Annotated in this window: 51 protein-coding genes and 2 pseudogenes (2 of these 53 cut by a window edge); all 53 read left to right on the plus strand. The window is 46.0% G+C overall.

The window, feature by feature from the left end; genetic code table 11:
• Nucleotides 1–223, plus strand: partial view of a translation elongation factor Ts gene (gene tsf, locus C0Q44_RS25750; protein WP_105410030.1) — the final stretch only. The gene continues 428 nt to the left of window position 1, outside the view; 223 of the gene's 651 nt are visible here — the last part of the coding sequence; the start codon falls outside the window, past its left edge; its stop codon occupies nucleotides 221–223.
• Nucleotides 224–453: 230 nt separating this feature from the next.
• Nucleotides 454–1,182, plus strand: coding sequence for a UMP kinase (pyrH, locus tag C0Q44_RS25755; RefSeq protein ID WP_105410031.1), 729 nt, complete (start codon nucleotides 454–456; stop codon nucleotides 1,180–1,182).
• Nucleotides 1,182–1,736: a ribosome recycling factor gene (frr, locus tag C0Q44_RS25760; RefSeq protein ID WP_105410032.1), complete on the plus strand. Its 555-nt coding sequence runs from the start codon at nucleotides 1,182–1,184 to the stop codon at nucleotides 1,734–1,736. The genes pyrH and frr overlap by 1 nt, the downstream gene beginning before the upstream one ends.
• 89 nt (nucleotides 1,737–1,825) lie before the next feature.
• Nucleotides 1,826–2,593: an undecaprenyl pyrophosphate synthase gene (locus C0Q44_RS25765; RefSeq protein WP_105410033.1), complete on the plus strand. Its 768-nt coding sequence runs from the start codon at nucleotides 1,826–1,828 to the stop codon at nucleotides 2,591–2,593.
• Between the two features lie 16 nt (nucleotides 2,594–2,609).
• Complete coding sequence (locus C0Q44_RS25770; protein ID WP_105410034.1) at nucleotides 2,610–3,404, plus strand: phosphatidate cytidylyltransferase; 795 nt, start codon at nucleotides 2,610–2,612, stop codon at nucleotides 3,402–3,404.
• A 68-nt stretch (nucleotides 3,405–3,472) separates the two neighbouring features.
• On the plus strand, nucleotides 3,473–4,612 hold the full coding sequence (locus tag C0Q44_RS25775) for a 1-deoxy-D-xylulose-5-phosphate reductoisomerase (protein ID WP_105410035.1): 1,140 nt from the start codon (nucleotides 3,473–3,475) through the stop codon (nucleotides 4,610–4,612).
• A 113-nt stretch (nucleotides 4,613–4,725) separates the two neighbouring features.
• Nucleotides 4,726–5,997: an RIP metalloprotease RseP gene (gene rseP, locus C0Q44_RS25780; RefSeq protein WP_105410036.1), complete on the plus strand. Its 1,272-nt coding sequence runs from the start codon at nucleotides 4,726–4,728 to the stop codon at nucleotides 5,995–5,997.
• Nucleotides 5,998–6,059: 62 nt separating this feature from the next.
• The gene (gene proS, locus C0Q44_RS25785; RefSeq protein ID WP_105410037.1) at nucleotides 6,060–7,514 is read left to right on the plus strand and encodes a proline--tRNA ligase; all 1,455 of its coding nucleotides are present in this window, start codon (nucleotides 6,060–6,062) and stop codon (nucleotides 7,512–7,514) included.
• 148 nt (nucleotides 7,515–7,662) lie between these two features.
• Nucleotides 7,663–11,982, plus strand: coding sequence for a PolC-type DNA polymerase III (locus C0Q44_RS25790; protein WP_105410038.1), 4,320 nt, complete (start codon nucleotides 7,663–7,665; stop codon nucleotides 11,980–11,982).
• 255 nt (nucleotides 11,983–12,237) lie between these two features.
• Nucleotides 12,238–12,699 (plus strand): ribosome maturation factor RimP, encoded by a 462-nt coding sequence (rimP, locus tag C0Q44_RS25795; protein ID WP_105410039.1) that lies wholly within the window; start codon nucleotides 12,238–12,240, stop codon nucleotides 12,697–12,699.
• A 123-nt stretch (nucleotides 12,700–12,822) separates the two neighbouring features.
• Nucleotides 12,823–13,920 (plus strand): transcription termination factor NusA, encoded by a 1,098-nt coding sequence (gene nusA / locus C0Q44_RS25800; protein ID WP_105410040.1) that lies wholly within the window; start codon nucleotides 12,823–12,825, stop codon nucleotides 13,918–13,920.
• Between the two features lie 25 nt (nucleotides 13,921–13,945).
• Nucleotides 13,946–14,251, plus strand: a complete 306-nt coding sequence (gene rnpM, locus C0Q44_RS25805) for an RNase P modulator RnpM (protein WP_105410041.1) — start codon at nucleotides 13,946–13,948, stop codon at nucleotides 14,249–14,251.
• A complete protein-coding gene (locus C0Q44_RS25810; RefSeq protein ID WP_105410042.1) occupies nucleotides 14,244–14,573 on the plus strand; it encodes a L7Ae/L30e/S12e/Gadd45 family ribosomal protein in 330 nt (109 codons plus the stop codon). Before rnpM ends, C0Q44_RS25810 begins: the two co-directional genes overlap by 8 nt.
• A complete protein-coding gene (gene infB / locus C0Q44_RS25815) occupies nucleotides 14,566–17,175 on the plus strand; it encodes a translation initiation factor IF-2 (protein ID WP_105410043.1) in 2,610 nt (869 codons plus the stop codon). Before C0Q44_RS25810 ends, infB begins: the two co-directional genes overlap by 8 nt.
• Before the next feature lie 25 nt (nucleotides 17,176–17,200).
• Nucleotides 17,201–17,560, plus strand: coding sequence for a 30S ribosome-binding factor RbfA (gene rbfA, locus C0Q44_RS25820; protein WP_105410044.1), 360 nt, complete (start codon nucleotides 17,201–17,203; stop codon nucleotides 17,558–17,560).
• 19 nt (nucleotides 17,561–17,579) lie between these two features.
• Nucleotides 17,580–18,557: a DHH family phosphoesterase gene (locus C0Q44_RS25825; RefSeq protein ID WP_105410045.1), complete on the plus strand. Its 978-nt coding sequence runs from the start codon at nucleotides 17,580–17,582 to the stop codon at nucleotides 18,555–18,557.
• Nucleotides 18,551–19,474: a tRNA pseudouridine(55) synthase TruB gene (gene truB, locus C0Q44_RS25830; RefSeq protein ID WP_105410046.1), complete on the plus strand. Its 924-nt coding sequence runs from the start codon at nucleotides 18,551–18,553 to the stop codon at nucleotides 19,472–19,474. Before C0Q44_RS25825 ends, truB begins: the two co-directional genes overlap by 7 nt.
• Before the next feature lie 72 nt (nucleotides 19,475–19,546).
• Complete coding sequence (locus C0Q44_RS25835) at nucleotides 19,547–20,485, plus strand: bifunctional riboflavin kinase/FAD synthetase (protein ID WP_374955152.1); 939 nt, start codon at nucleotides 19,547–19,549, stop codon at nucleotides 20,483–20,485.
• A 157-nt stretch (nucleotides 20,486–20,642) separates the two neighbouring features.
• Nucleotides 20,643–20,912 carry a 30S ribosomal protein S15 gene (gene rpsO, locus C0Q44_RS25840; protein WP_056700672.1) on the plus strand — a complete coding sequence of 90 codons (270 nt, stop codon included), beginning with the start codon at nucleotides 20,643–20,645 and terminating at the stop codon, nucleotides 20,910–20,912.
• Between the two features lie 259 nt (nucleotides 20,913–21,171).
• Nucleotides 21,172–23,274, plus strand: coding sequence for a polyribonucleotide nucleotidyltransferase (pnp, locus tag C0Q44_RS25845; RefSeq protein WP_105410047.1), 2,103 nt, complete (start codon nucleotides 21,172–21,174; stop codon nucleotides 23,272–23,274).
• 173 nt (nucleotides 23,275–23,447) lie between these two features.
• Entirely contained in the window at nucleotides 23,448–24,443 is a 996-nt protein-coding gene (locus C0Q44_RS25850) for a polysaccharide deacetylase family protein (RefSeq protein ID WP_105410048.1), read from the plus strand.
• Between the two features lie 101 nt (nucleotides 24,444–24,544).
• Complete coding sequence (locus C0Q44_RS25855; RefSeq protein WP_105410049.1) at nucleotides 24,545–25,825, plus strand: M16 family metallopeptidase; 1,281 nt, start codon at nucleotides 24,545–24,547, stop codon at nucleotides 25,823–25,825.
• Complete coding sequence (gene dut / locus C0Q44_RS25860; RefSeq protein ID WP_181151175.1) at nucleotides 25,782–26,234, plus strand: dUTP diphosphatase; 453 nt, start codon at nucleotides 25,782–25,784, stop codon at nucleotides 26,232–26,234. The genes C0Q44_RS25855 and dut overlap by 44 nt, the downstream gene beginning before the upstream one ends.
• 153 nt (nucleotides 26,235–26,387) lie before the next feature.
• Nucleotides 26,388–27,284, plus strand: coding sequence for a dipicolinate synthase subunit DpsA (dpsA, locus tag C0Q44_RS25865; protein ID WP_105410051.1), 897 nt, complete (start codon nucleotides 26,388–26,390; stop codon nucleotides 27,282–27,284).
• Nucleotides 27,284–27,880, plus strand: a complete 597-nt coding sequence (locus tag C0Q44_RS25870; protein ID WP_017689130.1) for a dipicolinate synthase subunit B — start codon at nucleotides 27,284–27,286, stop codon at nucleotides 27,878–27,880. Before dpsA ends, C0Q44_RS25870 begins: the two co-directional genes overlap by 1 nt.
• Before the next feature lie 376 nt (nucleotides 27,881–28,256).
• Nucleotides 28,257–29,474, plus strand: a complete 1,218-nt coding sequence (gene dapG, locus C0Q44_RS25875) for an aspartate kinase (protein WP_105410052.1) — start codon at nucleotides 28,257–28,259, stop codon at nucleotides 29,472–29,474.
• Between the two features lie 47 nt (nucleotides 29,475–29,521).
• Nucleotides 29,522–30,400, plus strand: a complete 879-nt coding sequence (gene dapA, locus C0Q44_RS25880) for a 4-hydroxy-tetrahydrodipicolinate synthase (RefSeq protein WP_105410053.1) — start codon at nucleotides 29,522–29,524, stop codon at nucleotides 30,398–30,400.
• Between the two features lie 478 nt (nucleotides 30,401–30,878).
• Complete coding sequence (locus C0Q44_RS25885; RefSeq protein WP_076208870.1) at nucleotides 30,879–32,558, plus strand: ribonuclease J; 1,680 nt, start codon at nucleotides 30,879–30,881, stop codon at nucleotides 32,556–32,558.
• A 228-nt stretch (nucleotides 32,559–32,786) separates the two neighbouring features.
• Entirely contained in the window at nucleotides 32,787–33,548 is a 762-nt protein-coding gene (locus tag C0Q44_RS25890; protein ID WP_105410202.1) for a ClpP family protease, read from the plus strand.
• 73 nt (nucleotides 33,549–33,621) lie between these two features.
• Nucleotides 33,622–33,774 (plus strand): YlzJ-like family protein, encoded by a 153-nt coding sequence (locus C0Q44_RS25895; protein WP_258166559.1) that lies wholly within the window; start codon nucleotides 33,622–33,624, stop codon nucleotides 33,772–33,774.
• An 89-nt stretch (nucleotides 33,775–33,863) separates the two neighbouring features.
• Nucleotides 33,864–36,602 carry an FtsK/SpoIIIE family DNA translocase gene (locus tag C0Q44_RS25900; RefSeq protein WP_105410054.1) on the plus strand — a complete coding sequence of 913 codons (2,739 nt, stop codon included), beginning with the start codon at nucleotides 33,864–33,866 and terminating at the stop codon, nucleotides 36,600–36,602.
• Nucleotides 36,603–36,800: 198 nt separating this feature from the next.
• Nucleotides 36,801–37,637, plus strand: coding sequence for a spore cortex-lytic enzyme (sleB, locus tag C0Q44_RS25905; RefSeq protein ID WP_105410055.1), 837 nt, complete (start codon nucleotides 36,801–36,803; stop codon nucleotides 37,635–37,637).
• Between the two features lie 128 nt (nucleotides 37,638–37,765).
• Entirely contained in the window at nucleotides 37,766–39,046 is a 1,281-nt protein-coding gene (gene yfmF / locus C0Q44_RS25910) for an EF-P 5-aminopentanol modification-associated protein YfmF (protein ID WP_105410056.1), read from the plus strand.
• Nucleotides 39,047–39,049: 3 nt separating this feature from the next.
• Nucleotides 39,050–40,330, plus strand: coding sequence for an EF-P 5-aminopentanol modification-associated protein YfmH (yfmH, locus tag C0Q44_RS25915; RefSeq protein WP_105410057.1), 1,281 nt, complete (start codon nucleotides 39,050–39,052; stop codon nucleotides 40,328–40,330).
• Nucleotide 40,331: 1 nt separating this feature from the next.
• On the plus strand, nucleotides 40,332–41,102 hold the full coding sequence (gene ymfI / locus C0Q44_RS25920) for an elongation factor P 5-aminopentanone reductase (RefSeq protein ID WP_105410058.1): 771 nt from the start codon (nucleotides 40,332–40,334) through the stop codon (nucleotides 41,100–41,102).
• A gap of 167 nt (nucleotides 41,103–41,269) precedes the next feature.
• Entirely contained in the window at nucleotides 41,270–41,533 is a 264-nt protein-coding gene (locus C0Q44_RS25925) for a DUF3243 domain-containing protein (protein WP_105410059.1), read from the plus strand.
• 196 nt (nucleotides 41,534–41,729) lie between these two features.
• On the plus strand, nucleotides 41,730–42,497 hold the full coding sequence (locus tag C0Q44_RS25930; RefSeq protein WP_105410060.1) for a DUF3388 domain-containing protein: 768 nt from the start codon (nucleotides 41,730–41,732) through the stop codon (nucleotides 42,495–42,497).
• A gap of 67 nt (nucleotides 42,498–42,564) precedes the next feature.
• On the plus strand, nucleotides 42,565–43,608 hold the full coding sequence (locus tag C0Q44_RS25935) for a helix-turn-helix domain-containing protein (protein WP_105410061.1): 1,044 nt from the start codon (nucleotides 42,565–42,567) through the stop codon (nucleotides 43,606–43,608).
• Nucleotides 43,609–43,675: 67 nt separating this feature from the next.
• Complete coding sequence (locus C0Q44_RS30400; protein WP_017689116.1) at nucleotides 43,676–43,846, plus strand: hypothetical protein; 171 nt, start codon at nucleotides 43,676–43,678, stop codon at nucleotides 43,844–43,846.
• A gap of 155 nt (nucleotides 43,847–44,001) precedes the next feature.
• Nucleotides 44,002–44,493 carry a YajQ family cyclic di-GMP-binding protein gene (locus tag C0Q44_RS25940; RefSeq protein WP_105410062.1) on the plus strand — a complete coding sequence of 164 codons (492 nt, stop codon included), beginning with the start codon at nucleotides 44,002–44,004 and terminating at the stop codon, nucleotides 44,491–44,493.
• Nucleotides 44,494–44,812: 319 nt separating this feature from the next.
• Nucleotides 44,813–45,400 carry a CDP-diacylglycerol--glycerol-3-phosphate 3-phosphatidyltransferase gene (gene pgsA / locus C0Q44_RS25945; RefSeq protein WP_105410063.1) on the plus strand — a complete coding sequence of 196 codons (588 nt, stop codon included), beginning with the start codon at nucleotides 44,813–44,815 and terminating at the stop codon, nucleotides 45,398–45,400.
• Nucleotides 45,401–45,508: 108 nt separating this feature from the next.
• On the plus strand, nucleotides 45,509–46,765 hold the full coding sequence (locus tag C0Q44_RS25950; protein ID WP_105410064.1) for a competence/damage-inducible protein A: 1,257 nt from the start codon (nucleotides 45,509–45,511) through the stop codon (nucleotides 46,763–46,765).
• Between the two features lie 245 nt (nucleotides 46,766–47,010).
• Nucleotides 47,011–48,075, plus strand: coding sequence for a recombinase RecA (gene recA / locus C0Q44_RS25955; RefSeq protein ID WP_105410065.1), 1,065 nt, complete (start codon nucleotides 47,011–47,013; stop codon nucleotides 48,073–48,075).
• Nucleotides 48,076–48,229: 154 nt separating this feature from the next.
• A complete protein-coding gene (locus C0Q44_RS25960) occupies nucleotides 48,230–48,967 on the plus strand; it encodes a regulatory protein RecX (RefSeq protein ID WP_105410066.1) in 738 nt (245 codons plus the stop codon).
• Nucleotides 48,968–49,276: 309 nt separating this feature from the next.
• Nucleotides 49,277–50,821: a ribonuclease Y gene (rny, locus tag C0Q44_RS25965; RefSeq protein WP_105410067.1), complete on the plus strand. Its 1,545-nt coding sequence runs from the start codon at nucleotides 49,277–49,279 to the stop codon at nucleotides 50,819–50,821.
• 167 nt (nucleotides 50,822–50,988) lie between these two features.
• The gene (locus tag C0Q44_RS25970; RefSeq protein WP_105410068.1) at nucleotides 50,989–51,783 is read left to right on the plus strand and encodes a TIGR00282 family metallophosphoesterase; all 795 of its coding nucleotides are present in this window, start codon (nucleotides 50,989–50,991) and stop codon (nucleotides 51,781–51,783) included.
• Nucleotides 51,784–51,901: 118 nt separating this feature from the next.
• Nucleotides 51,902–52,162, plus strand: coding sequence for a stage V sporulation protein S (locus C0Q44_RS25975; RefSeq protein ID WP_007430104.1), 261 nt, complete (start codon nucleotides 51,902–51,904; stop codon nucleotides 52,160–52,162).
• Between the two features lie 147 nt (nucleotides 52,163–52,309).
• A pseudogene (locus C0Q44_RS25980) lies at nucleotides 52,310–53,181 on the plus strand (dipeptidase).
• Nucleotides 53,182–53,422: 241 nt separating this feature from the next.
• Nucleotides 53,423–53,995, plus strand: a complete 573-nt coding sequence (gene pduL / locus C0Q44_RS25985; protein ID WP_062326117.1) for a phosphate propanoyltransferase — start codon at nucleotides 53,423–53,425, stop codon at nucleotides 53,993–53,995.
• Between the two features lie 321 nt (nucleotides 53,996–54,316).
• The gene (gene miaB / locus C0Q44_RS25990; protein ID WP_105410069.1) at nucleotides 54,317–55,873 is read left to right on the plus strand and encodes a tRNA (N6-isopentenyl adenosine(37)-C2)-methylthiotransferase MiaB; all 1,557 of its coding nucleotides are present in this window, start codon (nucleotides 54,317–54,319) and stop codon (nucleotides 55,871–55,873) included.
• A gap of 313 nt (nucleotides 55,874–56,186) precedes the next feature.
• On the plus strand, nucleotides 56,187–56,600 hold the full coding sequence (locus C0Q44_RS25995) for a YlbF/YmcA family competence regulator (protein WP_374955158.1): 414 nt from the start codon (nucleotides 56,187–56,189) through the stop codon (nucleotides 56,598–56,600).
• Between the two features lie 254 nt (nucleotides 56,601–56,854).
• Complete coding sequence (locus C0Q44_RS26000) at nucleotides 56,855–57,259, plus strand: PaaI family thioesterase (protein ID WP_105410071.1); 405 nt, start codon at nucleotides 56,855–56,857, stop codon at nucleotides 57,257–57,259.
• Between the two features lie 78 nt (nucleotides 57,260–57,337).
• A pseudogene (locus C0Q44_RS26005) lies at nucleotides 57,338–57,671 on the plus strand (NUDIX hydrolase) (it continues 469 nt past the right edge of the window).

The following is a 57,671-nucleotide window of genomic DNA, read 5'->3' on the forward strand; positions in this document are numbered from 1 at the left end:
GGTTGAAGGCCGTATCGGTAAATACTACGAAGAGTACTGCCTGCTGGAACAAACTTTCGTTAAAGATCCAGACAAAACAATTTCCCAGTTGCTGAACGAAAAAGTCAGCCAAATTGGTGAAAATATCTCCATCCGTCGTTTCGTTCGTTACGAACTGGGTGAAGGTCTTGAGAAAAAGGTAGACAACTTCGTAGAAGAAGTAATGTCCCAAGTAAACAAATAAGACGGTTTTCTATACCGGCAAGCAGGATTGATTTTCGAAGATATAAGAATGATAAAACTTCGAAGCGCGACTCCCTTATATCTCAGGAAAACAGTGCCTAACCGGTTAAACGTTTTTCCTAAAAGAGCGGAACACTCCTGTGTTCCTTTCTTTTTAAGCAGGAGGCCATGCGCGAGAAGTTTTGTTGGTTGAACACCGAGTGTGTTCGATTCAAAGTGGAGGGTGAATAATTGGAACAGCCAGTATTTAAACGTGTTGTCTTAAAGGTCAGCGGAGAGTCCCTTTCCGGTCAAAACGGTTATGGTATTGATGCAGAGACGATCTCGTCGATTGCCCAACAGGTAAAAGAGGTTGTTGCACTTGGTGTACAGGTTGCTATTGTATGTGGCGGCGGAAACATCTGGCGTGGAATTGCCGGTAGCGAAAACGGCATTGATCGGGCAACTGCTGATTATATGGGCATGCTGGCGACGGTAATGAACTCGCTGGCACTGCAGGATGCCTTGGAACAGATCGAAGTACCTACGCGTGTACAGACATCGATTGCGATGCAACAAATTGCAGAGCCTTATATCCGTCGCAGAGCTATTCGTCATCTGGAGAAGGGCCGGGTCGTTATTTTTGCAGCAGGTACAGGTAACCCGTTCTTCTCCACGGATACAACAGCAGCACTGCGGGCAGCGGAGATTGAAGCAGAAGTTATCTTGATGGCCAAAAACAAAGTCGATGGTGTATACTCAGCAGATCCGTTTAAGGACAGTACAGCTGTGAAATTCGATCAGTTGACTTACATGGATATACTTAACAAAGACCTTGGTGTAATGGATTCGACGGCATCCTCGCTGTGTAAGGACAACAACATCCCGTTGATCGTATTTGCCATTACGGAACAAGGTAACATCAAGCGTGTTGTTCTGGGTGAACGTATCGGAACAATCGTCAAAGGGAGTGTAGATTAATGCCACAAGCGGTTAAACAACATGCCGAAGAGCGTATGGAAAAAGCAATTCAAGCTTTGCGTCGTGACTTGGCTACTTTACGTGCAGGCCGTGCAACTCCAGCTCTTCTGGATCGAATTCAGGTGGAGTATTATGGAGCAATGACGCCACTGAACCAACTCGCTAATATCAGTACGCCGGATTCCCGTACACTGATGATTCAACCGTGGGACAAATCTTCCATGAGCGATATCGAGCGTGCTATCATGAAATCGGATCTGGGTCTTACTCCGGCGAATGATGGTAGCATGATTCGCCTGTCTATTCCGGCATTAACGGAAGAGCGCAGAGCGGAGCTTGTGAAGCTGACGAAAAAGTTCGGTGAAGAAGGTAAAGTTGCGATTCGTAACATTCGCCGTGATGCGAATGATGACATCAAGAAAATGGAGAAGTCAGACATTTCCGAGGATGATTCCCGGAGACATCAGGACGATATCCAAAAATCGACCGACAAGTTTATTGCTGAAGTCGATAAGGTACTCGCTGCCAAAGAAAAAGAAATCATGGAAGTGTAAGACAAGCGCAGCCCCTCCAATACGGTGGGGTTTTGTCTCTTTTTCCAAGCTTCAGATGAAGAAACTTCAGGGATTTTGGAGGAACAGGAATGATCAAACGGGTTCGGTCGTGGTGGAATGGGGCTGACAAGCAGGAAACGCTGACTATATCCGAGGATAATATCCCGCAGCACGTCGCCATCATCATGGACGGCAATGGACGATGGGCCAAACGTTTGGGACTCCCGCGAATAGCCGGGCACCAAAATGGCATGAAGGCGGTCAAACGTGCGACCATCGCGGCGGATGAACTGGGCATCAAATATCTGACGATGTATGCTTTTTCGACAGAAAACTGGACGCGTCCAAAAGAAGAAGTGGATTTTCTGATGCGACTTCCGCAAGAATTTCTAGCCATAGAGCTGGATGAACTTATAGAAAAAAATGTGCGTATTCGTATGATGGGACAAGAGGAACATTTACCATCACATACCATCAATGCCTTGCGGGAAGCTATTCGTCTTACGGAACATAATACAGGTCTCGTTTTGAACTTTGCAATGAACTATGGAAGTCGTCGTGAAATGACGGACTGTGTTAAACAGATCGCTTTGCAGGTGAAATCGGGGGAACTATCGGCAGAGGATATAACACCTGAACTCATTGACAGGCATATGCTGACGGCTGACATGCCCGACCCGGATCTGCTGATCCGGACCAGCGGTGAGTTGAGATTAAGTAACTTTATGCTCTGGCAACTTGCATATAGTGAATTATGGTTTACGGATATATACTGGCCCGAATTCGGCAAAAAGCATTTGCTTGAAGCAGTAGCCGAATATCAGCGCAGAACAAGGCGTTACGGCGGTTTGAAATAGATGGAGGATGAAGCCGTTGAAACAGCGATTAAGGACAGGAATCATAGCAGGTGTGTTGTTTTTAGGTTTTTGCATGCTGGGCGGACCCTGGTACCATGGTTTGGTATTGCTTATGGCTCTCATCGGTTATTATGAGTTTGTAAAGATGACCGGGGTGATGCCTTTTTCAGGTGTGGCCCTGATTGGATATGCTGGTATTTTTGCCATTGTATTTCCTTGGGAAATGCTTTGGGATGCAAGACCGCTATCTTTGTTACAGATCATCTGGATTGTAATGCTTGTACTGATGACCGCTTCAGTTGTTACTAAAAACAGGCTTCCTGTGAATACAGTAGCCATGCTTTTTCTCGGCGTGCTGTATATAGGAATCGGTTTTTATTACATTGCAGAATCCAGACATCTGCATCATGGGTTGTTCTGGACGTTCCTGCTGCTAGGTTCCATATGGGCAAGTGATGCAGGAGCTTATTTTGTAGGGAAATTAATGGGTAAAAACAAACTGTGGCCTTCCATCAGTCCAAACAAAACAGTGGAGGGCGCACTGGGTGGCATTGTGATTGCAGTTGTCACTTCAATTGTATTTGCACTCGTGTCAGATGGTTTGCTCTCATGGCAGAGAGCAATAGTGATCGGGATTGCCTGTGCAGTCGTAGGTCAGATGGGTGACTTGATCCAATCTGCATACAAACGTGTATATAGCATAAAGGATTCAGGCAATCTTCTCCCAGGGCATGGAGGCATTCTTGATCGGTGCGACAGCTGGATTGTTGTTTTCCCATTCGTACATATATTAATGCTACTGCCCTACTAAGAAGAACATGAGTCTGTGATAACAGGATTGTTCACCGTAGGTCACGATAATTAAAGATGAGGTGGAACATGAAAAAAATTGCGATTCTCGGGTCGACCGGTTCCATCGGAACCCAGACACTGGATGTAGTAGACAAGCACCCAGAACTCTTTCAAGTGGAGGGACTGGCTGGGGGAAGCAATACAGACCTGCTGATCGAACAAACCAAGCGTTACCGGCCGAAGAAAGTATCCGTTGGGTCCAAAGACTTGGCAGAGAAGGTAGCTCCTTATTTACCTGCAGGAACGCAGTTGTTCTACGGCACAGAAGGTCTGGTTGAAGTTGCAGCAGGGACGGATGCGGATACGGTTGTTACAGCTGTGATGGGGAGTGTTGGGCTGGAGTCGACGCTTGCTGCGATTGATGGTGGCAAACAGATCGGACTCGCAAACAAGGAGACACTGGTCTCGGCAGGGCATATTGTTATGGCGAGAGCCGCTGCAAAAGGCGTTTCCATATTACCCATCGATAGCGAGCACTCTGCGATTTACCAATGTTTGAATGGAGAAAATCGTGAGCGTCTGACAGGCATTACGATAACTGCTTCAGGTGGTTCATTTCGTGATCTGACTCGAGAACAATTGAAGGATGTGACAGTGGAAGATGCACTCAAACATCCGAATTGGTCAATGGGGTCCAAAATTACGATTGACTCGGCAACGATGGTGAACAAGGGACTGGAGGTCATTGAAGCACATTGGTTATTTGGTCTTCATTATGATCAGATCGGTGTCTTGCTTCACCCGGAGAGTATCATCCATTCCTATGTGGAGTTTAATGACACTAGTATTATAGCTCAACTGGGTAATCCAGATATGCGGGTTCCGATCCAGTACGCACTGACTTATCCTGACCGTTTGCCCTCACCGGCACAGCGTCTGTCTCTTGCTCAAGCAGGGAAGTTACACTTCCGCGAGATGGATATGGAACGTTACCCATGTTTAAGAATGGCGTATGAGTGTGGTAAAATGGGGGGGACTGCAACAACGGCATTTAATGCAGCCAATGAGGTTGCTGTAGCCCGTTTCTTGCGTAAAGAGATTTCGTTCCTTAAAATAGAAGATATTATTGCTTCTGTGCTGGAAGCACACCACAATGTGGACGAGCCTGATCTACAAGAAATTGCGCGATGTGATCAGGAGAGCCGAAAGCTCGCGTCCAGTCTGTAATCTCTTTTTTCACAACAAAATGGAAGAAGTGATTCTCTTGTGCAGCATCAGAGAATAATGATAATCTAGAGGGACAGACTGCGGTATGTGCCGTGAAGGAGGATGGATAGGGATTGGAAACCATACAAGTGGTATTTCTAACGGTGCTCATGTTCTTTGTCATCGTGACGGTTCATGAATGGGGGCATTATTACTTTGCCAAACGCGCCGGTATTCTTGTACGGGAGTTTGCGATTGGTTTTGGTCCCAAATTGTTCTCATATAAAAGAAACGAAACCCAGTTTACATTGCGTTTGTTGCCTTTTGGTGGATATGCACGGATGGCAGGGGAAGACCCGGAACTGGTAGAGATCCAGGAAGGACAGACCATTGCGGTAAGATCTGTTGATGACCAGGTGAAAATGATCTATCTGGATCAATTGGATAACCGTAAAAATGTAATACGTGGTGAAGTCGTCTCCATTGATATGGAGAAGGCCCTGAAGCTTCAACTGGATGTAGATGGTGAAATTCAGGAGTATCGAATACATCCCCAAGCGATGTTGGTAAGTCGTGGTAAACAAACGCAAATTGCACCGAAAGATCGTCAATTTGGTAGTAAAACCGTTGGGCAGCGCGCATTGGCCATTTTTGCGGGACCCCTGATGAACTTTATCTTGGCCTTTGTACTGTTTGCTGTATATGCACAGATGGCAGGAGTACCGGTAGAGAATCCGAAAAATTTGGAAATTGGCGAAGTGCTCGAAGGTGGAGCTGCTGATCAGGCTAACCTGCAAAAGGGAGATATTATTGAAACTATTAATGGTACTGCTATTGGTACAGATTCTCAAAAAATGGTGACGATGATTGCCGATTCCAAAGACAAGCCAATGGAATGGACACTGCGTCGGGGAAATGAAACGTTTAATATAACGATTACTCCACGAGCCGTAGAAGGACAAGAGGGCGGAAAAGTAGGAATCGTACCTACGTTGCCAACCCGATCTGTTGGATTTGTGGAGACTTTTACCGTATCAGGCATAGCTATGGTTGATACAACCAGAGTAATATTTGAAGGTTTCAAACATCTAATCAATCAATTTAATATGGATGATATCGGTGGTCCAGTTCGTACATTTGAAGTGACAGGGCAAATAGCCAAGCAAGGAATTGAGCAATTAACAAGATGGGCCGCCATTTTGAGTCTGTACCTTGGTATTTTCAACCTGTTGCCGATACCTGCACTGGACGGGAGTCGTCTTGTATTTTTGGGAATTGAAGCGTTACGCGGAAGACCTGTTGATCCTAACCGCGAAGGCATGGTACACTTCGTCGGATTTGCGATGTTGTTCGTGTTGATGCTGGCAGTAACATATAATGATATACTACGTTTAATTAACGGATAATTACGGTTTGACTGCACTCTGAGTAATCAGAGATAGTCGTTATGGGAGGACGCGGGAGTCTTATGTCAAAGGAAAATGATAAGCAATTCGTGACCGAAATCACTCCACAAGGCGAGGATTTCTCACGCTGGTACATTGATGTTATTAAAAAGGCTGATCTGATGGACTATGCACCCGTACGCGGTTGTATTGTGTTCAAACCAGACGGATTTGAAATCTGGGAGCATATTAAGGATGAGTTAGATCGTCGTTTCCGTGAAACGGGCCATCGCAATGCTTATTTCCCAATGTTCATTCCTGAGAGTTTCTTTCAAAAGGAAAAAGAGCATGTGGAAGGCTTTAACCCTGAGCTACCATGGGTTACTGAAGCTGGTGGAGAGAAGCTGGAAGAGCGTCTGGCAATTCGTCCTACATCTGAAACGATCATTGGTCACATGTATTCCAAGTGGATTCAATCGTATCGGGATCTTCCGGTATTGATTAATCAGTGGGCTAACGTAGTCCGATGGGAAAAAAGAACGTTGCCTTTCCTTCGCACAACTGAGTTCCTATGGCAGGAAGGTCATACTGCGCATGAGACCGAAGAAGAAGCACGTGAAGAAACGATGAAAATGCTTGAGGTTTATCGTGAAGTTGTTGAAGAATATCTGGCTATTCCAGTTATTGTGGGCCAGAAAACCAAATCCGAGAAGTTTGCTGGTGCAGTGGATACGTATTCGATCGAAGCCATGATGAAGGACGGACGTGCTGTGCAAGCAGGAACTTCTCACTATATGGGAACAAACTTTGCAAAAGCGTTCGAAATCCAGTATCTTAGCCGGAATAATGTGCTTGAACTTGCTTATACCACTTCTTGGGGGGTAAGCACACGTTTGATCGGGGCATTGATTATGGTGCATGGTGATGATCGTGGTCTGGTACTTCCTCCAAAAGTGGCACCTACCCAAGTCGTTATGATCCCAATTGGGCCGCCCAAAACACGGGATGCTGTTGTAGGTCGGGCAGATGAGTTGTTTGCTGAGTTGAAACAAGCTGGAGTCCGTGTGAAAATGGATGATCGCAGTGACGTTCGTCCAGGTTGGAAATTTAATGAATACGAGATGCGTGGTGTTCCAATCCGTCTCGAAATTGGTCCGCGTGATATGGAGAATGGTGTATGTGTCCTTGTATCACGGATTACAGGTGAGAAGAAAGTGGTAGAACAAGCGAATCTGGTAGAAGAAATCCAATCGATGCTGACGCAAGTACAGGCGGATATGCTGGACCGTGCGCGCACATTTATGTCGGATAACTTCTATTCTGTGGATACGTTGGAAGAAATGAAAGAACAGATGGAGAATAAACGCGGGTTTACACTGGCTGGTTGGTGTGGTTCAGAAGCTTGCGAAGATAAAGTAAGAGAAGTCACGGGTGCAACAAGTCGGAACATTCCGTTCCAACCTGCGGAAGAAAAGCATACGTGTCTGGCTTGTGGTGAACAGGCGAAACACACGGTAGTGTTTGCAAGAGCGTATTAAGTCAGGACTACTTGATGAAAAGCACTTAATCACCGTATGAGTAATGGAGAGCTTCTGTCGGATAAAATGAGTCGGTGCGAGTTCGGATCGGGGACATTTTTGAATACAGAGGCTCTTTATGTTTTAAGGAGGTACAAGGAGGAACGCAATGAGTGGAATTGAGGAGAAGAGAAAACGGTTTGAGTTGTTGATGAAACAGACGGAGCTCCCGACGGGTCTGGTAGAGCCCTACTTTTTGGATGGCTGGATTGAACAAGTGGAAACAAACCGCAGTAATCGGGAGTGGAATATCCTGATTGCTAAGGATACTTTGGTACCAGCTCCAATCTATCGTACGTTTTGCCTGCATATTCAGGAGAAGATGAATCATATCGCCAAAATTTCATTTGGCTTCAAATATACAGAACAGGTGCAGATTGGTGATATTGTCAGTGAATATTGGAATCTGTTTCTGGAGTGGGTTACACGTGAGATCCCATCGGTCAATGGTTGGATGAACCGTACGACCTTTGAATGTGAAGCCGATCTGTTGCAACTGACGATGAGTGACGCAACATCAATGGAACTGGCTCGTAAGAAACAGATTGATCAGGCTATCACGAGATTCTATGAAAAATACTTCCATCTACCGCTTCGCATTAAAATGCAAGTGGGCGAAGTAGCGAGCAATAAAGAGGCGATGGAACAATTTCAGGCCCAAAAACGTGTAGAAGAGCTTCAGGTCATCGAAAAGATGATGAGTGAAGTGGACACAGAAATCCCGGTGGATGAGGAGCAGGGAGATCTGCGTTTGCAGATGGGTTATGACATCAAGGAGCCGGCAGTACCCATGCAAGAAATCCAGGATGAAGAGAAAAAGGTCACACTTCAAGGTACGGTGTTCGGTCTGGATCGCAAAGAACTGCGAAACGGAAATACGCTGTTCACATTCTATCTGACCGACTTTACGGACTCCATGCAAATGAAGATGTTTGCCAAAACAAAAGAGGATGTTAAAATTCTCAGCTTATTGGCTAACGGTAAATGGGTGAAAGTGCGTGGCCGTGTAGAGTATGACCGCTTTATGCAAATTCCTGAATTGGCTATGATTCCTTCGGATCTTATAGAAGTCAAGGCACCGCCGTCTCGCAAGGATAATGCGCCTGAGAAACGGGTTGAGTTCCATTTGCACTCTACGATGAGCACAATGGATGCTGTAACTTCAATCGACAAATACGTGAAAATGGCTGCTGAATGGGGTCACAAGGCGATTGCTGTGAGCGATCATGGGGGTGTACAAGTGTATCCCGAGGCATCCAAAGCAGCTAAGAAAAACGGAATTAAAATGATCTATGGCCTAGAGGCCAATGTAGTGAATGACTCCGTTGCAGTTGTAATGGCTCCTAAGCCATTGGATCTCCAAACAGCAACATACATCGTATTTGATATCGAGACTACGGGTCTTTCGGTAACGCAGAACAAAATTATTGAGATTGCTGCGGTGAAGATGCAAGACGGTAAAGAAATTGACCGGTATGCGACATTTGTGAATCCGCATGAACGCATTCCCTACAACATTCAGCAATTGACTAATATCAATGATGACATGGTAAAAGATGCACCTGAACTGGAGCCAGTTATCCGAGAGTTTGTACAGTTTGCCGGAGATGGTGTGCTTGTTGCGCATAATGCACGTTTTGATATGGGATTTATCCAGGCTTCCCTGAAGAAACTTGGAATGCCAGAGCTTGCGAATCCTGTCCTTGATACGTTGGAGCTGGCACGATTGTTATTTCCAAAAAATAAGAACCACCGATTGAATACGATGGCGGATAAATATAAGGTTGGACTTGAAAGTCATCACCGTGCCATTGACGATACGATTGCTCTAGCAGGCATACTGATCGGATTGCTAAATGACGCTGCCCAGATGAAAGGGTTGACGATGCTTGATCGCCTGAACGATTATGTGGGTGTTGATTTGTCGAATACAAGACCTTTCCATTGCGGAATCTATGCACTGAATGATATTGGCAAGAAAAACCTTTATAAACTGGTATCTCTTTCGCATACAGAGCATTTCAAGCGGGTACCCTGTATTCCAAAATCGAAACTGATTAATTTGCGTGAAGGTCTTATTATATTATCGGGTTGTGAAAAAGGTGAGTTCTTCGAAGCAGTGCTTAACAAATCGCTTGAAGAAGCGGAAGAGATCGCTGAGTTCTATGATATTTTGGAGATCCAGCCAATAACGATGTACATGCATTTGGTGGATAAAGGGTTGGTAGCTACACCAGAAGAGATAAAAACAGCGATACGTAAAGTCATTGATATCGGGGCAAAGCTGGATAAACCAGTGATTGCCACGGGCAATGTGCATTATCTGGAACCTCGGGACAAGCTATATCGGGATATCACAATCCACGGAATTACAGGATTTAGCCCACTCAAGGATCAGCGTAAACCGGATGCACACTTTAGAACGACGGGTGAGATGCTGGAAGAGTTCCAGTTCTTAGGTCAGGATAAAGCTTACGAAGTTGTTGTTACGAATACGGTCGAATTGGCTGACCGGTTTGAAGAAATCAAGCTGTTCCCTGACAAATTGTTTACGCCGATTCTGGAGGGTGCGGACGATGAGATACGTAGTACCTGCTATAACACCGCCAAGTCAATCTATGGTGAGGAACTGCCGGAAGTGATCGTGGCACGACTAGAGAAAGAATTGATACCGATTATTAAATATGGATTCTCTGCCAACTATTTGATCTCGGAGCGACTGGTTAAAAAATCGAATCAGGATGGCTATCTCGTAGGTTCGCGGGGATCAGTCGGCTCATCTGTCGTCGCAACATTCCTGGGTATATCCGAAGTTAATCCATTACCTGCACACTATATCTGTGTGAATTCGGAATGCAAGCACAGTGAATGGTTCCTGGATGGCAGTGTCCGGAGTGGTTTTGACTTACCTGAGAAAGAATGTCCTGACTGTGGTAACACACTCAAAGGAGAAGGTCAGGATATTCCGTTTGAAACCTTCCTTGGATTTAAAGGGGATAAAGTTCCCGATATTGACTTGAACTTTTCTGGTGATTATCAGCCTCATGCTCATAACTATACGAAAGTGCTATTTAGTGAAAAAAGCGTGTTTCGTGCCGGAACCATTGGTACTGTGGCTGAGAAAACAGCCTTTGGTTTTGCTAAAAAATATGAGGAACACCATCAAAAGAAATGGCGCGGAGCTGAATTGAATCGTCTGGCTTCTGGTTGCACCGGGGTAAAGCGGAGTACAGGACAGCATCCCGGCGGTATAGTCGTGGTGCCTGATTATATTGAGGTTGAAGATGTAACACCGGTTCAATTCCCGGCAGATGATGTTAACGCTGAGTGGAAAACCACACATTTTGACTATCATGCGTTTGAAGAAAATTTGCTAAAACTCGATATTCTGGGTCATGATGATCCGACTATGATGCGGATGTTGCAGGATTTGACAGGTGTTGATCCGACAACGATTCCAATGAATGATCCTAAAGTCATGAGTATGTTCAATTCGACGGAATCCTTGGGAGTAACGCCTGAACAGATTCGTTCACCTGTGGCAACGTTTGGTGTACCAGAGATGGGTACTAAATTTGTTCGTCAAATGTTGGTCGAATCACAGCCAGCATCCTTCGCCGATCTGTTACAGATTTCGGGTCTATCACACGGAACGGGTGTGTGGCTCGGTAATGCACAGGATCTGATCAAAAACGGAACATGTAACATTAAAACAGTAATTGGTTGTCGGGATGATATTATGTTGTTCCTGATATACAAAGCAGGTATGGACGCAAGTCTGGCGTTTAAAATTACGGAGAGTGTACGTAAGGGCCGCGGCTTGCCACAGGAATGGATCGATGAGATGAAGAATTGTAAAGTGCCACAGTGGTATATTGATTCCTGTCTCAAAATTCAGTACATGTTCCCTAAGGCTCACGCGGCCGCTTACGTTATTTCAGCTGTACGTACTGCGTTCTTCAAGTTGTATCATCCAATTGAATATTATGCGACCTACTTTACCGTTCGTGCAGATGAGATTGATATCGAACTAATCTGTCAGGGATATGATGCGATCTCTCGGAAAATCGTAGAGATTGAGCAACTAGGATTCCAAGCATTGCCAAAAGAAAAAAACATGTTGCCTGTTCTGGAGATGGGACTGGAAATGGCTGCTCGTGGATTCTCTCTCAAACCGATCGACTTATATCGTTCTGAGGCTACGAAGTTTATCGTAGATGGCAAATCATTAATTCCTCCGTTTTCCGCTTTGGCCGGAATCGGGGACAACGCAGCGCGCAATGTCGCTGCGGCAAGAGAACATGGTGAGTTTCTCTCTGTGGAAGATTTCCAGCAAAAATCGAAAGCAAGTAAGACGATTGTCGAACTCTTATCGAACATGGGATGCTTCCGTGGTTTGCCAGAGAGCAATCAACTATCTTTGTTCTAGGATCAGTTTTGGAACATGGAACGATGATTGGCCGGGTATAGGTGATTTTTCCTTCATTAGTAAGTGAACTGCCTGAATGATGGCTTACTTGTCACTATTACCAGACTATGTTATAATTTTTGAAGTGAACGAGATAGTACGAATTTCTAAAGAGTGGGGAAACCCACTCTTTAATCTTTGGTATAAAAGAATCTTGGGTATTTAATTATCTGCCAGTGTTTTTGCTGGTGTAACCTAAGTTGGAGGTTATCGGTTTTGAGCACAACTAACATTAAATCTACCGTGGAAGAAATGATCCAACCCTACTTGAATGAACAAGGCTTCGAGCTGGTTGACATCGAATACGTCAAAGAAGGCAGCAACTGGTTTTTACGGGTGTATGTCGACAAAGAGGATGGCATCGACATCGACGATTGTGTCTTGATCAGCGAAAAGCTAAGTGCGAAGCTGGATGAGAACGATCCGATTCCAACCATCTATTTCCTTGAAGTGTCTTCTCCCGGTGCCGAGCGTCCACTGAAAAAACCTGAGGACGTTACCAAAGCCGTAGGCAAGAATGTATTTGTTACAACCTACGAGCAGGTGGATGGATTGAAGGAATTTGAAGGGAAGCTACTTTCCTTTGATGATGGGGAACTCGTGATCGAAGCAGGCAAGAAGAAGCATGCCATTTCTTATGATAAGGTTGCCGGCGCGCGCCTAGCTATTTTGTTTTAAGTGCCTTGTTCACTTTATTAATGAAAAAGACACATCTCACGATAACGGCAAGGTGCTCTTGAGTTCAGAGCCTTTCGCCGTTTTACGTATGAGATGCCATGTTTGAAAGGGGGATCAACATTCATGAGTATGGATTTTATTGAAGCAATGAATGAATTGGAACGGGAAAAAGGGATCAGCAAGGATGTGCTGTTTGAAGCGATCGAGGCTGCACTCATTTCCAGCTATAAGCGGAATTTCAATACGGCCCAGAATGTGCGTGTTGACATGAACCGCAATACGGGAGTTATTCGGGTGTATGCTCGTAAATTGATCGTGGAAGAAGTTCTTGATTCACGTACCGAAATTTCATTACCCGCTGCACGAGAAATCAACCCACACTTCCAGCTGGAAGATATTGCGGAGATTGAAGTTACGCCGCGTGATTTCGGACGTATCGCCGCACAAACTGCCAAACAGGTAGTGACCCAGCGGATTCGTGAAGCCGAACGCGGCCTGATCTACAACGCTTTCGTAGATAAGGAAGAAGATATCATTACGGGAGTGGTGCAGCGTCAGGATTTGCGCAATATCTACATCGATCTGGGCAAAATCGAAGCGGCTTTACCGCTGACCGAATTGATGCCGAACGAGAAGTTTGTTCATGGTGATCGTATTAAGGCGTATATCACCAAGGTCGAGAATACGACTAAAGGGCCGCAAATCATTTTGTCCCGTACCCATCCGGGCCTCCTGAAACGTCTCTTTGAACTGGAAGTGCCTGAAATTTTTGATGGTGTAGTTGAGATTCGTTCCGTTGCACGCGAAGCAGGGTTCCGCTCCAAAATTGCCGTTCATTCCCGAAATGAGGAAGTTGATCCAGTCGGATCTTGTGTAGGTCCTAAGGGAGTGCGCGTGCAGACCATTGTGGGTGAGCTGCGCGGTGAAAAAATCGACATTGTTCGTTTCTCTGATCAGGTAAACGAATATGTTGCTAATGCACTGAGTCCTTCCAAAGTGTTGGAAGTTCATGTATTTGAGGAAGAAAAGATGGCTCGGGTTATCGTTCCGGACTATCAACTGTCCCTCGCTATTGGTATCAAAGGCCAAAATGCCAGATTGGCAGCCAAATTAACCGGCTGGAAAATCGACATTAAGAGTGAGAGCCAGGCGGAACAGGAATTCGGCAGAGAAAAAGATTCTTCTTCTGAAATGCATCAGGATTCCGTCTCCGTCGATTAAAGTAAAGTACGGGGGGCGCTGACGTATGAAACCAAAAAAAGTGCCGCTGCGCAAATGTGTGGCATGCCAGGAAATGATGCCCAAAAAGCAGCTGATTCGCATCGTTAAAACGCCAGAGGATGAAGTGCTAATTGACTTGACTGGCAAAAAATCCGGACGTGGTGCCTATTTATGCGGCAAAGAGTCTTGTTTTAAGCTTGCATTCAAAAACCGGTCTTTGGATCGGGCGTTGAAAGGCAAAGTTTCACCTGGAATTTACGAGCAATTAGCAGCTGACTTCATCGCGGTTGAGGATGAATTTATAGCAGCACAGGAGCGTGAACATGACTAATATTAAAACGCTGTCTTATCTGGGACTCTCTATGCGTGCAGGTAAACTTGTAACAGGTGAAGAAATTGTACTTAAAGCGATCCGTTCTTCCGAAGCAAAAATGGTTATTGTAGCGGGTGACGCCTCAGCCAATACACAAAAGAAATTTCGCGACAAATGCGGAACTTATAAGGTTCCACTGTTGATCGGATTTGACCGGGATAGCCTGGGTTCAAGTATCGGTAAAGACACGCGTGTTGTTCTTGCAGTAACGGATCGAGGGTTTGCAAAAATGATCTCCAAGCAAATCGGTATAATGTCGGAGGTGGAGTATATTGAGTAAACAGGAAAACAAGGATAAATTGCGAGTTTATGAATATGCGAAGTCCCTTAATATGAGTAGTAAAGAAATTATAACCATTCTTAAAAAGCTGGAAATTCCCGTAAACAATCATATGAGTGTCATGGAGAATGGTTCAGTCGGTAAGGTGGAACAATTTTTTAAAGATATAAAATCCACTGCTGCTTCCAAACAAGGCAACGAAGCAAAACCAGTTGCTACTTCGGCAGTACGCAGTGACCAAACAGTGGACAGCAACAAGCCGGCCGGCGGAGTGAACACGCCGAATAGCAATAACCCATCCGGTAGTCCCGTACAAACAAAAATACAACAGGAAAAGCAGGTAGGTATGAACAATAGACCAAATTCCAACAATAACAATGGCACTCAAAGACCCAGCGGCCAAGACAGCCGTAACAGAACGAATTCTTCCCAAGGTTCTAGCCAAGGGGGACAATCAAGTAACCGTCCAAGACCAGCTCAAGGTGGGCAAAGCAGTACTGCTTCCCGTCCGCAAGGTACTACTGGGCAACGCCCGAGTAACAGCGGTGGGGGTCAAGCAAGACCTTCAGGACCTACTAGCGGTGGCAACACAGGTACTGGCGGAAACCGTAGCGGTGGCCAAGGACAGAGCCAAGGCCAAGGACAAGGCCAACGTAGAAGCGGGCCAGGTGGTACTTCTGGCAACAATAATAACAATAACAACAACAATAGCGGAAACCGTTCGAATTCCGGTGGCGGTGGGCGTCGTTATGATGACAATCGTGGTGGCAACTACCGTGGTAACCGTGGTGGCAAGAACAACCGCAACAGAAATCAACAACAGTATCAGCAACGTGAAAAAATTGATAACACACCTAAGAAAATCATCGTACGCGGTGATATGACCGTAGGTGAAACAGCGAAGTTGCTCCATAAGGATGCTTCGGAGGTTATCAAAAAACTCATAGCTATGGGTGTTATGGCAACAATCAATCAAGAGCTTGATATCGAAACGATCCTTCTGCTTTCAGGCGAATTCGGTGTTGAGGTTGAAGTGAAGATTGTACTCGAAGATGATCGTTTCGAGACACTCGAAGAGAATGATGAAGCTGCTGACTTGCAGGCTCGTCCACCAGTAGTTACGATCATGGGGCACGTTGACCATGGTAAAACAACATTGCTGGATGCGATTCGTTCCACGAATGTATCCGATGGTGAAGCAGGCGGAATCACGCAGCACATCGGTGCATATCAAGTTGAGATTAACAACAAAAAGATCACATTCCTGGATACTCCGGGTCACGAAGCATTTACAGCGATGCGGGCACGTGGTGCACAGGTTACGGATATGACGATTATTGTTGTAGCTGCGGATGACGGTGTGATGCCACAAACGATTGAGGCAATTAACCATGCGAAGGCTGCTGGGCTCCCAATTATTGTGGCTGTTAACAAAATTGACAAGCCGGGTGCTGATCCGGATAAAGTGAAACAAGAATTGACCAGCTATGAACTCGTTCCGGAAGAATGGGGCGGAGATACCATCTTTGTTAACGTGTCAGCGAAACAAAGAATGGGTCTTGAAGGTCTGCTTGAAATGATTCTGCTGGTTGCAGAAGTGAATGAATACAAAGCGAACCCGGACAAACGTGCCCGTGGTACAGTGATTGAAGCCGAGTTGGATAAAGGACGTGGCCCAGTTGCACGTATTCTCGTTCAGCACGGTACATTGAAAGTCGGAGATGCCTTCGTAGCAGGTAACTGCTTCGGTCGTGTGCGTGCGATGGTCAATGACAAAGGTCGTCGTTTAAAAGAAGCTGGACCTTCAACACCTGTAGAAATCACAGGTTTGACTGAAGTTCCAGGTGCTGGAGATCCGTTCATGGTGTTTGAAGATGAGCGTAAGGCTCGTTCCATCGCTGACAAACGTTCGATTACGCAACGTGAATCCGATCTGGGTACACATACTCGCGTGACGCTGGATGACCTGTTCCAGCACATCAAAGATGGCGAGATCAAAGACTTGAACGTAATCATCAAAGGTGACGTACAAGGTTCGGTTGAAGCATTAAAAGGTTCGCTTGCGAAAATCGAAGTTGAAGGTGTACGCGTGAAGATCATTCATAGCGGCGCTGGTGCAATCACTGAATCCGATATTATTTTGGCCGCTGCATCCAATGCCATTGTCATTGGTTTCAACGTTCGTCCTGATAACCAGGGTAAAGTGACTGCAGATCAAGAGCAGGTAGACATTCGTCTGCATCGCGTTATCTATAGCGTTATTGAAGAAATCGAACAAGCAATGAAAGGCATGCTTGATCCGATCTTCAAAGAAAAAGTAATCGGTCATGCTGAAGTTCGGAGCACGTTCTCAATCAGTAAAGTGGGTACCATTGCTGGTTGTATGGTTACTTCAGGTAAAATTACACGTTCCGCGGAAGCACGTCTGATTCGTGATGGCATCGTCCTTTACGAAGGCAAGCTGGATTCCCTGAAACGTTACAAAGATGATGCTAAAGAAGTAGCTCAAGGCTACGAGTGCGGTATCACACTGGATAAATACAACGATCTCAAAGAAGGCGACGTTATTGAAGCTTTCATTATGGAGACTGTACAACGATAAGCAAGGAAGCATGAGGTGAACAATGATGGCTAAGATTCGTACAGGTAGAGTGGGCGAGCAGATTAAGAAAGAATTAAGTCTGCTCATCCAGTCTGAACTGAAAGATCCACGTATCGGTTTTGTTACCGTAACGGGAGTCGAAGTGACAGGTGACTTGTCGCAAGCCAAGGTTTATCTGAGTGTCTTCGGTGAACAGGAACAAAAAGATAACACGCTTAAAGCGCTGGCAAAAGGAAATGGATTTTTGCGTTCAGAGCTGGGCAAACGTATCCGATTTCGTCATGTTCCCGAGTTGATATTCAAGATTGACGAATCCATCGCTTACGGTAGCCGGATTGAGAAGCTGCTCGGCGATATTGGTTCCGACAAGAACGAATCCCAGTAACAGAATAGAGGAGACGGCAATGCACACTTATGAACAGGCGCTCCAGGCCGGAAAGCAATTTCTGCTGGAGCATGATGATTACCTGGTCGTGTCGCATGTACAGCCGGACGGTGACGCAGTCAGCTCGACGGTAACGGTGGGCTGGCTGCTGTCATGTCTGGGCAAGACATTCACGATGATTAATGAAGGCGAAATTCCACAACGTATGCGTTTTTTGTGGGAAGCGGATTCCATCGTGAACATGACCGAACAACCACCACAGCGTAAATACAAAGCTATAATTTGTGTGGACTGTGCCGACTTTGCCAGAGTGGGTCATACCCGTCACTATTTTGAAGAAGATGCAATCATTCTGAATATTGATCATCATCCAACCAATGATGCTTATGGCACAGTGAATATCATTAAGTCAGATGCTGCGGCAACGGCTGAGATTTTGTTTGATTTTCTCAATCTCTTCCCGGTGATTTTGAACACGGATGTAGCTACAGCAGTCTATACAGGATTGCTTACAGATACCGGTGGTTTCCGTTATGCGAATACCAGCCCCAATGTCATGAATACGGCTTCCCGATTGCTGGAATATGGTGTGGATGGACCGTATCTGGCTCAGATTTTGCTGGAGCAGGTAACGCTGCCTCAAGTTCGTATCTTGAATCAGGCATTGTCAAGCTTGCAGATGACCGAAGATGGCAAGATAGCCTGGGTAGTTATTACACCAGTTGATATGATGGCTTGTGGAGCTGCTAACGAAGATCTTGAAGGGGTAGTGAACTATCCGCGCAACATACAGGGCGTGGAAGTCGGTATCTTTTTCAAAGTCGTTAGTGAAAATGCGGTAAAGGTATCACTTCGCTCAGCTGGTAAAATTGATGTTTCTGCACTTGCACAGAACTTTGGTGGAGGCGGTCATGTTCTCGCAGCCGGATGTCGCGTGGAAGGTAACTTGGAAGATATCATCGCAAAAGTGCTGAAGCAGGTGAGTTCACAATGGTAAAACCATTTGAAGGTATACTTCCGGTATATAAACCGGCGGGGTTTACCTCCCATGATGTCGTGGCCAAAATGCGGCGTATACTTAAAATGAAGCGTATTGGTCATACAGGCACATTGGACCCCCAAGTCACTGGTGTGCTGCCGCTTTGTCTAGGGCGTGCAACTCGTGTGGTGGAGTACATGCAGGAGCTTCCCAAGGAGTATCTGGCAACACTCCGACTGGGTCTGTCTACCGATACAGAGGACATGACGGGTGAAGTGATTGAGCGGTCAGAAACGACTGTTGAAGTGACTGAGGAACAGGTTAAGAAGGTACTTGAACAATTTCTGGGTACGATCTCTCAGGTGCCACCCATGTATTCCGCTGTGAAAGTGGACGGTAAACGATTATACGAGCTTGCTCGTGAAGGGAAAACGGTAGAGCGCAAGAGCCGTGAAGTCACGATCTATGAGCTAGAACTTACAGGGATCGAGACTCAGGGTGAAACCACCGATATATCGTTCCGCGCATTGTGCTCTAAAGGTACGTACATTCGGACGTTGTGTGTAGACATCGGCCGACAACTCGGTTATCCATCGACCATGGTTCGACTGGAGCGTACGATATCGGCGGGTATCTCCGCAGATCGTTGTCTTCGCATCGAAGAAGTGGAGCAACTCATGGCTGAAGGGACTTTGGCGGAGGTGCTGATTCCTGTTGACGAGGCTATTGCTTCCATTCCATCCCACAAGGTTGGAGAGGATCAGACCAAAGGAGCACTTCAAGGCCAGAAACTGTCAGCGCGTCTTCTGGAGCCGCCTGTAGAGCAACCTGGTTTGCTACGTTTGTATGCTCAGGATGGTACGTTTCTGGGGATATTTGAACGGGATGAATTAAAAGCAACGGTGAGGGCAGTTAAAGTCTTTTTACCGGAATAAAAAAAGATCTTGGGTATGATCTTATGGTGATGCCCGAGCTTGGCCTATCAAGTGAATTGCAGGTGAATGATTGTGAAAACCGTAATGCTAACCTATCCGCAGACGTTACATTCGACTGAGCTAAGCACCCTTCCCCAAGTGCTCGCGATTGGTCAATTCGACGGACTGCATCTCGGACATGCAAGTGTCATTTTATCAGCTGTCCGCATTGCGCGCGAAACGGGCATGCAGGCAGCGGTCATGACCTTTCATCCACATCCGAAGGAAGTTATGCGCAAAGGGGATTACGAGGGTTATTTAACTCCTTTGAGAGACAAGGAAGACATCTTGGCAGCAATGGGTGTTGACGTACTCTACGTGGTGGAGTTCAATGAAGGCTTCTCCAGGTTGACTCCAGAGCAATTCGTACATGACCTGTTAATTCCTCTTCAGACACGAACAGCGGTAGTTGGTTTTGATTTCCGTTTCGGTCACAAGGGTGCAGGAGATGAACAGCTACTTCGCACTCTGGGACAGGGAGACATGACGGTGGAAACCGTTCCTCCATTCTTGCTAAATGGTGAGAAGGTGAGCAGCTCTCTTATTCGTGGTTTGCTGAAGCGTGGGGAAATGGATGAAGCCAGTCAGTGGCTGGGACGTCCTTACAGTATCAGAGGCACCGTGATTCACGGAGAGAAACGAGGACGGACCATTGGATTTCCAACCGCTAACCTTGAACTAGCAGATCATTATGTGAGCCCTTCAAAAGGTGTTTATGCTGTTCGTGTGCAGTATCGTGAACAGGAACTGAAGGGTGTAATGAATCTTGGTGTAAAACCTACGTTTCATGAAGGCGGAATGAAACCTACGTTTGAAGTGCACCTGCTTGATTTTGATGCTCAATTGTATGATCAAGAACTGAAGGTTGAGCTTGTTCACTATATTCGTGCAGAACGAAAATTTGATTCGATTGATGCATTGATCAGTCAGATTCGTGAAGATGCTTTGACCGCTGCCCGCCTGTTATCTTAAAGCTTTAAGAAAATACAGGTTTACATTTACTTTGTCTGGGCAACTATGATACAATGTACTACGTTGTCGAATGAGACAACAGACAACCTTGGCTTGGTTGCTTGCTCTCACCGGCGGTGACGAGGCTAATGGCGATTATATGAAGGAGGTGAACAGGATGGCATTGACTCAAGAACGTAAACAACAACTGATCGACGAGCACAAAACTCACGAGTCCGATACAGGATCTCCAGAGGTGCAAGTTGCTATCCTTACGGAAAACATCAGAAGTTTGACAGACCACTTGCGCACGCATAAGAAAGACCACCACTCACGTCGTGGACTTTTGAAAATGGTAGGTCAACGTCGTAAGCTTTTGGCTTACGTGAAAAACAAAGATGTTAAACGTTACAGCGCACTGATCGAAAAACTCGGATTGCGTCGTTAATTATCGTACATGTTTTCAAAACCAACCTGGCTGTTATCCGTCAATCTTTTGTCTAAAAGGACAAGCGGAACTTACAGCCGGGTTGTTTTGTAAATGAACATGTTGCCATATATTTGTAGCTGAGGCTCCGTGAGGAGCTTTTGTTGTGCAGATTAGCATGTTGCAAGATACTTACATAGCTAATGAATGCAGGACAAGCAGGAAATACTGTAAATATGCAGAATCCATTGAGTTAGGAACGAATAAAAGGAGGAATTTCATGGAACAGCGTGTTGAAATGCAGCTTGGCGGAAGAAAGCTTACGCTTGAAACTGGGCGTTTGGCCAAGCAGGCTAATGCTGCCGTTAAGGTAACATACGGGGATACCGTTGTATTGTGTACCGTGACAGCATCAAGTGAGCCGAAAGATCTGGACTTTTTCCCTCTAACGGTAAACTATGAAGAAAGATTGTACGCCGTTGGTAAAATCCCGGGTGGGTTTATCAAACGTGAAGGCAGACCGAGTGAGAAAGCGATTCTTTCAAGCCGTCTGACAGACCGTCCAATTCGTCCATTGTTCCCGGAAGGTTTCCGGAATGATGTACAAGTTCTCAATATCGTTATGAGTGTGGATCAGGACTGTGAACCACAAATCGCTGCGATGATCGGTACATCGGCTGCTCTGAGCATTTCGGATGTTCCATTCAGCGGACCGATTGGTGGCGTGAAAGTTGGACGTATTGATGGCGAGTTCATCATTAATCCAACGATTGCACAGCTTGAAGTAAGTGAGCTTGAGCTGGTCGTTGCAGGAACCAAGGATGCCATCATGATGGTTGAGGCTGAGGCAAACGAACTACCAGAAGAAGTGATGCTCGAAGCAATCATGTTTGGTCATGATGAGATCCAAAACATTATTGCTGTAATCGAACAACTGGTACAAGTTGCGGGCAAAGAAAAAATGGCTGTTAAGTTACGTACCGTTAATGCTGAAGTCAACAGCAGTGTGCGTGATTTCGCAAGTGCTCGTCTGGTGGAAGCTGTTAAAATCGCCGAGAAGCATGCTCGTCAAGATGCAATTGATGTAGTGAATGACGAAACAGTTGCTCACTTTGAAGAGAAATATATTGAAAGTCCAGAATTGCTTAAAGACGTGAAAGAAGTACTTCATGATATTATCAAAGAAGAAGTGCGCCGTCTCATTACGCATGATAAAGTTCGTCCGGATGGACGTGGACTTGCTGAGATTCGCCCAATTGAATGTGATACATCCCTGCTGCCACGTACACATGGTTCAGGACTGTTCACACGTGGTCAAACGCAAGCACTCAGCATCTGTACACTTGGTGCACTGGGTGATGTTCAGATTTTGGACGGAATTAGTCTTGAAGATACAAAACGTTTCATGCATCACTATAATTTCCCACCATTCAGCGTAGGTGAAGCTCGTCCACTGCGTGCTCCAGGCCGTCGCGAAATCGGACATGGTGCTCTGGGTGAGCGTGCTCTTTCCAAAGTAATCCCTTCTGAAACGGATTTCCCATACACGATTCGTCTGGTGTCTGAAGTTCTGGAATCCAATGGCTCATCATCTCAGGCAAGTATCTGTGCCAGCACTTTGGCTATGATGGATGCAGGTGTTCCAATTAAAGCTCCAGTTGCGGGCGTGGCTATGGGTCTGATCAAAGATGGTGATCATGTATCCATTCTGAGTGACATTCAAGGTATGGAAGATCACCTGGGTGATATGGACTTCAAAGTCGCTGGAACACCAGAAGGTGTAACCGCAATTCAAATGGACATCAAAATTGCGGGCATTAATCGTCAAATTTTGTCTGATGCATTGGCGCAAGCCAAAGAAGGCCGTATGCACATTTTGGGCAAAATGAACGAAATTCTGAAAACTCCACGTGAGCAGTTATCACAATATGCGCCTAAAATTACAACGATGCATATCAATCCGGACAAAATCCGTGATGTCATTGGTGCAGGTGGTAAAATTATCAATAAAATCATCGAAGAAACCGGTGTTAAAATTGATATTGAACAAGATGGACGTGTCTTTATCGCTTCTTCCAACCAGGAAATGAATGATAAGGCCAAATCGATCATTGAGGGCATTGTACGTGAAGTACTGATCGGCGAGATTTATGTCGGTAAAGTCAAACGTGTTGAGAAATTCGGTGCATTCGTCGAAGTGCTTCCGAACAAAGAAGGTCTGGTACACATCTCACAACTGTCAACAGAGCGTGTTGCCAAAGTGGAAGATGTTGTGGCTATTGGTGATTCCATTACGGTGAAAGTAACGGAGATTGACCCACAAGGTCGTATTAACTTGTCCCGCAAAGCCGTTTTGACTACCGAAGCTCCGGCTCAATCCTAGGTCACGGACAAAGGTTATTAAATGGATATATTGAATGAAGAGGCAGAATGTGAATTTCTGGCTCTTTTTTTAACGTTCAAATACGTTTAGCAAGCAGAATACCCTGGCTTTGTATTCATATTCTTGCCCTTGTCCTCATATGATGGGGACAAAGACGGCGGGAGGATGGAGCTGTGGGAAACCAATCCAAAAAACTGGCGGCTGTTCTGGCGGGTGTGACTGCGGTTATATTAGTCGGACAAGTTGGCAGTGTGCGTACATACATTACGGAGATCCGTGATGGGCCAGGTACTCAGAATGCTTTTGACATGTTCAAGGAGGCAACCGGAGAAGATGCGCTGTTGTCGGCGATTCGGGATAAAGCAGCCGAAACAAAAATTGCCCCGGTGAATGCCAGAGTAGATCGAGTATGGAAGGCGATACCTGGCTATAATGGCATGGAGATTGATGTGGAAGCGACTTACCGTAAAGCACTGAGTGGAACGTTGAATACCAAGATAGCATATGTTTATCGTCAAATTCAGCCTGAGGTTCAGCTTAAAGATTTGGGTGCACATCCGATCTATCGAGGGAATGAGAGCAAACCAATGGTTTCTTTTATGATCAATGTGGCTTGGGGAAATGAGCTTATTATACCTATGTTGGACACGCTTGAAGCTGAGAAGGTGAAGGCTACATTTTTTCTGGATGGAAGCTGGCTAAGCAAGAATGTGGAACTGGCCAAGGAAATTCAGAAGCGTGGGCATGAGTTGTCCAATCATGCATATTCTCACCCAAATATGAGTCGATTGAGCGCAGAACGGGCCAAGCTTGAAATTAGCAAAACTCAAGATTTGCTTCTTAAATCTCTCGGTGTGGAAAACCGTTGGTTTGCTCCACCTTCCGGTGACTTTAATCAGAAGACTGTAGACATTGCTTCATCCATGGGACTGCAAACCGTGTTGTGGACAGTGGATACTGTAGATTGGCGCAAGCCAAGCCCCGATTCCGTTGTGGCCAAAATTGCCAAAAATACCGAGGCTGGCACGTTAATTCTGATGCACCCTACAGCTGCTTCTTCGGGAGCTTTAAAAGGAATGATTAAGTCCATACGGGCCAAAGGTCTTTCGTTAGGAACGGTAAGTGAGACACTGTCTTCGGAACGTATAAAAGCTTCTGCGGTTGAGTGAACGTTGTTTTTTTGTTAATATCAAAAAGTTGGAACCAAATGTCGATTTCAATCTTGTTGGATTGTGATCAAGACAATTATAGAGATCTAGGAGGGCCAACCATGAAAAAAATTCAGCTGGGGAATGGCCTCAGAGTTGTCATGGAACAGATACCGACCTGCCGTTCCGTATCTTTCGGAATATGGGTCAAGACAGGTTCACGTAATGAGCAACCTGCGAATAACGGAGTATCACATTTTATTGAACATATGCTGTTCAAAGGAACAGATCGTTATGATGCCAAGGCGATTGCAGAGCAGTTCGATGCGATTGGGGGTAATGTGAACGCGTTCACTTCCAAAGAATACACATGTTATTATGCTAAAGTTCTGGATGAACATCTGCCGATTGCAGTGGATGTGCTGTCCGATATGTTTTTCCGCTCCAAAATGGATGATGGTGAACTGATCAAGGAGAAAAACGTCATTCTGGAAGAAATCTCGATGTATGAAGATACGCCTGATGACATGGTTCATGATCTAATGGCCTTGGCTGCGTATGGGGAGCATCCGCTCGCTTACCCGATTCTGGGTACGGAAGAACGTCTCAAAGTAATGGATTCCAGTCATCTGCGTGCATATATGAAAGAGCACTACACGATTGAGAATACGGTCATTAGTATCGCGGGCAATATTGATGACAGCGTAATTGATCTGATGGAGAAGTATTTTGGCGTATTTGACGTGAATGGTGTGACTCAAGCAGTCACGATGCCGGCATTCCAAAGCGGACAGCTCTTCCACAAAAAGAAAACGGAACAGAATCATATCTGTATTTCGTTCCCGGGCTGTAAAATCGGAGACCCACTTCAATTCGGCATGGTTGTTCTGAATAACGCCATTGGTGGAGGCATGAGCTCCCGACTGTTTCAGGAAATTCGAGAGAAACGGGGTCTTGCGTACTCCGTGTATTCCTATCACAGCTCCCATGCGGACAGTGGACTATTCACCATATATGCAGGTACAGCACCGAAACAGACGAAAGAAGTGCTCGATCTGACCAAAGAGGTTCTGCGCGACCTGGCTGTAAACGGTCTGTCCGAAGATGAACTTCGTAAAGGAAAAGAACAGCTGAAGGGCAGTCTAATTCTTAGCTTGGAAAGCACAGGCAGTCGTATGAATCGTCTGGGTAAAAACGAGCTTATGTTGGGCAGACACCATACACTGGATGAGATGATCGCCAAAATCGAGCAAGTTACGATGAACGATATTAACGCGGTACTCGATCTGATGTTTGCGGAGCCATTCGCACTTGCCATGGTTGGCGCTTCGGATAAGACGATCGCTGGGTTGAGAAGGGATGATTTGGTTGCATTACGTTCAAATACAGAAGTTACCGGGTAATGAAGATATTAAATTGCCACAAAAAATGTCGGAGCTGGCATCCGGCTTTGATGTTGTAGCGGCAATTCAGGAAGATGTTGTGCTGCAACCGGGTCAGCGTACATTGATCCCAACCGGACTTGCGATGGCGATGCCCGCTGGATTGGAAGCACAGATCCGTCCTCGTAGCGGATTGGCCTTCAAACATGGAATTACGTGTCTGAACACTCCGGGTACCATTGATGCGGATTATCGCGGAGAAGTTAAAGTGTTGCTAATTAATCTGGGTCAGGAACCCTTCACGATTGTAAGGGGAGAGCGCATTGCACAGATCGTCTTCCAGACCGTACCAGCAGTTGAATTGACGGAAGTGAATGTACTTTCGGAAACGGTACGTGGCGAAGGCGGATTTGGTCATACCGGGAAATAAACAGCTTAGTGTACCCATTCTTTAGAGTCGTCCCTAACAGGGGCGGCTTTTTTTGCATTCAAGAAACTCATGGTGGAATACATTTAATGTTTCACCCCCTGTGGGCCCCTGCATACGATAAGGCATACATGTGGTGAAAGGAGTGACGTCCCGATGCTGACCGGAGTCCGGATTGTAGTCCTGGGCGGAGATGCGCGGCAGCTTGAAGTCATTCAAAAGTGCGCTGAGCTGGATGCAACGGTAAGTGTAGTGGGTTTCGACAAACTGGAACGCTCCATTCCAGGTATCGAACACCAGAAATTGGAGGACGAAGTATTTGCTTCGGCAGATGTGCTGGTACTGCCTGTCGTCGGGTGTGATGATCAGGGGAAAGTGAGTACTTCGTTTAGTGACACACCGATTGATTTGAAAAAGGAACATATTGCAGCATTGCCGGAGCATTGCATTGTGTTTACAGGCATGGCAAAACCTTACTTGCGTGAACTTTGTCTTGATAACGGTCTGCGACTTGTTGAAGTGCTTGATCGTGATGATATTGCACTTTACAACTCTATTCCGACAGCTGAGGGAGCCATTGCTATAGCCATTCGGGAGACGGACTTCACAATCCATGGTTCGGAATGTATCGTGCTTGGCATGGGTCGAACAGGATTCACAATGGCTAGAACGTTGCAGGGACTTGGTGCAAATGTCCGGGTTGGAATCAGGAGGGAAGAGGATGTTGCTCGCGCGACAATAATGGGCTGGAAGCCTTTCATGACAACGGATTTGGCCGCTCAAACCGGGGAAGTTGACTTGCTTTTTAATACGATTCCGACTATGATAATCACAGCACAAATCCTGTCCAGAATGCCGCAAAAGGCTGTCATTATCGACCTTGCATCCGCTCCTGGCGGCTGTGATTTCAGGTATGCCGACAAACGTGGTATTAAAGCGCTACTTGCACCTGGCCTCCCCGGCATTGTTGCTCCCAAAACGGCTGGCGGCATTATTGCCGACGCGTTGATCCGTTTGCTTTTGGAAGAACAGAACGCACGGGAGGTTAAATAATGAACTGGCAGGGTAAAACGGTAGGTTATGCAATTACGGGTTCTCATTGTACGTTTGAAGAGGTTATGCCAGTAATTAGCCGCTTCGTGGCCGAAGGTGCCAATGTCGTCCCGATTATTTCGAATTCGGTTCTGACGACGGATACACGCTTCGGTACCGCGCAAAATTGGCAAAAGCAGTTGAAAGATATAACGGGTAATGATATCATTTCTACAATTGTTGAGGCGGAGCCATTAGGGCCTTCCAAACTGTTAGATGTGCTGGTCATTGCTCCATGCACAGGGAATACAACAAGCAAGCTGGCTAATGCGATGACCGACAGTCCAGTGCTGATGGCAGCCAAAGCACAGATGCGTAATCAGCGTCCGCTTGTACTCGCCATTTCTACGAATGACGGTCTGGGCTTGAATGCTGCGAATATCGCTAAACTGCTGGTGGCCAAATACTTGTATTTTGTGCCATTTGGGCAGGATGATCCAGTGAAAAAACCAAATTCGTTAGTCGCCAAAATGGAACTTATTCCAGAGGCTTGCTGGAGCGCCCTTGAGGGCAAACAGTTGCAGCCGATGATTGTGGAGCGATCTTCACAGGCTTAAATGGAATTTTAATTGGGCGATAACGGTTATGCGCTTGGAGAAATGAAGAGCGGTTCGAAAGACAAAGAAAATCATGGGGGACGATACGCTGGCTTGAACAGCTATTTGTGTCCACGTTCCTGTCTATAAGGGCATTCCTGCTTGCCGACAGTAAAGGTTAAGCAAGCGGGAGAGGTCTATTGTGAACGCATGCGTCATGATCTCGATAACAACCGTGACCTTTGATGTATGATTGCTCAGGCAATTACAACATAAAGAGCGGCACGGAATGCCGTATACATTGCTGAATTTATCGCATCGGAACGCTCCCTAGGCTGATCCATTTGTTGATTGACCCGTGTCCAGTTTTCTTGCGTACACAAATGGAGGAATAAAGATGCGTATCATGGTACAGAAATTCGGAGGCACGTCTCTCTCTACGGTTCAGGCGAGAGAGCATGTGCTCCGTCATGTTAAACGTGAACTTGAAGCAGGCTTGAGTCTGGTCATCGTTGTATCTGCGATGGGTCGCCGCGGCGAACCTTATGCAACCGATACGTTGCTGGACTGGGCTGCACAGAACGGAAACGCACTATCCGCACGCGAAAAGGATTTACTGCTGTGCTGTGGTGAAATTATATCTGCGACAACTTTGAGCAGTTTGCTTGAACATGAAGGCATTCCAACTACAGTGCTGACCGGTGCGCAAGCAGGTTTTGTGACGGACGACAATTTCGGGAATGCCCGGATATTGGATGTCCGTCCTGTTCGTGTATTGGACCAACTTCAGCTCGGCAGGGTCGTTATTGTAACCGGATTCCAAGGTCAGACGGAAAATGGTGACTTCACGACACTGGGTCGTGGGGGGAGCGATACGTCAGCAACAGCTCTGGGTGCAGCATTACGCGCCGAAATGGTGGATATCTACACGGATGTGAACGGGATATTAACGGCTGATCCACGCATTGTGGAGGATGCTCGTCCGCTGACGGTTGTGAGTTATGCTGAGATCTGTAACATGGCCCACCAAGGGGCCAAGGTAATCCATCCGCGTGCGGTCGAGATTGCCATGCAATCGCAGATCCCGATTCGTGTAAGATCTACTTTTGCTGACACGGAAGGAACGCTGGTTACGCGTCCGGAAGGATTCCAGGATGTGCAGACAGGCATTGTTGACCGCTATGTAACAGGCATCGCCTATGTAAGCAATGTAACGCAAATTACGGTAGATGTACCCGTTAGTGCAGATCGATTACAACTGAAAGTATTCAAAACAATGGCTGAGAATTCGATCAGCGTTGATTTTATTAATGTTACCCCCTCGGGAGTTGTCTATACGGTGTTTGACAGTGATTCCGAGAAAGCCATACATGTATTGCAGGAGATAGGTCTCAAGCCACAAAGCCTGTCTGGTTGTGCCAAAGTTTCCGTCATTGGCGGAGGCATTAATGGTGTACCCGGAATTATGGCAAGAATCGTGGAATCCTTGACGCTGGCAGACATTCAGATCCTGCAATCCGCAGATTCGAACACAACGATCTGGGTACTCGTAAAAAAAGAAGATATGGTTCAGGCCCTGAGGGCACTTCACGCCTCGTTCGAACTTCATTTGTAAGGATCTGAAGTTAGAGGAGCCAAACCTGTTTTGAAGGAGGAATCGAATTGGACTTTGGAAGATTGATTACAGCAATGGTCACTCCATTCAATGAACAAGGAGAGATTCATTGGGAGGAGACCACACGTCTAATCGACTATTTGATTGTAGATCAAAAGTCGGAGACACTCGTGGTCTCCGGAACAACAGGGGAGTCTCCAACACTTAGTGATACGGAGAAAGTTCAATTATTCGAATTTGCAGTGAAACATGCGGCCGGACGGTGCAAAATTATAGCCGGAACAGGAAGCAATAACACCGCACATTCCATCCATCTGACACAGGAAGCTGAACGTGCCGGAGTAGATGGCATATTATTGGTTGTTCCTTATTACAACAAACCGAGCCAAGAAGGATTGTTCCAACATTTTGAAGCGATTGCGGGCTCAACCAAACTGCCAATTATGCTCTATAACGTACCTGGTCGCACAGCTACTAGCCTGTCTGCTGTAACAACGCTTCGCCTCGCACAGATTCCTAACATCGTAGCAACCAAGGAATGTGCGTCCACGGAACAGATTACGCTGATTGCTGCAAGCGCTCCGAAGGATTTTAGAGTCTATTCTGGGGATGACGCTTCAGGGTTGCCAGCGATTGCTGTCGGTGCATATGGAATCGTCAGCGTGGCGAGTCATGTGGTAGGAGCAGAGATGAAAAGAATGATCGATGCCTTCTATGATGGAGCGCCTCTTCAAGCTGCTCAGATTCATCAGCAACTGTTCCCGTTGTTCAAAGGTCTGTTTGAGTGTCCGCAGCCTTTACCGAACCCGGTAGCCGTGAAATACGCGCTGACATTGCGAGGTCTGAACGTTGGATCCGTTCGCTTGCCCCTGATCCCGCCGACGGAAGAGGAACAGGTATACATCAAAGGTCTGCTTAATTTGTAATTATGCAGGCTGACCAAGGAACTATTTTATTAATTATGTGAACATCCAATAGATCAGCCAAAGAACCGTTCCTCTTAGAAGAGGTTGCGGTTCTTTTTTGACGGTGATTGTGAGGTTTCTTTTTCCTTGTTGAGGGGAAACCTACAGGTTAACGAGAGAGTGACTTGTTTTTTTTGTTTTTAATCATGTATAATGATGTCAAGTGACTGGGTGCGGTATATTTTTGAAATTGAAAGCGACATCGTTTCGTGATGTGGCTTTGCGGTGAAAAAGGAAGGAACGGCTAAGAAGGATATTTCAGATCCAACGTGTTGGTGAAAGGGAATAACTTCCGAAGAACTTCTTCCAGATATCGTGAATAAAGGTGTTCTTTTGCATTCATCCCGATAGATGGGGATGTAATGTGTGGACTACTTTTCTTAACTTACAATAAATAATAAGGTACGACGTCCAACTACCATAGGAGGTTTAGATTCATTTGTCTAAGAAAAATAATAACGATAAACTGATGATTTTTGCATTGGGCGGCGTAGGCGAGATTGGTAAAAATATGTACGTCATCCAATACGCTAACGACATTGTAGTCGTAGATGCTGGTCTTAAATTCCCTGAAGAAGATATGCTTGGTATTGATATTGTCATCCCTGACATTTCATACCTGACTGAGAACCGTGACAAAGTAAGAGGCATTATCCTTACTCACGGACATGAGGATCACATTGGTGGTCTGCCGTATGTTCTCAAACATCTGAATGTCCCTGTATACGGAACAAGGCTTACACTAGGACTTGTAGAAAACAAGTTGAAAGAAGCGAACTTGCTCGGTGAAACAAAACGTATTCTGATTGATGCTGATTCCGAGATTCAACTTGGATCTGTATTGAAAGCATCATTCTTCGCTACTAACCATAGTATTCCGGATTCCGTTGGTGTATGTGTTGAAACACCGGAAGGTGCAGTTGTTCATACGGGTGACTTCAAATTTGACCACACGCCAGTCAACGGTCAATATGCAGATCTTCAGCGTATGGCACAGATCGGAACCAATGGCGTACTTGCGCTTCTGTCCGACAGTACAAACGCTGAGAAACCTGGATTCACACCATCGGAGAAAAATGTGGGTATCGTGCTGGAAGATATCTTCCGCAAAGCAAGTCAACGCGTTGTCGTAGCAACGTTTGCTTCCAACGTACACCGTATCCAACAGGTCATCAACGCAGCAGAAGTGACTGGACGTAAAGTTGCAGTTATCGGACGTAGTATGGTTAATGTGGTTGGTATTGCTTCGGAACTGGGTTACCTTGAGATCCCGGATGGCATGATCATTGAACCCGAAGAAGTAGGCAAGATGGCTGCTGATCGTGTCGTGATTCTCTGCACAGGAAGCCAAGGCGAGCCAATGTCAGCACTGACACGTATGGCTCGTTCCACGCACCGCAAAGTGGACATCCTGCCAGGCGACACTGTAATTATCGCAGCAACACCTGTACCAGGTAATGAAAAATATGTAGGCCGTACGATTGATGAACTGTTCCGTCTAGGTGCTAACGTGCATTACAGCGGTGCTAACAGTGGTGTTCACGTATCTGGTCACGGTAGCCAGGAAGAGCTGAAACTGATGCTCAACCTGATGAAACCGAAATTCTTCTTGCCAATTCACGGTGAATTCCGTATGCAGCGCCGCCACGCGGTTCTTGCTGAATCTGTAGGCGTTGAGCCAGAAAACATTTTCATCACGGACATCGGTGAAGTCATTGAAATTCAAGGTGGAGCAGCGCGTAGAGCAGGTAAAGTTACTGCTGGTAACGTGTTGATCGATGGCTTGGGTGTAGGCGATGTGGGTAACATTGTACTCCGTGACCGCAAATTGCTGTCACAAGATGGTATCCTTGTTGTCGTGGTAACACTGAGCAAACAGGATGGAAAAATTGTTTCTGGTCCTGACATCATCTCTCGCGGATTTGTGTATGTACGCGAATCGGAAGGACTGCTGGATGAGGCCAACCGAATCGTTAGCAGCACCTTGCAGAAGTTGATGAGTGAGAACGTTAACGAGTGGGCTTCACTCAAAACGAATGTCAAAGATGCATTGGGACGCTTCCTGTATGAGCAAACTCGTCGTAGACCGATGATTTTGCCAATCATTATGGAAGTTTAAAATAAGCTAAACAAAAACATATATTCAGGCACACAGTCGCCCCTTCTCTACGAGTAATATTGGACGGTTCCTCGTAGAGAAGGGGCTTTTTTGCGTTTTTCTAGGGAGAGCGTCGCCATATGAAGTATTTTGATGTACAAGTGGGTATAAGGCAGTTGGCAGATTCCCCATACTAAGGAAAACCATTAAATGTTTCTGGAGAAGGGGATTAATGAAATGAATGAACATATGAATGGCAAGCAGACGTCAAGATCCAATCAGCCTGAGGTTGAAGCACCCGAGGTGCCCGCACAGGAAGAGAAAGACATGTCTCCGGTGACGGAAACGATTCAGCAGTTTGGACAGACACAGTCGCCCGCAGCTGAATCCAACATCTTCTGTATGACCATTATTGGTCAGGTGGAAGGGCATTTAATTTTGCCGCCACAAAATAAAACAACAAAATATGAGCATATCATTCCACAACTTGTCGCTGCAGAACAGAATCCGCGCATTGAAAGTATTCTTATCATATTGAACACGGTCGGTGGGGATGTAGAGGCGGGACTCGCCATAGCGGAGATGATTGCTTCCCTGAGCAAACCTACAGTTACCGTGGTCATTGGAGGAGGGCACAGCATTGGTGTACCTATCGCGGTAGCTTCCACGTATTCTCTGATAGCAGGAAGTGCAACAATGACCATCCATCCGATTCGTATGAACGGCCTTGTCATTGGTGTACCTCAGACGTTTGAGTACATGGAGAAAATGCAGGAACGGGTTGTTCGATTCGTGACTTCGCATTCAAATATCAAGGAAGAGATGTTCAAAGAACTGATGTTTAAGACCGGTGAGTTGAATCGGGATATTGGTACAGCTGTAGGAAGCGCAGATGCGGTGAAATACGGATTAATGGATGCAGTAGGCGGGATCGGGCAGGCTATTTCTAAGTTAAATCAGCTTATGGGAGACAAAAGACAGATTCTGCAAGCGGGAGGTTATACCCAATGACACTATATACCGTGATGCCCCCGAACAACTCTGGTCGGGTATGTGGCAGGAAGGGGAAGCGACGAGGGAGATCATGATGAATGGATTATTGATGCAGGTCAGGCCTGTGAATGACAATGAAGCAGTCATCGTACGTTTGCTGGATTGTCCGCTTGAAGCCTATCTCAATCCTGCCAATATGCCGGGTACTACTGTTCCACTTTCGGGTAACTCGGGAACAACATAACGCGACAAATTCAGACCAATTGAGCAAAAAAAGAACATATGTACGGATTATATTTGTATGGTATAATATTCTTCTGGGGTGACCTGATTTTGGCCAGAAGAAAAAAGAGGAAAAAAAAGGCCGCTGGTTTTAGTGGCGTTTTAAAATATGAGATTTACGGGATAGTGCTGATTACCCTCGCTGTTATTGCATTATCGGGTGAAGCCACCGTTGGACGTTCGCTTTCCAAGATGTTCGGACTGATGCTTGGTAAGTTTTATTTTGCGATTCCACTTGTTGGTATCTATTATGGTCTCATGGTGATGATTCACCGGAAATGGCCAAGTGGTTGGACCACACGCAAAACAGGTCTGGTATTGCTGGTCTTTGCCTTAACTTTGATGAGCACCGTCTCTGCGATGCACCAGAAGCTCATTCCGGTTGGTGCACTTGAGCCTGGTGCTGTTATTACACAGGTACATAATGATATGCAAAGCGAGCTGCTAACCCCTGCTGTGCCAGGTGAGAGAGATTCCATGCTGAATAAGGATATCAGCGGCGGTTATATCGGAGCGGGACAATTTGCCTTATTCCTGTGGCTGTTCGGCAGTCTTGGAGCCAGGCTTATCATGATCGTGATGTTTATAATCAGTTTTATGCTGATTACCAATCTTTCTTATGTGGATTTGATACGAATATTCAGAACCAAGGTTTGGGATGCCGGAAGTTCTATGTACAAAAAAATGGAGTCCAGAACCGCTACACGTTCTGTTTCAGTCGCTGACGGCAGGAAGAAGGGAAATGCTCGTAAGTTGGTACCCGTACCTGTCGACGTTGAAGACGATGAAGATGAGGATGAATTACAAGAACAACATCTGCCAAAACGAAAGGTACCGATATTTATCCAATTATTTGGAAAATGGGGAGCTGACCGGGAACAGGCGAAGTCTGAGCGTGATTTGAATCAAGAGGATTCAGCGGAAGCGGAACAGGTTGTTTACCGAGGTGTACAGAATCCTGATCGAGTAGTATGGCAGGATGAAGCCGTGGATGGAACGAATAGGGTTGTTTCTTCTCATACTTCTGTTCAAGCTAATCCTAACTCGGCGCCGATCATCCGTGACTTTTTCGAGCATGTCAGAGCAGAAGATACAGGCAAGGATGATGATCTGGACGATGCTTATCCTTTCCCGGATGATCTAACCAATTCCAATTCAGCTCAAGAGGACGAGCATGCCATCAAAATAACGGATGAACTGGTGGACGCGGCATGGCCCGTATCCGATGCAGTGACAGGTTCACGGAATGCTGCGGACGACATCCAGAGTGGAGAAGACATACTGCACAATGCTAATCCGGGAACAGATAATGTAACTGCCGATCGGGAGGAAGTACAACCAGTCAAACCACCGCCTCCCCCTCCGAAGCCTTATAAGCTACCCTCGTTCCGTCTTCTTGCGAAGCCGAACAACGGTGGCAAGGCTAGTGATCAGAAGGATTACATGCAGACAGCGCGTAAGTTGGAAGCGACTCTGGAGAGTTTCGGTGTTCGTGCCAAAGTGCTTGAAGTCGTTCGGGGCCCTGCGGTTACACGGTACGAAATCCAACCGGATATTGGTGTCAAAGTCAGCAGGATTGTCAGTTTGACGGACGATATTGCGTTGGCACTGGCAGCGAAAGATATCCGGATGGAAGCACCAATTCCCGGAAAGTCCGCCATTGGTATCGAGGTACCTAATGGCGAAGTATCGGTTGTAACGATGCGTGAAGTGATGGAGACAGCAACGTTCCAGGACGCAGAATCCAAAGTGACCATTGCATTTGGACGAGATATCTCCGGACAGACGATTATCGGTAACTTGGCTCGTATGCCCCATTTGCTCGTTGCTGGCGCTACAGGTTCAGGTAAGTCGGTATGTATTAACGGGATTATAACGAGCATATTGTACAAAGCGAAACCGGATGAAGTGAAGTTTCTGATGGTCGATCCCAAGATGGTTGAGTTGAACGTATATAACGGGATTCCACATCTGATGGCACCGGTAGTAACTGATCCCAAAAGAGCTTCACTTGCCCTGAAAAAAATTGTGGTTGAGATGGAGAAAAGATATGAACTGTTCTCCAAATCAGGCACTCGCAATGTGGAAGGTTACAACAATTTGATGAAAGATAATCCCGCGGCCGTTCTGCCTTATATCGTGGTCATTGTGGATGAGCTTGCAGATCTGATGATGGTTGCAGCTGGAGACGTGGAAGATTCCATTGCGCGACTTGCACAGATGGCTCGTGCAGCAGGTATTCATCTGATTATTGCTACTCAGCGTCCTTCCGTGGACGTTATTACCGGGGTAATCAAAGCGAATATTCCTTCCCGAATTGCTTTCGGGGTATCCTCACAGGTGGATTCCCGAACGATTCTCGATATGGGGGGAGCCGAGAAATTGCTGGGTCGTGGAGATATGTTGTTCATGCCTATGGGTGCATCGAAACCGGTTCGTGTACAAGGTGCTTTTATGAGTGATGAAGAAGTCGAAACCATTGTGAATTATGTACGCAGTCAAGGTGAAGCGCAATATGATGACTCCATTGTACCTGAGGTCGACGACTCCATTCAGGGGGCAGATCAAGTACAGGATGAGTTATACGAGAACGCCGTACAGATTATTTTAGAGGCAAAACAAGCTTCAGTCTCCCTATTGCAACGCCGTATGCGGGTTGGTTACACTCGTGCGGCACGTTTAATTGACTCCATGGAGGCTCGTGGTGTAATTGGTCCTTATGAGGGTAGCAAACCGCGGGAAGTGCTAATCTCACTTGAACAGTATCAACAGAATAAATTAAGCTCATAGTTGTAACGTGATACATGATACAGAGGATCGTTTGAAGCTCTCAACCTTATGGTTGGGGGCTTTTTTCTTATGTATGGGACAGAAGTTTTGCCATCTACCCCAAAGAACGGATGGTTTGGTGCATAGGAAGCAACCGGGCTTGTCATAATAACATTAGTGATTCTGTTAATCCCACAAGAGAAAGGTAGAGCATAGTCGATGCGAAAAATGAACCTTTGGCTTTTCACTGCTATTTTGCTGATATCCGCATTGGGAATCCGTTATTTGCTTCCTGGGAATACAGCAACTGATCATTCCACAGAGCGTACACCGCAGGTAGAAGAAAAGGCTTTACCTACATTTAGCAGCAATATGCTGAAGTATGGAAGCTATGGCCAGGATGTGTATGAGCTTCAGGGCCGTCTGAAGTATCTGGGATTTTACAATGGTAAAATCGACAGTAATTTTGGAAACAGCACACTGAAATCAGTCAAATGGTTCCAATCTGAGTTTGGTATGAAAGCGGATGGTGTGGTTGGAGCCGAAACCAAGCTGAAGTTGTACAATGCTTCAACCAAATGGTCGCCAACAGCACCTCCACTGCACAAGGAATCATCAGGTACAAGTGGTGAAAGTGGTGGAAGCAACAATACGGCGGATAAAGAGCAAGATAATATGGGCTCTGCCAATGCCTTGGGTCTATCCGAGAATGAACTCAAAATTATGGCCAACGCTGTATATGGAGAGTCCCGTGGTGAACCTTTTGAAGGTCAAGTTGCAGTAGCAGCAGTAATCCTGAATCGCGTGAAATCACCAAGCTTCCCGAATACACCATCTGGTGTAATCTTTCAGCCAGGGGCATTCACTGCTGTTGCAGATGGTCAGATCTATCTGGAGCCCAATGCACAAGCCAAAAAAGCCGTTGAACAGGCGATGAATGGCTGGGACCCCTCCGGCGGATGCCTCTACTATTTTAATCCGAAGACCGCAACATCCAAATGGATCTGGACCCGTCCACAGGTGAAAACTATTGGGCAGCATATTTTTTGTATGTGATGATGTTGGAAGCAACCAGAAGGCGTGACTTCGGTTGCTTCTTGCCTTTTGAATGGGTTAAAATGGTTATTACGTTTAAGCTTAAACACTATTGCAAGATAAATGACGCCGTAAAGGGGTTTTGACATTTGAATACATCAGGATTCGAACGAGGCAGCCGGAGAGAGTTTCGTATACATGTGCTTCCGACCAAACGTTTCAAAACGTTCGCTATATCACTATATGCCGGAGTTCCCTTACGGGAAGACACGGTAACGAAGGTAGCATTGACACCTTTTGTACTGCGGCGCGGAACGGAATCCTATCCGGAAACAACGCAATTTCGTGAGCAACTGGAGCATCTATATGGAGCGGGTTTTGGTTTTGACGTGTATAAGCGCGGAGATTATCAGATTGTGCAGTTCCGAATGGATACCATTAATGATTCCTTTGTAGGAGGGGACCAGCAGCTACTGGATCGTTCCTTTGCCTTCTTGGGAGAGGTTCTTACCCGACCTGCACAGGAGAATGGACACTTGAGAACGTCTTATGTACAGCAAGAGCGAGAGACGGTTCGTAAAAAGCTGGAGTCTATCGTAAATGACAAAATGCGATATGCCGCCGAACGCAGCATCGAAGAAATGTGCAAAAATGAACCTTATCGTCTTCACCCACTGGGTGAGCGAAAGGGCCTGCCCGGGATTGAACCTGACACATTGACTGCGTCGTATCAGGAGTGGCTGCAACAGGCAAGTATGGATCTGTATGTGGTGGGAGATACGACACTGGAGGAGGTTGAGAATCTTGTTCAGCGCCATTTCAATGTGGATCGTACATCTTCCTCCGACTACCAGGCACAGGCAGCCGTTCGAGGGGATAAGGAAGTAGAAACTGTTGTGGAGAGACTGAAGGTTAGTCAGGGAAAACTTAATATGGGACTTCGAACGTCCATCACATATGGAGATCCCCAGTACGCTGCAGCATTGATGTACAATGGGATTCTCGGCGGCTATCCTCACTCCAAACTGTTTGTCAATGTTCGTGAAAAAGAAAGCCTGGCGTATTACGCTTCATCTCGATACGACGGACACAAAGGCATTGCAACAATTCAATCCGGGATTGAAATCCCCAATTATGAAAAGGCTGTTACCATCATCAATCAGCAGTTGGAAGAAATGAGAAGTGGAACAATTAGTGATCTGGAAATGTCCCAAACGAAAGCGATGATTCGTAACCTGCTCAAGGAGATGCAAGATTCTGCTTTTGAGATGATTGCTTACGATTTCAATCGTCAGTTATCCGGCAAAGAGAGAACGGCTGAGGATTTGTTGGCTCAGGTAGAGCACATTAGCAAGGAAGATGTTCGTGAGGCGGCAGAGCAGTTCCGTCTGGATACGATTTATTTCTTGCGTGACGAGAAGGAGGAATAATCGGTGGAGAGCATTCGATATGAGCATTTGCAGGAGACACTATATTATGAAGTGATGGATAATGGACTGCATGTCTATGTTTTGCCTAAACCGGGATTCCAGAAAACGTATGCTACGTTTGCGACCAAATATGGATCAGTGGATAATCATTTTCAGGTTGAAGGACAGGATGAAGTGAAGGTTCCGGATGGCATTGCCCATTTTTTGGAACATAAAATGTTCGAAGAGCCGACAGGTGATATTTTTGCAACGTTTGCCTCTCATGGTGCCTCGGCGAATGCGTTTACGAGCTTTGATCAGACCGTGTATTTGTTTTCAGCGACAGAAGATGTGAATGAAAATATACAAACATTAGTCGACTTTGTGCAAAATCCTTACTTCACGGATCAGAATGTGGAAAAGGAAAAAGGTATTATTGGACAGGAAATTGATATGTATGCCGATAATCCGGACTGGCGTGTTTATTTTGGACTGATTGAAGCTATGTATCAAAAACATCCGGTGCACATTGATATAGCTGGAACGGTCGAATCCATCCGTACGATCACTAAGGAAACGCTCTATGAATGCTATAACGCCTTCTATCACCCGAGCAACATGCTTCTGTTCGTGGTGGGTGGTGTAGATCCGCAGGAAGTCATCGATATGGTTCGTTCGAACCAGAAACAGAAAAACTATGAGCCGCAGGGGAATATCAAACGCTTTTTTGAGCAGGAGCCTGAGCAAGTTGGAGAAGCCAGAAGGGAAGCAAAACTTGCAGTCTCCTTGCCCAAATGTCTATTTGGATTCAAAGAGACGGACGTTGGACTCACCGGAGAGAATCTGTTACGGCGTGATATGACCACTCAGTTGATGATGGACCTGTTGTTCGGATCAAGCACGCATTTGTTTCAACAGCTCTATGATGAAGATCTGATCTCCGACAGCTTTGGACATGAGTATAACAGTTCGCCTCAATACGCGTTTTCGGCTATCGGTGGGGATACGAAAGACCCGGATCAACTGCTCTCGCGTATACGTGAAGAAGTGGATGTCATTGTGCAAAAAGGATTCGAATCCTCGAACTTTGAACGCGCACGGAAAAAGAAAATAGGCGGATATCTTCGCATGCTTAACTCTCCGGAGAACATTGCACATGAATTCACACGTCAGCAATTCCGTGGCGGTGATTTCTTCAACTTGTTGCCATTGTATGAATCGATTACGCTTGAAGATGTAAACCACAGATTGAAAGAGCATATTCGCTGGGATCAACTGGCTGTATCTCTAGTCGTGAGTCCTTAATATGGAGAGGGGAACAGGACAATTGAAGGCCATTGGGGAAATGACGGTATTGGTTACTGGAGCAAGCGGTGGCATCGGAGCGGCTATTGCAGAGCGTTTTGCCAGAGTAGGTATGAATGTAGTTATACACTATATGAAATCGCATGAAGCAGCGAATGAAGCAGCCAGAAGATGCATGGAACAGGGCAATGGCAAGATCATGACCGTATCTGCTGATCTTCGCAGCAGGGAACAGATTCAACGTATGCGCGAGAAGCTAGAGTCACATGATCTTATGCCAGACATCCTTGTAAACAATGCGGGCATTTCTCATTATGGAATGTTGGCTGATGTTACGGAGGAAATCTGGGATGAAGTGATGGCGATTAACTTGAAAGGCACGTTTATGTGTACACAGGAAATGATGCCTCATATGATCTCTCAAAGGTACGGTCGAATTATCAATGTGTCATCGATCTGGGGACTTTCCGGCGCCTCCTGTGAGGTGCTCTATTCAACAACCAAGGGCGGGGTGAATGCTTTTACCAAAGCTCTCGCGAAAGAACTCGCACCATCCGGAGTAACCGTAAATGCGGTTGCTCCTGGCGCAGTGCAGACATCTATGTTAAACCATTTGGACCAGAGTGAACTGAAGATGCTGGAAGAGGAAATTCCGGCAGGAAGACTGGCTCAGCCTGATGAGATCTCATCACTGGTATATTTTCTCGCCCTCCCTGAATCCGGTTATATTAACGGGCAAATTATCAGTCCGAATGGCGGATGGTTAACATAAGGCTGCATGAACGGTCCATTCTTGAAAAATGGAACAGAACGTGTACAAACTGCCAAGTAACAGACACTTTGGATATTGTTTAAAAATATTCGTATATAAAATGTCCCGGAAGCACATATTACAACTGTTGATTTTAAATCTCATGCGTCAGCTAAGGAGGATTTATCATGTCAACAGACAAAACGGTGCTCACTAATTTCGACACATGGAAGAAGTTCCTGGGTGGTCGCGTACTGCAAGCAGAGAAGATGGGAATGAGTGAAGAAACCATCAACAAACTTGCGTATGAAATCGGTGACTTTCTGGATGAGAAAGTCGATCCGGCGAACCATTCCAACCGGGCATTGAAAGAACTATGGGATGTCGGCGATGCTGATGAGCGTCGTACGATTGCGTGCCTAATGGTCAAATTGGCCAAACAAAACGCATAAGATTACAGCAGAAGAGCTCCCGTAAGGGGCTTTTCTCTAATGATTACAAACGGATTACAGAGCTGTTCTTGTAATTCATTTTCATTTTATATATCATTAACGTGACCCATTTTTAGAAGATGCCTCAGATTGTCGTCCTGTGGACACGTTCTGTTGCTGTCGAATAATGTGGAATAATGCTTTACGGGGTGTATAAATGGAATCTAAACAATGGTACATGGAATATAAAATACATAAGAACAGACCTGGCTTGCTAGGCGACATAGCCTCTATGCTGGGGATGCTTGAAGTTAATATTTTGACTATTAACGGGGTGGAAGGCAAAACTCGGGGTATGCTGCTTGAATCGGATGATGATGAGAAGATTCGTTTGCTGGGTGAAATGCTTAGCAAAGTAAACAGCATTACGGTATCGGCTTTACGTCAACCGAAATTGGTGGATATTCTGGCTGTACGTCACGGCAGGTACATTGACCGCGATTCAGATGATCGCAAAACATTTCGTTTTACACGAGATGAACTTGGGTTACTTGTGGACTTTTTGGGTGAAGTATTTAAGAAGGAAGGTAACCAGGTTATCGGTTTGCGTGGAATGCCGCGTGTGGGTAAAACGGAGTCCATCATTGCGGGCAGTGTATGTGCCATGAAGCGCTGGACGTTTGTATCCTCCACACTTCTTCGTCAGACGATAAGGAGTCAAATGTCCGAGGACGAATTGAACCCAAACAATGTGTTCATCATTGATGGAATTGTCAGTACCATTCGTTCCAGTGAGCGGCATTACAATTTGTTGCAGGATATCATGTCGATGCCAAGCACCAAAGTTATCGAACATCCGGATATCTTTGTTCAGGAATCCGAATATGATTTTAATGATTTTGACATTATTATTGAATTGCGCAACGTTCCAAATGAAGAAATTATTTATGATACGTTCACAGCCAGCTACACCGACGAACTGTAAGGCTCCGTACGGGATCATGGAAATAGATTAGCAACAACTCAAGAGATAAACATAAGGAGGAGATGGCATGTCTGAACTGGGTCAGCAGTTAAGGGAGGCCCGGCTGCAAAAAGGGATGAGTCTTGACGATGTACAGGAAATGACTAAAATTCGCAAGAGGTATCTGGAGGCTATAGAAGCAGGGGACTATAAAGTGCTGCCTGGCACCTTCTATGTGCGTGCTTTCATCAAAACCTATGCGGAGACTGTGGGACTCAACCCTGATGAGCTGCTGGAGGGTCACAAAAAAGATGTACCGGCAGAGGAGACGGAAGCGACAATGGAACCGGTTATTCAGAAGCGTTCCAATCGTCCGGTTGAGCGTAATAATCGGTGGATGTCTGTCGCGCTGATGTGGACATTCCCCATTTTAATTGTGGTTTTGTTGTATGCTTACGTTGTATTGAACAAGGATGATGCTAAAGATACTCCGGGGCTGGACCCGGTCAAAATTACAGACAGTCAGCAGCAGCCGGAAGATAAACCGGATCAACCTGCCGATAACGGACAGGCAGCTAATCCGCCTGCAACTGATTCAGGTACAGGTGAAGGCAACGCAGGCGGGAATGGTGGCGGTACGGACACTGAAGGGCAGACAGATGGCCAAACCGATGGTCAAACGGATGAGACTCAGGATGAACCTACAGATAACACTCCGGCCGCTGTAACTGTTGCAGAGGATGGAAAATCAGGAAATATTACTAACTTTAAAGTTAGTGGAAGTGCAGGCAAGCCTGTCACTGTTACGATTAAAGCTACGGGTCATAGCTGGCTGGAAGTGTACAAGGGCGAGAACTCCAGCGGAGAGAAGTTGGAGTATGGTAATACAGCGGAAGGTGACAGTTTTACCTTTGAGCTGGATAGTACGGGTATGTATATTAAGTCCGGTTACGCTGCAGCGACCACGATTGAGGTTGGTGGGCAAGTTGTAACGGATGGCAAAGCGACCAATCGGATTCGTCTGCAGCTTGGTGAAGACAGTGGCAGTGCTACTTCTTCCACAGGAGTTGAAAATGGAACAACGGTTGGCACAGAAGGTAGCAATGAAGGCAGTACCACAGGCAGCGAATAACCGAGTCCACTGCAGGAGACAATAATGGTGTCTTAACTTGCAGTTAACTTTTGGTGAAGTGAGGTGGATGGCTGTGACAGTCAGCTGGATCGTAACGGGTTTAGGGATCATTGTCAGCCTCCTGGGTTATTACCTGACTCCAAGTGCTTGGGGTTACGGAATATTGGGTTTTGGACTTGCGCATGTCCTTCTGGGTGTGCTTGATATGTTCAGACAGCCCAACCGCAGCCGCTATTAATTGGAAGCTGAACCAGCAAGCATTTTTGGCAACCACTCAAGTGGAGGCCAAAAATGCTTTTTTGTTTGAACAAAACGGCTTGAAATTAGACTTTTGTTTAAGGTATCCTCTATAATGTTACACAGAACATATGATTAACTGAAAGGGTGACTGGTTTGAGTTCAGAAAATTCATTTGATATCGTGTCCAAAATGGACTTGCAAGAATTGACAAATGCCGTTACACAAACGGAGAAGGAAATTGGCACTCGTTATGACTTCAAGGGCAGCAAGAGCAGTCTGAAACTGGATAAGGATGCATTAACGATCGTATCTGATGACGAGACCAAACTCAAGGCTGTCATTGATGTGCTGCAATCCAAAATGGCCAAGCGTGGTCTTCCATTAAAAAACATTGATTATGCCAAAGTGGAGCCGGCTTCTTCTGGAACAGTCCGCCAGCGTTTGAATTTCAAACAGGGGATCGACCAGGACATCGCCAAGAAAATCAATATTTTGATTCGGGACTCGAAGATGAAGGTAAAGAGTCAGATTCAGGGAGATCAGCTCCGGGTAACTGGTAAGAGTAAAAATGATTTGCAAGCTGTGATGCAGCTGCTGAACGGTGCCGAACTGCCTTTGGATTTGCAATATACAAATTTCAAATAATATGGCCTTTTTTTAGCAATCGTGTTTTTTGACACTGAATTAGGCGTATATTATACTAAGTGTGCATTGCTGGCAGTCATGCATCAAGTCCAGTCCTCATCGTTTGCTGACTTTGTGAAAAGCAGTACATCTTCTGGAAGTCACCGGAACGTTTAAAGCGGTTTTGCTTTTGAGCGGTTGACTTTATTTTTGCGTTTCTACATAGTGGGATCATGTTAATATGGATTGACATTGAAATTGTACATTTCATGTTCCGGATGATGATAACGGGATTAAGATGAATGTTTGGAGTAATGGAGGATATGAGGGAGGGCGTCTTGTGAATTTACCCAACCGGATTACGCTTGCACGAATTTGCTTAATCCCTTTTTTGATGGTGTTCCTGCTCGTGGATTTCCCATTTTATCCAGAGCCGTTACAGCTTGGAAGCTTTGCGCTTCCTTATAATCAGCTGATTGCTGCTGTTATTTTTATCATTGCTGCAAGTACGGATGGAATTGATGGGTACCTTGCGCGGAAAAATAACATGGTTACGAATCTGGGAAAACTGCTCGACCCACTCGCAGACAAACTATTGGTTACTGCAGTTTTGATCTCGCTCGTAGAGATGGGCAAGCTGGATTCCTGGATTGCAGTCGTTATTATCAGTCGTGAATTTGCAGTTACAGGTTTGCGACAAATAGCGCTGCTGGATGGTTCAGTTGTCGCAGCCAGTGCCTGGGGCAAGCTGAAGACTGTTGTGCAGATTGTGGCGATTGTGTTGCTGTTGCTGAATAATTTCCCATTTTCATTCACGGGTGTTCACGTAGACATTATCGCGGTTTGGGCTGCAGCGATTATCACCATCTGGTCTGGTATCGATTATTTTATCAAAAACAAAAACTTGCTTCATTTAACAAAAGTATAACTTTTTGGGGTAAGATAGGTAACCTTGAAGAAATCATTGGTACAAAGGGCAATAGGAAATTATCCTATTGCCCTTTCATCACTCACCACATGTACAGGAGGATGCTAAATGAAGGCGGAAATCATTGCAGTTGGCACAGAGCTGCTACTTGGACAAATCGTAAATACCAATGCCAGATACTTATCCCGTGAATTGGCTGCGATCGGGATCGATGTATATTTCCAAACGGTGGTTGGTGATAACCTGAATCGACTTAGTGAAGCCATTCGCATTGCGCAAGGGCGTGCAGACGTTATTTTATTCTCCGGTGGCATTGGGCCTACCCAGGATGATCTGACCAAAGATGCTCTGGCAGCCGTTCTAAACCGCAAGCTGCATATAGATCGTATGGCTATGGACAAAATTGAGAGCTTCTTCAGAGACCGTAATGTGGACATGACAGAGAATAACCGACGTCAGGCGATCGTTATTGATGGTGGTACACCTCTAGCCAATGAAACGGGTCTTGCTGCGGGGAATGCAATTTCAGACAATGATAAATATTATGTTGTGATGCCCGGCCCACCTAAAGAGCTGATTCCAATGTTTGAACAGGAAGTCAAGCCGTGGCTATTCCAGCATGTACTTACAGAAGAAATGCCGATCTATTCCACAATGCTCAAGTTCGCAGGTATTGGTGAATCTGCTCTGGAAGATCGACTTCTCGATCTGATTGATACACAGACAGACCCTACGATCGCTCCTTATGCGAGCGAAGGAGAAGTTACAGTGCGTGTCTCCACCAAGGCTCCAAGTGAGGGAGAGGCGAAGCTGAAGCTGGATGCGATGGAAGTCCAGATCCGTGAACGCTTGACAGAACATCTCTACGCGAACGAGGATGTGCCTATAGAGTACACGATTGTAACTATGATGTCTGATATGGGTCTGACGCTTAGTGCTGCTGAGAGCTGCACAGGAGGGCTTGTGATGCAGAGTCTAACTTCCGTACCCGGAAGCGCATCAATGCTTAAAGGTGGAATTGTTTGTTACTCTAATGAAATTAAAGAAAAGTTGCTGAATGTACCACATGATTATCTGGAAGGTGAAGATGCACCGGGGGCAGTGAGTCCTGAAGTTGCCAAAGTGCTTGCAGAACAGATTCGTATGATTGGGGATGCAGATTTTGGCTTAGCCGTTACCGGTGTAGCGGGACCAGGCTATTCCGAACGCAAGCCACCTGGACTGGTCTTCATCGCTCTTGCTGAACGGGGAAAAGAGACCGAAATCCATGAGCTGCGCATCAATGGTAATCGGGAGACCGTTCGCATTCGTTCAGCCAAAGCGATTCTCTATCGCTTATGGCAGAAGCTTGTAGCGATAGATTAGTATTAGCATATTAGCCTGGATTGCATTTGCAGTTCCAAGCACGTATAATTAAGGAAGACGGAAGAACCGTAGAATTAGGCTTAACAGCCTTATTTACGGTTCTTTTTTCTGTTTAATGGAAAGTTTCTTAGAGGAAGAGGCGCCTCGGCCTTTATAAAAAAACGAATGTATGTTCGAAAAAAAGCTTGGCAAACGTGTCAAAACAAGGTATCATTATCATATAAACAGTAAAGGGTGTGAGCTTATTGTCAGACCGTCGTGCCGCGCTTGATATGGCGCTCCGTCAAATAGAGAAGCAATTTGGGAAAGGGTCCATCATGAAACTGGGTGAGTCTACTCATATGAATGTGGAAGTAATTCCCAGTGGTTCCTTGGCTTTGGATATTGCATTAGGAACAGGCGGCTTGCCTAAAGGCCGTATTGTTGAAATATATGGACCTGAATCCTCTGGTAAAACAACTGTAGCATTGCATGCTATCGCCGAAGTACAAAGAGCAGGTGGACAAGCTGCATTTATTGATGCCGAGCATGCTCTTGACCCTCAATATGCAAGCAAACTGGGTGTTAACATCGATGAATTGCTTCTGTCTCAGCCAGATACGGGTGAGCAAGGGCTTGAAATTGCAGAAGCTCTTGTACGCAGTGGTGCTGTAGATATTGTCGTTATTGACTCTGTAGCTGCATTGGTACCGAAAGCAGAGATTGAAGGCGAAATGGGTGATTCCCACGTCGGTTTGCAAGCGCGTCTGATGTCTCAGGCGCTGCGTAAATTGTCTGGTGCAATCAGTAAATCCAAAACAATCGCGATCTTTATCAACCAGCTTCGTGAAAAAGTCGGCGTTATGTTTGGTAACCCGGAAACAACACCTGGTGGTCGTGCCCTGAAATTTTATTCCACAGTACGTTTGGATGTACGCCGTATTGAGAGTATCAAATCAGGAAATGACATGATTGGTAACCGTACGCGTATTAAAGTCGTGAAGAACAAGGTAGCACCTCCGTTTAAACAAGCGGAAGTGGATATCATGTACGGTGAGGGTATCTCGAGAGAAGGCAGTATCATTGATATTGGTACAGATCTGGACATCGTAAACAAAAGTGGTGCATGGTACTCATACGAAGGCGAGCGTTTAGGACAAGGTCGTGAGAACGCGAAGCAATTCATGAAAGAGCATAAAGAGATCGCTGATATCATTGAACAAAAAATTCGTGTCGCCAGCAATCTTACTACTGCGGTTCCTGCACCTACTAACGAAGATCAAGCAAAAGAAGCGGCAGAAGAACAAGAATTGTTTGAAATTAATGAGTAAATGAATCCTCCCAAAGCTTATCGGATTGAGCTTAGCTTGATCTGCTAAGATTTTGTGGTGGAAGTGCTCGCTCTGTTCAACAGCCTCTGTCCATTTGGACAGAGGCTGTTGGCATACTGATTAAATAATATATATGGTGGAGGGGGAGACCTGAATGGATCAACATGATGAGGATTTATATGAAGAAGCAGAAGTGGATGGCATCTCCCAGTTACCGGAGAACGAAGAACTCACCATTACACGGGTTGAACGAACGAAAAGCCGGGAAGCACGTTATCGAATCACGTTTGGCATACACTCCATTACGGTTCTTGAAGATGTGATGATTAAATACAGGATGACTCAAGGCAATACGTTCATGAAGAAGGATCTGGAAGATATCATTCTAGCTGACGAGCGACAGCGGACGTATGCACAGTCTCTGCGCTTTTTGGAGCATAAGCCGCGTACACGACATGAATTAAGTCAGAAACTCCGTCAGAAGGAGTTTGCTGCACCTTTGATTGAAGAGGCGCTGGATCGACTTGAGCGGGAGAAACTGGTGGATGATGATCTATTTGCGAAGGAATGGACAAGGCAACGTATGGAGGGCAAGCGGAAGGGGAAACTGTGGATAAGGCAAGAACTACGTCAAAAGGGCATTGCTACTGAACTTATTGCTGAAGCACTGGAAGGTGTCAGTTCGGATGCGGAATTTGAGACTGCTTTGAGCGCTGGTCGCAAAAAATGGAATCAGGTTAAAGGGGACGTCAAAGCGAAGAAACATAAAACGCTTCCTTTCTTAATGAGACGTGGTTTTTCGATGGATATGGTGCGTCGGGTCGTGAATTGTTTAATTGAAGAAGATGAGGCTGGGGACCCTGAAGATAACGAAGCGTTGTTATGGGACTAGCAGACAGGAGCAACTATACTGCATTCTCTTGACAATTTCTTTCGTCAAATACTAAAATGGACTTGAGTCTGTAAGAAATGGACAACCCTTTTTCCTTCCAAAAAAGCGGTTTCGGTTTCTTAAGATTCATAGCATTCATGATTATGGGTTCGCTGGTAACGGTGAATAGTACATGTAGGCATGTACATGTGAAATGAAAATCGGCGGGGGATCGCCGTAAGTATTTGTTATTCCCAAACATATGTAAGGCTTGAAAACAGAAAATTGACCAAGGAGTGCCTTGGAGGAACCAACGAGGAGGTGAACAGTATGAACGAAATTGCTATCACGATCGTTCTCGTTGTGGCCGCGCTTGTCATTGGGTTCGGAGTCGGATATTTTATTCGCAAATCTCTTGCAGAGGCTAAAATCTCTAGTGCGGAACAAGCTGCCGTACAAATCGTGGAGAACGCGAAGAAAGAGGCAGAAGCACTGAAGAAAGAAACGGTGCTGGAAGCGAAGGACGAAATCCATCGCATTCGCGCCGAAGCTGAAAAAGACACTCGTGAACGTCGGAACGAAATTCAACGACAAGAGAGACGATTGTTGCAAAAAGAAGAGTCGCTGGATAAAAAATTGGAATCACTCGAACGTAAAGAAGAGCAAGTGGCTAACAAAGAGAAACGCATTGATGAAACACAGCAGCAGATCGAAATGATCTACAAAAACCAGGTAACGGAACTCGAACGGATCTCCAACCTTACCATGGAAGATGCACGTAGTATCATACTGTCCAACGTAGAACAGGAAGTCCGTCATGAGACGGCTCAAATGATCAAGGACATCGAACAGCAGGCGAAGGAAGAAGCGGACAAAAAGTCGCGCGAGATTATTACGCTCGCCATCCAACGTTGTGCGGCTGACCACGTAGCGGAGACAACGGTATCTGTTGTTACCCTGCCAAATGAAGAAATGAAAGGCCGAATTATCGGTCGTGAAGGACGTAACATCCGTGCGCTTGAAACCCTTACAGGGATTGACCTCATTATCGATGATACGCCAGAAGCGGTTATCCTGTCGGGCTTTGATCCGATTCGCCGTGAAATCGCTCGTACTGCACTGGAGAAACTGGTCGCTGATGGACGAATTCACCCGGCTCGTATTGAAGAGATGGTTGAGAAGTCTCGCAAAGAAGTGGATGAGCGCATCCGTGAATACGGAGAGCAAGCTACCTTTGAAGTGGGTGTACATGGTCTGCATCCGGATCTGATCAAGATCCTGGGCCGCTTGAAGTTCCGTACGAGTTACGGTCAGAACGTCTTGAAACATTCGATGGAAGTCGCTTATCTGGCTGGATTGATGGCTGGCGAACTCGGAGAAGACGTAACTTTGGCAAGACGTGCAGGTCTATTGCATGACATCGGTAAAGCGCTGGATCACGAAGTGGAAGGATCACATGTCGAAATCGGCGTGGAACTGGCGAAGAAATACAAAGAACATCCGGTTGTAATCAACAGTATCGCGTCCCATCACGGGGATTGCGAAGCGACTTCGGTCATTGCCATGTTGGTTGGCGCAGCAGATGCGCTCTCTGCAGCAAGACCAGGCGCTCGTCGCGAAACGCTGGAAACGTATATCAAACGACTAGAGAAGCTGGAAGAGATTTCAGAATCGTTCGAAGGTGTCGAGAAATCGTATGCCATTCAGGCCGGACGCGAAGTTCGCGTTATGGTACAGCCTGAGAAGATTGATGATGCTGAAGCCTTCCGCCTCGCACGTGATATCACGAAGATGATCGAGAATGAACTCGACTATCCGGGTCACATCAAAGTCACCGTCATCCGGGAAACCCGTGCGGTTGAATACGCAAAATAGAGCATTACGGAAAAGTGGCCGCAGTAGTGGGCCACTTTTCCTGTTGATAGCCTTGTTAAAAAGCTTTTTTGTGAAAATTACACATAATGATGGAAGAGATAGAGTCCTGCGATGGTTCAGCATTTGAAGCAAGAGTAACGTCGCAGTGATGGAGGAGGAAGTAATCAATGAAAGTATTGTTTATTGGTGACATTGTGGGCAATGTGGGACGTAAGGCATTGAAGGAAAATTTACCTTACCTGAAATCAAAGTATAAGCCACATGTGGTCATTGTGAATGGTGAAAATGCGGCAGCAGGTCGCGGAATTACCGGTGCGATCGCAAATGAGTTTTTCAACTGGGGTGTACATGGCATCACTCTCGGTAATCATACCTGGGACAATAAGGATATTTTTGATTTTATAGATGATGAGCCGCGGATGATCAGGCCGGCAAACTTTCCACCAGGAACACCAGGCCGAGGATACACGGTAGTTAAAGGTGAAGGCAAGGAACTGGCCATTGTCAATCTGCAAGGAAGAACGTTCTTGCCAGCCCTTGATTGTCCATTCCGTGTGGCTGATGAGATTGTGGATGAGCTGCGTCAGGATTACAATTGCATTCTGGTCGATATGCATGCTGAAGCGACTTCAGAGAAGATTGCCATGGGATGGCATCTAGATGGACGTGCGTCGCTCGTTGTAGGCACTCATACGCACGTTCAGAGTAATGATGATCGGATTCTGCCTGGAGGAACGGCTTACTTAACGGATGCGGGTATGGTAGGACCTCGTGACGGCATATTGGGCATGGAACGTGAAGCCGTGCTGCGCAAGTTCTACACCCAGCTGCCGGTACGATTCGTTGTGGATGATGGCAAATGGCATTTCCATGGTGTCTTTGTAGAAATTGATGAAGCTACAGGTGCTGCAACACGCATCGAAAAAATTCGTCTTACGGAGGACGAGTGGCGCATGGAATAGGGGTATTGTCCCATTTTGCAGGGAAACCCGTCTAAAAAGAAGGTATTTTTTGGCCTCCCGCGAATAACATCTAGTAAGGTGGAAACAAACTTTCAACATTCCCAGGGAGGTACTTACCATGGATGTATTAAAAGTTTCAGCAAAGTCCAATCCTAATTCTGTAGCCGGCGCTCTTGCAGGGGTTCTTCGTGAACGTGGAAATGCTGAACTGCAGGCAATTGGAGCGGGAGCACTGAACCAAGCCATCAAAGCGGTAGCAATAGCCCGGGGATTTGTAGCACCAAGTGGAGTTGACCTGATTTGTATTCCAGCTTTTACAGACATTGTGATCGACGGCGAGGATCGAACGGCCATTAAGCTGATTGTGGAGCCCAGATAATACATGAAGTACGCATTGAACCTGTTTACGATGTAGACAGGTTTTTTTGCGTTTTTTACGTAGTCCATTCCAGAAGGAGGAATAATGATGTCGATGCCCGACTGGTGTGTAGCCGATTTTCACTGTGATGCTTTGAGCAAAATGTTGATGCAGCCTGCACTTTCATTCGAAGATGCTTCACAACTGGATGTGAATTTGCAACGCATGCAAGAGGGGAAAGTAGGTTTACAGGCGTTCGCCATTTATTTGCCCGAAGTACTTGGCAGAGGTAAGTTTGAACATGTGATGGGGCAAGTGGAGCTTTATCGTAAACGTGTTGAAAGAAGCCAAGAGCGCCCTGGTGGTACCCAGACGTTGTTATGGCGTGACCAGGTGCCTCTGGTGGGGCAGACAGACAGTCCGTGGGGGTTAGTCACACTGGAAGGTGTAGATGGCCTGGAGGGCAATCTGTTCTATCTGGAGTTATGCTATCAGATGGGTGTTCGAGTCGTAGGGATTACCTGGAACTATGCCAATTGGGCGGCTGACGGAGTCATGGAAAAACGTGGATCAGGTCTGACCGAGAAGGGGAAGGAACTGGTACACCTGTGTAATCAAATTGGAATGCTGCTGGATGTGTCACATCTGTCGGAGAAAGGCTTCTGGGAGCTGGTCGATTTGAGCAAACGTCCATTTATCGCCTCACATTCGAACAGTTATAGCATATGCCCGCATGTGCGTAATCTGAAAGATGATCAGATTGGGGCCATCATCGCCCGCGAGGGCGGATCGGGCTTACGTTTGTGCCCTGGTTTGTCAAACAGGAGGGTCAAGTGCAGATGAAAGACCTGCTACCTCACATCGAGCAGATCTGTTCCCTGGGCGGGGAACATCATCTGATGATGGGGTCTGATTTTGATGGAATTCCGACATACATTCAAGGGCTTGAACATGCAGGACATTATTATAAACTGATGGAGTTTCTGCTGAAACACTATGATGAGCAGCTGGTGCGTGGCTGGTTGTGGGGAATGCGATGAGTTATCTGGGGAACACTTGCCAGTGAGCAATTCAAAGATCAAAGTGAATTCGGTGAAATAGTGGAATGGTGATGCTTATGTACAGTTTTCCGGGTTAAGGAAATAAATGTAACTGAAATAAGTGTATTTCATGAATTTTCACCAGTTCGTTTTCATTTCACTCCAAAAAGGGGTATAATACCAATGGATTGTTAAGAGCCTGAGTCTAGGCCATAGAGATAAACAAGGAGTGAAATTTACGATGAGTAAAACAGTATCTGTGGGCGTATCTGCCCGTCACATTCATGTATCCCAAGAGCACGTCGAAATTTTGTTTGGTAAAGGTTATGAACTGACCGAATTTAAACCTCTGTCCCAGCCCGGACAATACGCTGCGAACGAAACGGTAGCGGTTATTGGTTCGAAAGGACAGTTTGATAAAGTGCGTATCCTTGGACCAGTTCGTCCTGAAACGCAACTGGAGATCTCCATGACAGATTCTTTTGCCATTGGTGTAAAAGCACCTGTACGTGAATCCGGAAGCATTGAAGGCACGCCGGGTATCACGATTAAGGGACCTGCTGGCGAAGTGACGATTGACAAAGGTGTTATCGTTGCTGCTCGTCACATCCACTTCCACACGTCCGATGCTGCGAAATGGGGTATAGAGGACAAACAAATGCTGAAAGTTCGCTTGGGTGGGGATCGTGGCCTGGTACTGGAAAATGTACTGGCTCGTGTATCTGATTCCTTCGCACTGGACATGCATATTGATACGGATGAAGCTAACGCTGCTGGCGCTCGTAACGGCGACACTGCTGAAATCATCGACTAATTCGATTAACCACATGAAACATCTTTAGCTGCGCATTATAGCAGTCTAAATGAACGTATAAACCTGAGCACAGCCAACAGGGCCGGTTACTCCAGCACTGTTGGCGAGGCTCAGGTTTTTTGGTGTTTTCCAAGTGTTCATCTGAGCCGGTGCATTTCAGAATAGATGAAGAGACAGGCGGTTTGCATGTGGAACTACAGCCCAATTCATGCTATAATTTGCTGTAATGCTCTTTTGTTGTTTTAGATGAGATATTCATGTGGAACAGGGATGAATGAACGATTTTTTATGAATAGAGGCTGTAAGGAGTGACCGAAGGAAATGGCTAAAGACTCAAAAAAGGACTACTCCCAATATTTTGATTTCTCCGATGCCAAAGTAATTTCGCAAGATGAATTCAGCAAAAAGATAAGAATCCGGGGCCGTGAGATTAACATCAAATCGGAACCCAATCATCGTCAGGAGAAACAGCGGGGCAAGGAAGACGTTCAAGTGCTTTACGAAAATGCCGTTCCCGATGAACTGAAAAACATAGGGAACGGCAAACATTATATTGTATATACGTTTGGGTGTCAGATGAACGAACATGACTCGGAGACCATCAAAGGATTGCTGGAGTCCATGGGATATCAGGCTACAGAGGATCGCAAAGAGGCAGACGTTATTCTCATGAATACTTGTGCCATACGGGAAAATGCGGAAGACAAAGTGTTCGGTGAGCTTGGCCATCTGAAAACACTAAAACTCGAGCGTCCGGGATTGTTACTTGGTGTATGTGGTTGTATGTCCCAAGAGGAAGGCGTCGTCAACCGGATTATGCAGAAACATGGCTTTGTGGATATGATCTTTGGTACACATAATGTGCATCGGCTGCCACATCTGATCCAGGAAGCGCTGTTCAGTAAAGAAATGGTTGTTGAGGTATGGTCCAAGGAAGGTGACATCATTGAGAACTTGCCTAAGAAACGTGAGGGAATGCGCGGCTGGGTTAACATTATGTATGGCTGCGACAAGTTCTGTACATATTGCATCGTTCCGTTCACGCGGGGCAAAGAACGCAGCCGTCGTCCGGAAGACGTTATTGCTGAAGTGAGGGAACTGGCACGTCAGGGCTTCAAGGAGATCACTCTGCTTGGTCAGAATGTGAATGCGTACGGCAAGGACTTCACTGATCTGAACTACAGCTTCGGTGACTTGATGGATGATATTCGCCAAATTGATATTCCGCGAGTGCGGTTTACAACGAGCCATCCACGTGACTTTGACGATCGCTTGATTGAAGTGCTCGCCAAGGGAGGAAACCTGGTAGAGCATATCCATCTCCCGGTGCAGTCTGGCAGTTCGGAAGTACTCAAGCGTATGAGCCGCAAGTATAGCCGGGAACACTATCTGAACCTGGCTGGCAAAATCAGAACGGCCATTCCGGATGTCGTGTTGACAACGGACATTATTGTTGGTTTCCCTGGGGAAACCGAAGAACAATTTGAAGATACACTTTCCCTTGTTCGTGAAGTAGGGTATGATTTTGCCTATACCTTCATCTACTCCCCGCGTGAAGGCACGCCTGCTGCGGTGATGGAGGATAACGTACCGATGGAAGTGAAGAAGGAACGTTTGAGACGCTTGAATGAAACGGTTAACGAGTATAGCCATCGTAGCAATGAAGAGCAACGAGGCAAGGTGGTTGAAGTGCTTGTTGAAGGTGAAAGCAAGCGGAATTCCGATGTCCTGGCAGGGCGTACACGCAGCAACAAGCTGGTTCATTTTGAGGGTTCCAAAGAATTGATCGGTACATTTGTACAAGTGGAAATCACCGATCCAATGACTTTTTATATTCGGGGCCACCTGCTCTCTGAGAAGGTAGCTGCCAATCAGTAATAGTAATACACACACCAATAAGATGAATCTTGGAGGTTTAATATAAAGGTTTGGACATACAGCGCAAGTAGCGAAGGGAACGGAATCGATTCTGCTGAAGCGAAGCGTTCGCCTTTGTCTCCGAATTTTAAACCTTTGATAAATTTAATCAAGAAAATTTGGAGACAACAGCGATCAAAAGAACGATCCGTAACCGTAGCGGTCATGGAGCAATCGTCTGAATTTATATTAAGCCAGGTTTTCATCTTATATCATCTCATAGAATGGAGCGATTTCAGTGGCGCAGGAAGAAGTGCAGTACAACCATTATGGAATGCCTACCTACGATACGCGCAATCTGGTCATACGCGACGACATTATGGGAAAAACCAAAGAGTTGGCGGATATGCTTGGAACGAGTGAAGAAGTTAGACAGTTTCAGCAGGCTGAATCCAAAATTCGTGATCATGAACGCATCCAGCAATTGATTGCAACGATCAAGAAGAAGCAAAAAGAGATCGTTGCATTTGAGAGCTTCAAAAACGGTGAGATGGTCAGCAAAATTGAACAGGAAATTGAAGATCTGCAAAGTGAACTGGACAGCATTCCATTGGTTACGGAATTTCAGCAGAGCCAGAGCGATATCAACTACTTGCTTCAGCTTGTGATTTCCGTAATCCGGGATACGGTTTCCGAAAAAGTGAACGTGGAAGCTGGAACGGATTCACCTCCGACCAGTTGCGGTTAAATGACGGAAGGGTGCGGACGCAGTCCGCGCCTTTTTTGACATTAACTAGGTATTAAGATGAGGTGGCTATGCCAAGTACTCGGAATATACTTCCAAGCAAAGCTCCACGTTGTGGGGTTATTTTGTGTGGCGCGATGAGTTGGTTTACTTCAACATATTATAGGAATCGCGGATTCTTAATTATAAATCTTAATTATAAAGGCACGTGACATCAAGAGCTTGATACCTGCAGTGCAATAAAGGAGAAATGAATAATGAGCATTTTGGACAAAATGGTGAAAGACGGAGACGGACGGTTCTGGGGATTTCTTGGCTGTCGATATATTAAAGGGGACGGAAAAGAAGTACAGATCGGGCTGACTGCAGGCGAACATCATACCAACTCCATGGGAATTATTCATGGTGGTGTACTGACTTCACTCATGGATCAGGCGATGGGCATGGTCGCAACAGCTGCGATGGAAGTGGACGGCTGTGTGACAACGAACCTGAATGTGCATTTTCTTGCACCCATGAAACAAGGGGAATTAATCGTGACGTCTACCGTACTTCATCAGGCTGGGCGAAGTGTTACGACTCAATCTGAGGTTCGTGATGCAACAGGCACACTGGGATGTATGGCTACAGCTACATTCCGCATAGCACGTCCAAGAACGTAGAAGTGGAACTTCACGGTTGACAAAAAATATTATTATGTCATAATGAAAATATCAAAATGAAAATAGTCGGTGGTGCCCATGAGCGAAAACTACGAAAACTTCAATGCAGAGAGCGATGAACAGGCAGCACTTGCCTATAGTTCCAAGAAATATCGTACCCCGATGGTGTTCCGGCGGATATCGTCATGTTCACGTTGACCAAGCGGGAACGCAAGACGGTGACGAAGACACTGCCCATTCGGGAACTGAAAGTGATGCTGATTAAGCGTAAAGGCTGGCCTTTTGCCGGTAGATGGGCGTTACCCGGTGGATTCTGTCAGGAGAATGAATCCATCTACGGTGCAGCTAAGCGTGAACTGATGGAAGAGACAGGTGTGGATGGTGGACATCTGGAATACTTGAATGTATACAG

It is taken from the genome of Paenibacillus sp. PCH8, from assembly GCF_002968835.1.
GTDB lineage: Bacteria > Bacillota > Bacilli > Paenibacillales > Paenibacillaceae > Paenibacillus.

What these genes read in the sequence shown, in the direction of transcription:
- C0Q44_RS25825 (WP_105410045.1), top strand. Translation starts at nt 17,580, where the DNA reads ATGCACACTTATGAACAGGCGCTCCAGGCCGGAAAGCAATTTCTGCTG.
- C0Q44_RS25935 (WP_105410061.1), top strand. Translation starts at nt 42,565, where the DNA reads ATGTCTGAACTGGGTCAGCAGTTAAGGGAGGCCCGGCTGCAAAAAGGG.
- proS (WP_105410037.1), top strand. Translation starts at nt 6,060, where the DNA reads ATGTCAAAGGAAAATGATAAGCAATTCGTGACCGAAATCACTCCACAA.
- C0Q44_RS25870 (WP_017689130.1), top strand. Translation starts at nt 27,284, where the DNA reads ATGAACTGGCAGGGTAAAACGGTAGGTTATGCAATTACGGGTTCTCAT.
- C0Q44_RS25895 (WP_258166559.1), top strand. Translation starts at nt 33,622, where the DNA reads ATGATGAATGGATTATTGATGCAGGTCAGGCCTGTGAATGACAATGAA.
- C0Q44_RS25775 (WP_105410035.1), top strand. Translation starts at nt 3,473, where the DNA reads ATGAAAAAAATTGCGATTCTCGGGTCGACCGGTTCCATCGGAACCCAG.
- C0Q44_RS25810 (WP_105410042.1), top strand. Translation starts at nt 14,244, where the DNA reads ATGACTAATATTAAAACGCTGTCTTATCTGGGACTCTCTATGCGTGCA.
- ymfI (WP_105410058.1), top strand. Translation starts at nt 40,332, where the DNA reads ATGGAGAGGGGAACAGGACAATTGAAGGCCATTGGGGAAATGACGGTA.
- rny (WP_105410067.1), top strand. Translation starts at nt 49,277, where the DNA reads ATGAACGAAATTGCTATCACGATCGTTCTCGTTGTGGCCGCGCTTGTC.
- C0Q44_RS26000 (WP_105410071.1), top strand. Translation starts at nt 56,855, where the DNA reads ATGAGCATTTTGGACAAAATGGTGAAAGACGGAGACGGACGGTTCTGG.
- C0Q44_RS25925 (WP_105410059.1), top strand. Translation starts at nt 41,270, where the DNA reads ATGTCAACAGACAAAACGGTGCTCACTAATTTCGACACATGGAAGAAG.
- sleB (WP_105410055.1), top strand. Translation starts at nt 36,801, where the DNA reads ATGCGAAAAATGAACCTTTGGCTTTTCACTGCTATTTTGCTGATATCC.
- C0Q44_RS25950 (WP_105410064.1), top strand. Translation starts at nt 45,509, where the DNA reads ATGAAGGCGGAAATCATTGCAGTTGGCACAGAGCTGCTACTTGGACAA.
- frr (WP_105410032.1), top strand. Translation starts at nt 1,182, where the DNA reads ATGCCACAAGCGGTTAAACAACATGCCGAAGAGCGTATGGAAAAAGCA.
- dapG (WP_105410052.1), top strand. Translation starts at nt 28,257, where the DNA reads ATGCGTATCATGGTACAGAAATTCGGAGGCACGTCTCTCTCTACGGTT.
- truB (WP_105410046.1), top strand. Translation starts at nt 18,551, where the DNA reads ATGGTAAAACCATTTGAAGGTATACTTCCGGTATATAAACCGGCGGGG.
- miaB (WP_105410069.1), top strand. Translation starts at nt 54,317, where the DNA reads ATGGCTAAAGACTCAAAAAAGGACTACTCCCAATATTTTGATTTCTCC.
- C0Q44_RS25970 (WP_105410068.1), top strand. Translation starts at nt 50,989, where the DNA reads ATGAAAGTATTGTTTATTGGTGACATTGTGGGCAATGTGGGACGTAAG.
- nusA (WP_105410040.1), top strand. Translation starts at nt 12,823, where the DNA reads ATGAGTATGGATTTTATTGAAGCAATGAATGAATTGGAACGGGAAAAA.
- C0Q44_RS25975 (WP_007430104.1), top strand. Translation starts at nt 51,902, where the DNA reads ATGGATGTATTAAAAGTTTCAGCAAAGTCCAATCCTAATTCTGTAGCC.
- dut (WP_181151175.1), top strand. Translation starts at nt 25,782, where the DNA reads ATGATTTGGTTGCATTACGTTCAAATACAGAAGTTACCGGGTAATGAA.
- rpsO (WP_056700672.1), top strand. Translation starts at nt 20,643, where the DNA reads ATGGCATTGACTCAAGAACGTAAACAACAACTGATCGACGAGCACAAA.
- pnp (WP_105410047.1), top strand. Translation starts at nt 21,172, where the DNA reads ATGGAACAGCGTGTTGAAATGCAGCTTGGCGGAAGAAAGCTTACGCTT.
- C0Q44_RS25930 (WP_105410060.1), top strand. Translation starts at nt 41,730, where the DNA reads ATGGAATCTAAACAATGGTACATGGAATATAAAATACATAAGAACAGA.
- dpsA (WP_105410051.1), top strand. Translation starts at nt 26,388, where the DNA reads ATGCTGACCGGAGTCCGGATTGTAGTCCTGGGCGGAGATGCGCGGCAG.
- pduL (WP_062326117.1), top strand. Translation starts at nt 53,423, where the DNA reads ATGAGTAAAACAGTATCTGTGGGCGTATCTGCCCGTCACATTCATGTA.
- C0Q44_RS30400 (WP_017689116.1), top strand. Translation starts at nt 43,676, where the DNA reads ATGGCTGTGACAGTCAGCTGGATCGTAACGGGTTTAGGGATCATTGTC.
- C0Q44_RS25960 (WP_105410066.1), top strand. Translation starts at nt 48,230, where the DNA reads ATGGATCAACATGATGAGGATTTATATGAAGAAGCAGAAGTGGATGGC.
- C0Q44_RS25995 (WP_374955158.1), top strand. Translation starts at nt 56,187, where the DNA reads ATGCCTACCTACGATACGCGCAATCTGGTCATACGCGACGACATTATG.
- C0Q44_RS25765 (WP_105410033.1), top strand. Translation starts at nt 1,826, where the DNA reads ATGATCAAACGGGTTCGGTCGTGGTGGAATGGGGCTGACAAGCAGGAA.
- C0Q44_RS25855 (WP_105410049.1), top strand. Translation starts at nt 24,545, where the DNA reads ATGAAAAAAATTCAGCTGGGGAATGGCCTCAGAGTTGTCATGGAACAG.
- rnpM (WP_105410041.1), top strand. Translation starts at nt 13,946, where the DNA reads ATGAAACCAAAAAAAGTGCCGCTGCGCAAATGTGTGGCATGCCAGGAA.
- C0Q44_RS25890 (WP_105410202.1), top strand. Translation starts at nt 32,787, where the DNA reads ATGAATGGCAAGCAGACGTCAAGATCCAATCAGCCTGAGGTTGAAGCA.
- rbfA (WP_105410044.1), top strand. Translation starts at nt 17,201, where the DNA reads ATGGCTAAGATTCGTACAGGTAGAGTGGGCGAGCAGATTAAGAAAGAA.
- C0Q44_RS25790 (WP_105410038.1), top strand. Translation starts at nt 7,663, where the DNA reads ATGAGTGGAATTGAGGAGAAGAGAAAACGGTTTGAGTTGTTGATGAAA.